We start from the raw sequence: 57,671 nt of genomic DNA on the forward strand, positions 1-57,671 counted from the left end.
CCATAGCTCGGATGAACTTGGCTTCAGCCAAAAATCTGGTTTTTGATTCCTCAGAAATTTCGGTTGCTTCTTCACATTTCCGTATGAAAAGATTCAGATCACGGATGTAGCCGTAGTCCCACATTCCCCAGTCACCATAGCCATACTCTTGGTTTTGATGTCTCCAATAGTCTCCTGCATTGCTGGCAAAAGTCTCATCGAAATTGGCATATTCCCACCAGTTTTCCAGTCCCTGATAATCTGGAAGTCTATTGTACAGATCAGCCAGCACGGAGAATACTAAGTCATCATTTGCCCATACCTGGTCTTCGCCAAGAATATCAGTAGGTTCTCTATCTAAAAACTCGTCATTGTTACATCCTGCAAATGCGAGGAAAATGACTAGGTATATATATTTCAAATTTTTCATTGTTCGTTCGGGTTTATTAGAATGACACGTTGAATCCCACATTGACCACTTTATTCTGTGGATACTGCAAGCCATTTTCATCAGCTACTTCCGGATCAATTCCGAACTGATGCACATTATCCAGCGCAAACAGGTTGAAGCTGCTCACATATACTCGTGCTCTGGACATATTCCATCTGTTCAGCAATTTCTCAGGTAAAGTGTAGCCTACTTCAAGTGTCCTCATTCTCAGATATTTCACATTAGTCAGCCACCAAGTTGAGTTCTTGTTGTAGTTACTATGTCCACCAGTGTTGAATCTCAATGGAGGGTTTTTACCTGGAATCCACTCACTGTTGATGTCCAAAATATCCTCTCTGTGGTATCTGTCATCATACATAGAGGCCAGTAGGTTTCCGCCGTTTTGGTATGGCCAGCGCATTTCCCAGTTTTGATTGTAAGAGTACATTCCTCCACCTGAGAAATCAGCAGTTAGGTCAAATCCCTTGTATTGGAAATTGAAGTTTAGACCAAAGTTCAAGCTCGGTAAAGCACCGGATTGATAGCCAATTGGCCGAACATCATAACCATCGATTTTGCCATCCATGTTTACATCTTTGTAAATCAAATCTCCAGGCAGCAAGGTCTTGTTTCCCTGTCCGTCGATATTAACCGGATAATCGTTGATTGCTTCGAAAGACTCAAATTGTCCAGTGACTTCATATCCCCAGAAAATACCATTGTAGCGACCTTCGCGGGAGTTTCTGTAATGATCCCAAGATGAACTGAAGGTTGGGTTATAGGATTCTACAAATTTGCTTCTCGAATAAGACACGTTGCCGCCAATTCTGAATACTAAGTCTCCTGCTCTTCCATTCCAATTGATAGCAGCTTCAGCACCGGAATTAGAATCCGAATTTAAGTTTTCATCTGTCAAGCCATAGCCAAGCTCCAGCGGTAAGAATATATCATTTCGTACACCTCTGAGGCCGGTTCTTTTTCTATTGAAATAATCCAAAGCCCCTGTGATTTTGCCACTGCCAAAGGAGAAGTCTATCCCTATATCTGCTATAGTTGCCACATACCAGGAGAGGTTGTCAATTGGCTGACCTGTATTTGCAGACCCCTGGATATTTTCTCCGTCTACAATTACCGTGGAAGATCCATATCTGTATCCTGTGAGGTAATCAAATGGGCCGATTCCAATGTTATCATCACCCAATTGTCCATAAGATGCTCTGATTTTAAGTTCATCCATATTCAAATTGGAGGAGAAATCATCCATAAATCCTTCTTCAGAGATTCTCCAGCCCGCAGAGACTGAAGGGAAGAAGCCCCAGCGATTGTCTGGTGAGAATTTCCAGGAAGCATCTGCTCGACCAGCTACCTCAAGAAGGTATTTACCAGCATAGTCGTAATTGACACGGCCCACATAGCCGATTCTTGCTTCTTCCTGACGCTCGTCATTATAAGTGTCTGTATCAGCAAACTCAATAATGTCCAAGTAATTATTGGTTGGTACTGAGTGCAGGAAATTATAAAGACGGGTTCTCTCGATCCGCTCGTTCAAAAAGAAAGCGGATACATTGTGCTTTTCGGCAAAGGTCTTATTGTAGTTCAAAGAAAGCTGCCATACATTTTCCATGATTTTAGTCTGACCTCGGTCACGGTACGGATTGTCATTCCCGCCTGATCTGAAATACTCATCCGTCTCAGGATTGTACCCAAATACATCATAAGTGTATTCAAAGGTGTTGAACATGTTGTCTGCCAAATAGTAGGAATACATTCCTTTGGCTTTCAGTCCTTCTATTATCTCGTATTCAGCGATAAAGTTGGTCTGGAGAACCTGCCACTTGTTTTCATAAAAACCGGTACGGTCATAGTTTAACAGTGCCCAATTCGTCTCGATGTTGTTGATGTTAGCAGGATAATCAGGATTGTCATTGGCGTATGGCCGCTCGGTAGGCCTATTTCTGAAAAGCGCAAACCTTGGCTGCCAGTAATCATCTCCACCTGGAACACCTGGGTTTTCACGATTTTCTATACGACCATTGATTTGCATGCCTATCGTGAGTTTGTCGGTAATATCAGTGGTGATGTTTGACTGGATATTTGTTCTGTTGAATTCAAACTCATCTGAGAACACGGACTTTTGATCAAACCGGGTTACCGATAAATAATAATTCGTGCGCTCTGATCCACCGGAAACAGATGCATTGAAGTTACTTTGAGGCGCATTTCCTTGGATAATAAAATCCTGCCAATCAAATGACCTGTAGCCATATTCAGTACCCTGCTTCCATTTTTCCAATTCCTCAGCAGTGATATTGGTATTACCAAACTGGTTAATATCAGCATCTGCTCTACCCAGCATCCATTCGTAAGCATCCACTCCTTCTGGGAACCTGGACCAGTTTTGGACTCCATAATACCCATTGATATTGATAGTGGGAGTTTCGCCACGTTTGCCTTGCTTGGTTTTCACAACGACTACGCCATTTGCAGCTCGGGAACCATAAACGGCCGCCGATGCATCTTTCAGAATGGTGATACTTTCTATATCGCCCGGAGCAAGGTTGTTAAACTGTCCTTCGTCTTTTTGGATTCCATCAATTACGAACAAAGGTGTACCCATATTTCGAATCTGAAGCCAAGCTCCAGCTCCCGGGCGTCCGTCTGGCTGGCGAAATGCCAAACCTGCCATTTTACCCGCTAACGCTCCAGAGACTGTTGCTGATGGCACCTTGTCTATATCCCGACTTGTTACATTCGCCACAGCTCCAGTGATAGTTTCTTTTTGCTGCTCTCCGTAACCAACGACAATTACTTCATCGAGGCTTCCAAGATCACTTGCTAATTCTAAATTCAGTTCTGTCTGGCTTCCGACTAACACTTCTTGGGTTTTGAATCCTATAAATGAGATTCGGAGTGAAGCATTATCACTTTTTAATTCGAGGACAAAATTACCGTCCAGATCTGTGACGGTTCCGTTAGTCGTTCCTTTTTCGAGGATACTGACACCAGGCAAAGGCTCGCCAGAGGACTCTTCGAGGATCGTGCCTCGGATCGTGGTGCCGGTCTGAGCTAGTAGCGGCAGTACCGCTAACATCCCTATAAGGAGCATCAGAGTAGATTTCATGAGAAGAAGTCTTTTCATATGATTTCATTTTGGGTTAAAAATTATATAAACAAATAGGTGTTCGGTTTAGGCAATATTTTCCAATGAAGCCTTGAAAAAGGCACTTTAAAACATTTAGAAATAGAGGGAAAACACTGCGTTAGCCCGTTTAAACAATCTAGTAAGCTAGATCTTCAGGCTAAGTGGGAGTTGGTGTTTTTAGCATAGAGGTTTATTGAGGGTTATGTGTAAATAAATAAGTATCGAATAGGAGCTTTATCTTAAGTGAAAAGGCTCTTTTTCCGATAGTATAAATGTAAATTCCCCCGAGGCGAGCTTATATCACTAATGCTTCAAAAAATAGAAGATTTACCGCTTCAGCTTTTCGTTAATCTTGCTAAAACTCTAAAAATCAATATATAATTCTGCCTATTTGTTAATCATCAAGTATTTATGTATAAAATTTGTTGTTAATTCTATAAAAAGTAAATCAATATTCTGAATTTAATAAGATCTGGATAAACTGATCCGAAATCGATTGCGAACTGAAAAGTCTAGTAGGGTAGTTTTGTAACTTATCAGTCATCAAATGATAAAAATTCTCCAATCATTCATCAGAGAATGTAATTATTGACTTCAAAATGAGCTAGCTAGGCGGATTTTGATAATTTCAGCATTACAACCCAAAATCCTATGACCTGGTCAAAAAGTAGAATGGCAGGTTTTCTAATCCTCATTATTCTCCTGTCTATTTTCAGTCATGCATTAGCGCAGGATAAGCGCTACTATTTTCGGAATTACGATATAAATTCAGGTCTCTCGCACAACTCTGTTTTTTCGATTTTTCAGGATCGTCAAGGATTTATGTGGTTTGGGACCAAGTATGGACTAAATCGCTTTGACGGACAGCGATGGAAAGTGTACAATTCGGATTCAAAAGGGAATCCAGAAGATAATTTGGGGAGTGATTACGTCCATGTAATCCATGAGGATAGAGATGGAATCTTTTGGCTTGGAACGGATGAGGGGATTTATCTCTTCAACAAATCACTGGACAAATTCACGGCTTTTCCATACCAAACAGCAGACGGACAATCTCCTGTAAACATTATCTCTTCTCTGGCTGAAGACAAAGCTGGTAACATCTGGATTGCAGGTAATAATCAGGGAATATTCAGGTTTGACTTTCAGAAAAAGGAGTTGGAGCTTCTTTCCCACGACCCAACTAAAAAAGGAAGTATTCCTTCAGGCAGTGTTTCATCAGTGAAAGTGGATGATCAAAATGTAGTTTGGGTAGGCCTACTTGAGAAGGGAGTTGGGCGATATATTGAAGATAGTCAAACATTCTCCATGTACATGGATGAAGATGGCAAGCTCTCTCAGGATCAGGTTTTAGGCTTGCAGGACTGGGGGGATTTTATGTTGATTGGCACCAAAAATGCCGGGGTGAAAAAGCTCGAAAAAAGCAATGGAAAGATTACAGATCTGCTCACAAAGGATGCTAATGGTAATCCAATATACGTCCGTGATATGTTCCAATTCAGTCAAAATGAACTTGGGATAGGCACTGAATCAGGGCTTTTCATTTATGATTTTGTGACCAATACCTTTCAAAATCTTCAAGAGAATTCGGATGATCCTTATTCCCTTTCCAACAATGCGATCTACTCACTTTGGAAAGATACTGAAGGAGGTATCTGGGTAGGAAGCTATTTTGGAGGTGTGGATTTCCTTCCAAATCAGGCGGTCAAATTTGAGAAATACTACCCTATCACGAATGCCAATACTATAAGTGGCATGCGGGTAAGGGAAATTGTAGGAAATGGTGACGGCAAGATTTGGATTGGAACTGAAGATGCTGGTTTGAATCTTTTTGATCCGCAAACAGGAAAATTTGAGCAATTGCCTACCGGTGATTCGGATCGAGAGCTGCCTTATAGAAACGTCCACGGCTTGGCAAAACAAGGAGACAAACTCTGGATAGGCACATTCAATACAGGAGTAAATATTCTGGATACTTCAACTGGAAAAATCAAAAAAATCACCTCGAATACACCGGGGTCCGGATTGACGAATGATGATCCTTTTGCAATACTTGCCGATAGCCGTGATAGAATTTGGATTGGAACCCCAAGTGGCCTTTTTCTTTTTGAAAAAGGTAATGAACGGTTTAGAAAAATAGAGGAGTTCAGAAATTACTTTGTGTATGATCTGCTTGAAGATGAATCTGGTACGATCTGGGCAGGGACGTACAATGATGGTTTGATTAGATTCAACCCGGACACTGAAGAAACTTCACAGTTCGTCCCCGACCCATCCACAGCTGGAAGTATTCCGCATCAGACAGTGATCGATCTATTTGAGGATTCTGGGCATACACTTTGGATCGCCACTGCCGGTGGTGGTTTCGCAAAATTCAATAAGGCAGATCAATCCTTTACATCCTACACCATAGAAAAAGGATTTCCAGCAAATACCTATTTTAAAATACTGGAAGATGATTTAGGAGCACTTTGGCTCACTTCTAATAAAGGTCTTATCCAGTTTGATCCGGAAAGTGAGGCATTAAAATTATATGATGAAAAAAGCGGGCTGATCCCGAGTCCCTTCAATTATCGTTCTGGATACAAAGCAGAAGATGGTACACTATACTTTGGCTCGCAGGGAGGATTTATCTCTTTTCAACCTGATAAAATCGAATCAAGTAATTCCCCTTCCAAACTTATTTTCACCGGTATTGAGCTGTTCAATGAGGAAATCCCAATAGATCCTGAAGATGGAATTCTCAAAAAATCCATTTTATACACGGATAAAATCTCGCTGATGTCCTACCAAAACTCCTTGACTTTTGAAGTAGCATCGCTGGGTTATACGAATTCTCAGAATTGGAATTTTCTCTATCGATTGAAAGGATTAGAAAAAGACTGGAGACAGATGTCTGAATCCCAAGCTATTTCCTATTCGTATTTACCTCCTGGCAACTACACACTTCAGGTCAGGTCTCCACAAGCCCAAGGTTCAAATACTTATCAGGAAACCGAGCTAGAAATTGAGATTCTTCCGCCATTTTACAAGACATCTATAGCCTATGCTATTTATCTGCTGGCCATAATCTTACTCGCTTATTGGATTATTTCCTTTTATAAAAACCGAGTGAATAATCGCCATCAGGTTCAAATCAATTTACTCGAAGCTGAGAAGGAAAAAGAGCTTTACGAAGCCAAAATCGAGTTTTTCACGAATATCACCCATGAAATTAGAACACCTTTAACGCTGATAAAGGGGCCTTTGGAAGATATTCTGAGCAAGAATAGAAATACTGATCCCGAAGTGAAAAATGATCTGTTGATCATAGAGAAAAACACAAACCGCCTGATCGATCTCAGCAATCAGCTACTTGATTTCCGGAAGACAGAGCAGCGGGGATTTAAGTTGAGTTTTCTCAAAACTGAAATATGTGGAATACTGCAGGAGCTTCATGACAGATTTAAGGTGACCGCAGTACAATCCGGTCTAAACTTCACCATGGAGAAGTCGACTGCCACGCTTTTCGCAGATGTGGATAAGGAAGCTGTGATCAAAATTCTGAGTAATCTCTTGATCAATGCCCTGAAAAATGCGGAAAGTATGATTCACATTCGACTGGAATATGAACCTTCTTCCCCGTCAGTTTTTCAAATTGAGATATCAAATGATGGCGATCTTATCCCTAAGGAAATGGCCGAAAAAATCTTTGAGCCTTTCTTCCAAATTGGGGACAACAATGCCTCCAAAGCAAATCAAGGAACTGGATTGGGATTGCCCTTGGCAAAATCTCTGGCAGAAATGCACCATGGCACATTGATAATGGCTGAGGATCGCGAGCTGAATCGATTCGTTTTGGAGCTACCTATTAAGCAGAAAGACGCCATACATTTTGAAGAGGAGAATGACTTAGTTTCTGTCGTAAAAGGTGATGAAGAAGAACAAGTTATTTTACCTGCAAAATCAAAGAAGAAAGGTAGTCTCCCGGCTATTTTATTGGTAGAGGATAATAAGGAGTTGCTTCAGTTTTTAGGGGAAAAGCTGAAAGGGAAATATGTGATTCATAAGGCGGCAAATGGTCTTTTGGCATTGGATGTAATGAAAAAAGAACCAATTGATCTGGTAATTTCCGACGTAATGATGCCTGAGATGGACGGCTACAAACTCTGTGAACATATCAAATCAGATCTGGATACCAGTCATATTCCTGTGGTGCTTCTTACTGCGAAAAACAACATCAATGCTAAAATTACCGGGTTGGAAATGGGAGCAGACGTTTATCTGGAAAAGCCGTTTTCACTGGAGTTTCTTTACCTGCAGATCAAAAACCTTCTGCAGCACCGAGATCAGATCAAAAAAGCTTTTGCCAGCCTTCCACTAGTCAATTCTGATACCATCGCCCATTCCAAGGCAGATGAGGAGTTTTTGAAGAAGATCAATGAAGCGATTTTGGCAAATATAGAAAATGAGCTTTTTGGAGTTTCAGAGCTCGCAGACCAACTTAACATGAGTCAATCCAGCTTGCTTCGCAAAATCAAAGGAATCTCCGAATTGACGCCAAATGGCTACATCCGTCTTGTCCGGTTAAAAAGATCTGCAGAATTGTTGGGTGACGGACTTCATAGCATCGCTGAGATCAGCGAAATGGTGGGGTTCAACAGTCCTTCCTATTTCACCAAATGCTTTCAAAAGCACTTCGGGGAGCTTCCGAAGGATTTTGTTAAGAAAGCTGATGTGTTGTAAAGTAAAACCAGATTAACCGGAGTTATGCCAGTAGCGACAATTCCTTTGCTCATCCAGTCAGAAGACCGAAGACGGGTGACCGAAGACGCCTACACGTTATAGTTAACCTTAATTATTATGCTTTAATCTCCTTACTGGATCAAAAGCGGGTGTTCAATAAAGTAATATTTACTAATCAAACATGAATCAGTTTCCAAACGGAAATCTCTGAACCAAATTGAGGCTGAGGATTTACAAAATCTCCTATAATTGGTAATCAGTCTGTTACAAAAACTCCTATATTCCAAAAAGAAGGGAATTTGCTATTTTTTGAAGTTTTGAGACTAATCAAAAAGTATGTCAATGGCTAGTTTTACAGCCTAAGATGAAGCAAAGTCCTCACTTTAATTCATCATCTTATTGATAAACCCTGATAAACCGAATTAATCATGCGATTAAGTAGAAACATCAATGTTCTATTCCTGCTGATTGTGACTTTTTTTCTCAGCCACAGTTCAGTTTCCTTAGCTTCTGAGACTACAAGCAAGCCAGAACCTCGACGCGCTGAAGTACTTTTTCTCGGACACGCGAGCGAGCATCACAATTCTCGATTGTACGCACCTTGGCTTGCAACTGCGCTTTTCGCAAGCGGAATTAACATCACCTACACCGAAAAACTGGAAGATCTCAATAAGGAAAATCTCTCTAAATATGATGGCTTGGTCATTTATGCCAACCATGACGTGCTTTCCAAAGATCAGGAAGCAGCGATGAAAGGCTTCGTGGAGGGCGGCAAAGGATTGATTCCGCTTCACTCCGCTACTGGATGTTTCAAAAACTCAGATTGGTATATAGAAACTATCGGTGGACAGTTTGCTTCACATGGCGAAGGTGAGTTCACAGGAACTATTGTAGCACCAAATAATGCGGTGATGAAAGACTTAAAACCTTTCGAAACTTGGGACGAAACTTACGTGCATCAGCGAATCAATCCTGATATGACTGTGCTAATAGAGCGAGTTGATGGGGATCATAAAGAGCCATACACTTGGACGAGAAATGTGGGTAAAGGACGAGTTTTCTACACCGCTTATGGTCACGACGAGAGGACTTGGAAGAATGCAGGCTTTTTAGCTTTAGTACAAAACGGCATTTTCTGGGCAATGGGCGATGATGTAAAAGCCAGTGTAGCTGCCTTGAATATTCCTGAGGTTTCTATCTACGATGAAAAAATTTCTGATTTTACCGCTAGATATGAAGTGCCAAAACTGCAGGATGCTTTGGCACCTGAAGAATCTAAGAAACTGATTCAGAAGCCTGTTGACTTCTCGATTGAGCTTTTTGCATCTGAGCCGGATATTCAAAACCCTATTGCTATGGCTTGGGACGAAAGAGGCAGACTTTGGATCGTAGAATCTGTGGATTATCCGAATACGTTCAAAGAAACTGACGGTCTGGCCAATGACCGTATCAAAATATGTCAGGATACCGACGGCGATGGAAAAGCAGATAAGTTTACTGTTTTCGCAGATGGATTGAATATTCCTACCAGCATGGTGTTTTCCAACGGGGGAATTGTTGTGTCCATGGCACCTGATTTTGTATTCATGAAGGATACTGACGGTGATGATGTCGTGGATGTGAGGGAAGTCATCATGACTGGTTGGGGCAAAAACGATACACACGCGGGTCCATCAAACCTGCAATACGGGTTTGATAATAAGATCTGGGGAGTGACTGGCTACTCAGGTTTCAATGGTACTATCAATGGTGAGCAGATGAGTTTCCCTCAAGGTATTTATAGATTAGATCCTGATGGAAAAGACTTTGAATACCTAGCCGGATCCAGCAACAATACCTGGGGGCTGGGATTCTCCGAGGACAACAACGTCTTCATGTCCACAGCAAACAATACTCATGCGGGCTACTATTCCATTCCTGCGAAATATTTACAACGCGTTTTCATTAAAGCTGGCGAAGGTGAAGTTGCTCCAGAATTTGAAATCCAACCGATCCAGAAAATCGATGGACACTACGATGCGCATGCGATGACTCCAAACCTGAGACAGGTGGATGTTGTCGGTGGATTTACTTCTGCTGCGGGATTTAGACTGTATACTGCTAGAGATTTTCCGAAAGAATATTGGAACAGAATCGCTTTCGTAAATGAGCCTACGATCCGATTGACGCATAATGCTATTGTAGAGCCAAAAGGAGCAGGTTTTAGCGAAAAAGATGGCTGGAATTTCTTGGCAAGTTCTGACGAATGGTTCGGTCCAGTTCAGGCAGAAGTTGGGCCTGATGGTGCCGTTTGGATAGCTGACTGGTACAATTTCATCATACAGCATAATGTCTTCGTTGAGCGTCAGGCGCCATCCAGAATGATCTTGCCTTTCGAAGATCAGCCACATGGCCAAGGCAATGCCTTCCAGAGTAAGCTTCGCGATACCAACCATGGCAGAATCTACCGAGTAGTTTATAAAGACGGCAGCAGTGACAAGCCAATGAAACTTTCTAAGGATGATTCAAAAGGACTGATCGCGGCCTTGAAAAATGATAATATGTTCTGGAGAATGACTGCTCAGCGACTTCTCGTGGAGTCTGGAAACCAGAAAGTATTCGGTGACTTGTACTCCATCGTCAATGATAAATCTGTTGATGAAATTGGGCTGAATAGCCCGGCAGTTCATGCACTATGGGCACTTCATGGATTAGGGGCTTTTGAATCAACTAATGCTGAGGCGACTAAGGTAGCTACGGCAGCACTGTCACATCCTGCTTCTGGGGTAAGAAAAGCGGCTATTGCCGTGTTGCCAAATAGCCAGGCTACGACGCAGTCGATCAAATCCGCTGGACTAACTCAGGACAAAGATCTGAATGTAAGAATGCATGCAATGTTGAAGCTGGCAGAAGTTCCTAGAAGCGCAGAAGCTGGAGAAATGCTCTATCAGGCTAGTTTGGATGAGGCAAATGCGAAAGATGACTGGTTGCAAAAGGCCATTTTCGCCGCAGCTGCTGAGCAGGGTAAATTCTTTACAGATGCTATTGGCTCTGACAAAACCGATCTTACCAACAGGCTGATGACTTCTGTAGCAAACGAGAAGTATGACTTGGGAAGAAGAAGTACCCTTCAATATTCTCCGGATGTAAAAGGCAAAGAGATTTCCATTTCTACGCAGATTTCAAAAAGAAGAGAAGAAGAACCATTTGGTGTGATCACTGCTCACGGTGATGCACAAAATGGCTATACTTTCTATCTCGAAGAAGGCAAGTTGCATTGGATAGTGAAGCAAAACGGGAAATCTTTCGAAGCTGTAACGAGCTCAGCCTTGCCAGAAAGCTATGAAACCGAAGCTATCATTTCCCAAGATGGAAAAATGGAAATCTTGGTTGATGGAAAATCTCTAGCAACAGCCAAAGCAAACGGAGCTTTCACCGGAAAACTTGCACCAAGTGTAAGATCTGGTCGTGACTTCGGTGGAGATAGAAATGTAGGTTCTTACAAAGACGAATTCAGCTTTGAAGGCAACCTGAGAAATGTAGTATTAGAGTTAAAATAAGCATACCATGATTAAAGCAATCTTATTTTCCATGACGGCTTTTCTGCTGTTAGGGAATTGGTTTTCTCCGAAAAAGGTGAAATCGTCTGAAGCGATTGCTCTTTGCGAAGCAAAACCAACTTTAGAAAACATAGACCAACCAACGAGTAACTTCCGAATTGAAAGAAATGCGGAGAAGAGGGAGACGACGATTGTGCTGGAAATCGTTCCAGAGATGATGAAGTTTGATCTGGAATCTTTCAAAGTTAAAGCCGGCGACAAAATCATTCTGGAGATTGATAATCTTGACGGAATGGAGCATAACCTGCTTATCGCAAAACCGGGAACTTTAGAGAAAGTAGGTGCTGCGGCGGATGCTATGCTAAGAGACCCAAAAGCTTCTGAGAAATTTTACGTTCCTGAAATTCCCGAAGTGCTATTCTCCACCAAAATGATCGGTCCGCAGGAATTGTACACGTTGACTTTTACTGCTCCGACTACTCCTGGCAAATATCCCTTTGCCTGCACCTTCCCAGGTCATTGGAGAATGATGAATGGTATCATGGTCGTGGAAAGTTGATTTTATATTGAGCTATACATTAACATTAACAATACTCAAACCCATTAAATTATGAACACAACTCGAAGAGTCAACTTAAAGGGACTTCTCAAATTAGGTCTGTCTTTTATCCTGACATTTGGATTGATGATGAACCTGAGCGCTGAAACCAAGGAGAATCCAAATTCACGACGTAAGCCAATAAAGGTTCTTATTGTTGGAGGAAATGCCTCCCACGATTTTGAAAAATGGTACAAGGAAGTGGATGCCGCAACCTTGGAAAGAAATGGATTGGCTGAAGTCACATATACAGAGGACACTGACAATATCAAGGATTATTTGGATACTATTGATGTACTTTTTCTTTCTAATAACAAACCGATCAATGACGTTGCCACCCGTGAAGCAATATTTGCTTTTGCAAATGCTGGTAAAGGAATCATCATTGCACATGCAGGAATGTGGTATAGCTGGAGAGACTGGCCTGAGTACAATAAAGAGCTAGTGAGCGGTGGCTCAAGAGGACACAATAGATACGGAAAATTCAATGTTGATCTGACTGAGGTAAAGCACCCAGTGACAAAAGGTGTTCCTGCTCACTTCTCTTTGGATGATGAATTATACTATCAGAAAGTGGATCCAGCAGGTCCTGGAATTGAAGTTCTAGCCAACGCCAGCACAGAAGGAAGTGAAGTTTTCCCTTCCGTGTACATTGTTAAACATGCAAAAGCGAAAATTGTCGGCATTGCATTAGGTCATGATGCAGCTTCACATGAGCTGGAAGCCTATCAGACTATGATTCGAAACGCTGTAAAATGGGCAGCTAAATAATTCTCTCAACCTGAGGCCCTGGTCTGTGTCTCACAGACCGGAATTTCTATACTAAGTACAGCTATAAACCTATTAAACCAATCTTTTTTAACCCAAAAATAGAAACTTAAAGCACATACAAATGAGTCAAAAGCAAATCACTGTAGTTATAGTCGGACTGGGTTTCGGCAAGGAGTTTATTCCAATCTATCAAGCGCATCCAAACATTAAGGCAGTTGGGATTTGTACCAGAAATCCAAAGACAATCGACGAGTTGGCTACTAAGTTTAACCTGGACAGAAATCTTTGCTTCACCAATTTCGATGATGTTCCTAAGCGTGATGATGTGGATGCTATTCATATTGTAACGCCGGTTCCTGATCATGCTAGAATGACATTAGCGTCACTAAATGCCAATAAACATACTGCTTGTACTATCCCAATGGCCATGACCAAGGAAGATTGTGCGGCTATCGTGGACGCAAAGAGAAAGTCTGGCAAAGTCTATATGATGATGGAAACCGCGCTTTATACCCGTGAATTTTTGTACGGATTGAAGTTGGCAGAAACTGGCCAGCTAGGAAGAATCCAGATGGTAAGAGGATCACATATTCAGGATATGAGCATGCCGGGTTGGGATGAGTATTGGAAAGGTTTTCCGCCTATGCTAAATGGGACACATGCGATATCTCCACTTTTGAGAATCAACAATACCAAAGCTGAAACGGTAGTTTGCCATGGTTCAGGTCGATTGAGCGAAGATCTGGCAAGTAGACATGGATCTCCTTTTGCGATGGAAACTGCGACGTTCACGTTGAAAAACTCTGATGTAATCGCAGAAGCAACTCGTTCATTATTTGATGTGGTTCGGCAGTACCGTGAATCCTATGATGTCTATGGAACCAAAATGTCCTTCGAATGGGAGCAATTGGAAGATGAAAGTCATGTGATCTTTGATGGTGGAGAAAATGCCAGAAGAATCGATGTGCCGGATACTGATGAGTTGTTGATTGAGCCAATCAAGCATTTCACCAAAAGACAGACGATAGATGATCCTAATCACGTGTCATTCCTACAGGGAGCTGGACATGGAGGTTCTCACCCACACTTGGTGCAGGAATTCGTTGCCGCTATCGTAGAAGGAAGAGATTCTGCTGTAGATGCTGCCATGGCTGCAAACTATACCTGCGCGGGAATTTGCGCACATGAATCTGCTATGAAAGGTGGAGAGAGAATCCAAATTCCAACCTTTGACTAAGATGCAATTTGGAGTAAGTACATTTTTATGGGTATCGCCTTTCGATACCCATTCTTTTGACCTTGTGCATAAAGTGAAAGAGATGGGCTTTGATATCATCGAAGTGCCTGTGGAGGATAAGGACCTGGTGGATTGGGATGCGTTGAAAAAGCTGACTGATGAATTGGGTTTGAAAGTGAGTATTAGCGGAGCTTTTGGAGCAGATCGGGATATCTCAAGTGAGGATCCTGACATTCGTGCAAAAGGTCTGCAATACATAGAGGATTCTATTAAAATAGCCGCGAAAATGGGAAGCCCCTTATTTGGCGGGCCATTGTATTCTGCTGTCGGTAAGTTACGCCCAATTTCTGCTGAGCAGAAAAAGCAGGAATTTGACTGGTGTGTGGAAAACCTGAAAAAAGCAAGTTTAACTGCAGCCGAATATGGAATTACGCTTGGCTTGGAACCACTCAATCGCTTCGAAAGTGATATGGTTAATACGGTAGATCAGGCTTTGGAAATTGTAAAGGCAGTTGACTCTCCTTGGTTAAAAATCCAGCTGGATACCTTTCATAATAATATAGAAGAGAAAAATATCGCGGCTTCTATACGGAAAGTTGGAAAAGATTTGCTTTGCCATGTGCAGGGAAATGAAAGTGACAGAGGTACTCCTGGTACTGGAAATCTGGCTTGGGATGAGATCAAGGAGGCTTTGGCAGAAATTGGATACGAAGGAGCTATTGTGATTGAAACTTTTGGTGCAGTATCTAAAGAAATGGCCAAAGCTACCTGCATCTGGAGACCATTGGCTGAAAGTCCTGATGTTTTGGCTAGCGAAGGATTGGCTTTTTATAAGAGTCAGTTTGGAAAATAAATGATGTTATTTAGTCTATTTCAATAATAATTGGTCGTACAGTTCAGGACTTCGCAACTACGACTGATTTATTTAAGGACACCTAAAGCGTGTCAGTCCGAGCACCCAGAAGACGGAAGTCTGAAGGCACGAGGACAATAATTTCACTAGTAATAAAGGAGGCTTCGACTTCGCTCAGCCTGACTATACCATCCAGGGTCTGTGAGACAGACACAGACCGAGGTATAACAGCCCTTAAAAACCCAATAATCCATCAAACCATGAACCTTACCCATATCCTTATTACCACATTTTTGATTAGTCTAAGCTTTTTTTCAGCTACTGAGGAAAACCCTATTTTACTTGCCGACCCGACGATTTTCTATCATGAGGGGACATATTACCTCTATGGTACCAGTGGGAATGATAAGAATCTGGGTTTTGAGGTTTACGTTTCCAAAAATCTAAGATCCTGGAAACGCTCGGATAAAAACGATGGCTATGCACTCAAAAAGGGAGAATCCTATGGGGATATGGGATTTTGGGCACCTCAGGTTTTCGAGTACGAAGGCAAATTTTACATGGCTTACACCGCCAATGAACACATCGCAATTGCAACTTCAGATAGCCCATTAGGCCCTTTTACCCAAGCGGAAAAGAAAGATCTGGAAGCGCCTGTGAAGCAAATTGATCCTTATATTTTCATAGATGATGATGGGAAAAAGTATATGTATCACGTGCGCTTAACTGAAGGAAACCGACTTTTTGTGGCAGAAATGGAAGATGATTTCTCGGGAATTAAAGCCGAAACGTTGACCTATTGTTTCCATGCGGAAGAGCCATGGGAAAATACTCAAAATGTGGATTGGACAGTTTCTGAAGGTCCAGCAATCATCAAACATAAGGGGTTGTATTATTTCATTTATTCTGCAAATGACTTCCGAAATCCTGATTATGCTGTGGGTTATGCAGTAAGTGAAAGTCCGATGGGGCCTTGGACGAAAAGTCCGACCAACCCTATTTTTGACAAGGCTGACGCAGGGATTAACGGTTCAGGTCATGGAGATTTTTTCTTTGATGCGAAAGGCAAACTTCAGTATGTACTGCATACCCATAACTCGGATGAGAAGGTGTCTCCAAGGAAGACTGCGTTGATTGAATTGGAATTCAAGAAAGATGGAAACGAACCGGATCTTTTGGAAGTAAAGAAAGGGAGCTTTAAATTTCTAGAATTGAACTGAAATGGTGAAAGGGTCATTTCGAAGGAAGGATGACTGAGAAATCCAACGCCGTGGTCTGTGGATCAAAGACCACCACCATTTATGGTTTGTTAATACACAAACCTTGGCAAAAGTAAACGAAAGAATTAATTAAACGAAGATTTCGGTCTGTGGAGACACAGACCGAGGCATGATAATACTGTAAACCATGACCCAAAAACCTACAATCTTGATGCTTGGCTGCTTCGACACGAAAGGGGAAATATTCGCTTTTCTTCGAGACTGTCTTTTAGCACAGAGAGCCGAAGTGATTACGGTGAATGTTGGTGTCATGGGTTCCACAGCGCTCTTTCCAATTGAGGTAGAGGCAAATAAAGTCTGTGAAACCGCGGGTGGAAATCTTGAAGCCATCCGAGGTAAAAACGATCGCGGCCATGCCATGGAAGTCATGGGCAGTGGTGCTGCAAAAATCTTGGCAGATCTTCAAAAGCAAAAGAAATTTGATGGGGTAATCGGAATGGGCGGGGGAAGTGGTACTTACGTTACCCTGAAGTCTATGCAAGGACTTCCCTTAGGAATGCCGAAAATCTGTATTTCCACCCTTGCCAGCAAGGATCTTTCAGATCTGGTAGGAGTGAAAGATGTACTCTTGATGCCCTCTGTGGTAGATGTAGCTGCGCTGAACAGTATTATCAAACCGATTATCCAGCAAGCTGCCGCTGCAATTGTAGCTATGTCAGGAGTGGTTATTCCCGAAAATTCAGCTACTTCAAAACGCATTGCTATCAGCATGTTTGGAAATACCAGTGCTTGCGTAGATCATTGCACCCAATTGCTGGAGGCCGAAGGCTATGAAGTGATGACGTTCCATGCAAATGGTTTAGGGGGAAAAGCGATGGAAAGCCTTGTGCTTGAAGCCTGTTTTGCGGGAGTGCTGGATATTACAACCACCGAATTGGCAGATGAACTTTGTGGGGGGGTCTGCAGTGCAGGGCCAAATAGACTAGAAGCTGCAGCTCAACTAGGAATTCCACAAGTTGTTGTACCGGGTTGTATGGATATGGTCAATTTTGGCACCATGGAATCAGTACCGGAGAAATATAAAAACCGTCAATTGTACAGTTGGGTGCCAACAGTTACGCTGATGAGAACAAATGAAGATGAAAATAAAGCATTAGGAGAAATACTTGCCAAAAAACTAAATCAAGGTTTAGGGCCCACAGCGGTTCTTTTTCCAGTTAAAGGTCTTTCCCAAATAGATGCTGCCGGAAATGTATTTTATAATCCAGAATCAACTCAAGCACTTTCAAAATCTATTCAGGATAACTTGAAATCCGAGATACCTTTTGTCAACTTGCCTTTTCATATCAATGATCAGGAATTTGCCAAGGCTGCAGTGGAGAAGTTGTGGGAAATGATGAAGTAGAAGATTAATTTCGGTCTGCGAGATAAAAATCGAGACCTTTTAATTAGGTGATAGACCTAGAAAAATCAGTAATAGAGTCCAGCTTCTGGAGAAGCAGGACAACCTGACAAGAAGCAGGATAACTTTAGAATGAATTTGTAAAATCCGTGCCCTCTGCGATAAACTTTGCGGCCTTTGCGGTTAAAAAACGATAATGTAGAAATTATGCCAAATCCATGGACAGGAAAGGGAAATCCCTACACCAGACAGGAAGTAAGAGATCGACTTAAAGCAACCTTAGCTCAGAAGAAAGCCATCATAGCAGCAGGCGCGGGCACTGGCATTTCAGCTAAATTCATTGAAAAAGGTGGTGCTGATCTCCTTATTATTTATAACTCCGGAAGATTCAGAATGTCGGGACACGGTTCCACCGCTGGATTGATGGCGTATGGTGATGCTAACGCTGTAGCTATGGAAATCGGTGAGTTTGAAGTACTGCCTGTGGTAGAAGAGATTCCTGTTATATGCGGAGTTCATGGTTCAGACCCGAGAAGACGCATTTGGCATCACCTGCTGAAAGTGAAAGAAATGGGTTTCTCTGGAATCAATAATTTCCCTACCCATTCCATAGTTGATGGACATTTCCGCCAGGTATTGGAAGAAACAGGTATGGGTTTCGAAAAGGAAGTTGAAATGGTAAGAATTGCTGATAAGATGGATTTATTTTCCATAGTCTATGTCGCTACTGCTGAAGAGGCTCGTCAAATGGCCGAAGCAGGTGCAGATGCGATTATTTCCCATGTTGGAACAACGGTAGGAGGTTCTATTGGAGTTACTGGCGCGAGCTGCAGCATGGATGATGCGGTAGCGAGAACGAATGAGATTGTGGCTGCGGCCAAAGCAGTTAATCCAGATTTATTTTTCCTAGCTCATGGAGGCCCAATCAATACTCCTGATGATGTCCGTGAAGTATTAGAGAAAGCCAATGTACACGGATTCGTTGGAGCTTCTTCACTGGAAAGAATGGGTGTGGAAGAATCACTGACCAACCTTACCCGGGAGTTTAAAAAGCTGATGATTAAGTAGGTAACGGCTCGGCTATGAGTAGTTGCGAGGATTAGCGTTTAACTTCGCATGTGCACACCAAGCTGAAAATCCGCGAAGATTTTCAAGACTAGGCAAGAACAAGCAATTACTTATAGCCATTGTTATGCTCCTTAAAGTTGATATTATTGACCAATTCCCATTTCTTCTTCGAGTTCTGTAACTGAATTCAAAGCAGTCTGGTTTTCTGGATTAAGTTGAACTGACTTCTGGTAACTTTCTAAGCTCTCTTCAAGTCTGCCTTTTTTTCGTAACGCTTCACCATAATTATTATAGGCATTCCAATCATTAGGAAATAGCTTTATGTTGATTTCAAAAATAGCAATAGAGGCATCAATATTTTCTTTAAGGTATATACGGCCCAATCGGTTTAGTGGAAAGGAGCCATAGCTGAATTCTTGTAGGTTATTGATCACTGAATCCTCAAAAAACGCTTTGGCTTTTTCAGGACCGACTAAATCAATTTTTAGTGCGAGTTCAGTTGACAATGATCTTTTAATTTCTTTCAAAGAATCAGAATACATTAAATAGGCACCAATGTCACTTGGGTCATAACCAGTAGCGAGTACTACCACCCCCTTTTGCATTGTTTTATTAAAACCGATATAGGAGGTATACCCACCTGTACTTCCACCATGCCAATAATTATTACCATCAGAATTTGTTGCGATTATCCAGCCTAAACCCATACCAAGAGGATTATCTCCCCTCCTCACAAGGTACTTTTCATGACGTTTATGGTGTGTCAATTCAAACGCCTGCATTAATGGGGTTTGTGTAAATCCTAATTGTGCTGAGAGGTACTTAATCATATCTGCAGTCGAACTTCTAATCCCACCTGCGCCTGCAAGTGTAGAGAAATTCCAGTTTTCGGTACTTTGCCCAAATTCATTTTTACCTACTGCAAGATTTTTTATCATTTGCTCATCGAAAGTGGTTTTCGTTTCATTCATCCCAAGTGGGCCTGTAATGACTTCACTTACTAAATCCTCATAAGTTTTCCCAACATGCAGAGACAAGGCGTGACCTAATAATCCAAAAGCTAGGTTTGAGTATTCAAAGTTAGTACCAACCTCTCGCGTTGGCGTATAATTGGAAATAAACTCATACATCTGTGGTGGTGTATAGTCCGCAAAAGGATTTTTGGGGTTAGCTGGTTTAAAATTTCCAGGCATATTCGGAAGCCCTGAAGTATGATCTGAAAGATGCCCAAGCGTTATTTTTTGCTTTCCTAAAACCGGAATTTTGATACGGTCAGGGAGTAACTCATTGATAGGATCATCTAATTTTAAATCTCCATTTAAAGCCTGGTCTGCTAATAGGGTAGCAGTAAATGTCTTGGAAATCGATCCAATCTCAAATATTGAATGTTCATTGACCTCAGCGCCAAAGGAATCTCGTGATCCGAAATTATAATAACGAATACCGTCCTGGTCGATAATTCCGATGGCGATGGCACCATTAAGTCCGTATTCGATTCGTTTCTGGATATTCTGAGTTACATCGTCTGGTAGAGGATCTGTTTGTGTTGAACAGTTAGTGAAAACAATTGTAATTATCACCAGCCAGATTGATCGATTTAGTTTCGATTTCATTTATTTACATTTTTTATGGAGCATAACGGTCCCGGCTATGAAGCGTAGGAACGGTTTGGTTGGTTAGGCCTATGCTTTATAGCCATTGTTAGCCTTTCGTTATTTATATTACTTCTTGAATAAACCATAATTGATGTTAATCATTCAGACTAAGCAAGAATATCCCAACCTGCAAAGCCCACAACAGCATAAAATAAGTTACTTAGAACATGAATTAGGATCGCCATTTTTAAAGAGCCGGTACGTACCAAGATCCAACCCCAAGTCGCACTATACAGAAAATACATGGGCCACAATATCATGGGATTATGGCCAACGGTAAAAACAATGGAAGTAATCAATATAGCTGCCCATAAGGGTATTTTCTTGGCTAATGAAGACTGTAAATAGCCTCTAAATACAACCTCTTCCATAATAGGTCCAACAAAGAGGGCCAGCAATAAAAAACCGCCCATTTCAAGTGCTCCTCCATTTGTTTGGATGAAGTTGAACATCTTGGAGCCGCCCCCAATGATTCCTTCGTAACCGAAGTCAGGTAAAATCACCGACCTATATACCCACGCTAAAAAGTGTGTCGATACCAATACAGCTATAACCAATATAAGACCTTTGCTTTTTTTAATCTTACTTGGTTGAAGTCCTATCTCAGGATAAAAAGGCTCACCTGATCTACGGATATCCCACCAGAAAAAAGTAATTATCATAATGCCACTGAGCAAAGCAGAAGTGAGTCCCAAAATCTCGATAGGAATTTCATTACTAGGCGAAAAGAACTTAAACCCATAAGAGATAACAATTCCGGCTAGGAGTTGACATGCGTACATGACCACAATGGCCAGAATTCCCCGTTTTATTGTTAGTTGCTTATGTTTAGTTTCTGTCATTCAGTTTTAAATGTAATGAAGGCTAACGGCCCTGGCTATGGCAAGGGCGGGATTTTGAAACCGCTATCTTGACAGCCTACTGTAAATTTATGTAGTTTTAATATCTTCATTTTTAAACAGCCAGCCCGCATTTGCTATAGCTGATGTTGGCAAGCGCTTCTCATTCTATCAACTATTATTCAAAGACTTCAATTATCTCAGAGGGTTCAATAGGCATGGGTGGTATTGGGTTTAAAATTGAGTCATTCTCAAAATACTCTAATAATTGCTCTCCAAGTTTATAAACTGTATCATTTTCGATGATCATAAAAACTAACATATTTTTTCTCCGTGAATGACTATGAAATTCAGCTACTATACCATATTCAGGGCTATAGAAGTAAATCTGGTTCCAAGGCCAATCATTGTGGTATATGCTAATCTTTGAAAAATTCAATTCCTGACCAGATAAATTAAATGAAGAGTTCCCTAATAATGAAATCTCAAATTCACCTAAAAAAAACTCTTGCCCATCATTTAAAAATTTTTTCTCTTTAGCCTTTAACATGGAGTCAATCTCGAGCTTAAATTCAAGAGTCGAATTATTATAAGGAGAACTACCAAAGGTATCAACTATCACTAAATGTTCTTCTGGATATTCTTCTATAATTTTCCATCCAACAATGGTTTGCTTCTCCTTTTTCTCACATGAAAATAGTAGAATAAGAAATGATGAAAAAAAGATAAACTTATATTTCATAGTGATTGCCAACGGTTCGCGGCTAAGAAACGTGGGGCTTTCGAAGCGATTACCTGTCAAACTGCAAAAAAGGTAGCTTCGATTAATAGACCTTGGGTTTACGAATATCCGCCCCATGTTTTCTTAGGTGCTGTTGTAGGTCGTTTCTATTTTATCCCAAGTTCCTTTTTTATCTCTTCAAGTTCTTCCATATGTTTTTTAGAGTCTACTCGAAATCTCAACCTATATTCTTTATTATTATGGCTAAACCAAATGTGATTATATGTACCATTTGATTTCACCAAATATCTTAACATAAGGGCATATTCTAATACTTTTCTTCCTCGATAGTCGTAACATATAATTTTCTGGACTCTAATTTCATTCATAGGAAAATTTTTTTCTCCAACAATAATTTCATTAGGAGCTATTGATATTTTAAATGGAAATGAGCCATTCACTTTAGCGTATTTATTTGTGCGAGTTGCTAATAGCCAAAGATTTCCTATTATTAAACCAAAAATTATTATGAACGCAGGATAAATCAATTCAAGGACAAAAAAGAGAACTGCTATAAGTAAAATAAGCCAACTTATTAAATTTCTACGTTCTTCTAAAGATTCGAGCCTTTCACTCGGCTTGAAGACATATGATTCAAAAGGTTTATTAACTCTTATCATTACAATTTTTGGGTAGTAATTTAAAGCCTGATTATCAAATATTTTAAATTGACCTCAATTTCGCTCTCTACCACTCTCAAATATTCATGCTTAGCATTTAAAGCTCTGCAGTACAGAAGTAATGACCTACAACGTCAAGCTATGATGAGTGGGAATTAGAAAGTACTAACCTCTCGTCTTGCACATAGCCACGCCTTGCTTTAAATTTAACATTTGTGGCGGACTTTCCGAATGCCGCCAAACTTTCCAGACCGATGAAACCCCATTCATTCATAGCATATGTTAGCGAGCGTATTCTTTCGTCCAGATTGTTACAGCTCCATTCTTGGCGTTTTGTCCATAAAGTGCGAAAGATGTATGGTTAACATACTGGATGTATCGCACATCATTTGGTCTAAGTTTTGAGATTGTTTGTCCAGCGTTCTCAGGTGAAATCAGTTTGTCGTTAAGAATTAAGACTGGGTCTTTCGGATTGGGATGTAGGTTAAAGGAGTTATCAAATTCATCGCTGAACTTTGATTGCTGTTCATGGAGCTTCTCGATCCGTTCACCTTTCTTGAGTTTTGGAGTTGCTCCAACTAGAATTACCAATAAGTTGGGCTTCATAAAAGTTGTTTCTACACTATCCGAGTTCAGATAATCAATGAACCATAGTTGGTTTTTCGTATCAAACGATTTTAGTTCATCTTCTGGATTGTCGAAAGGTACACCGTTAATGATGTAAAGTCGTTCCAAAGAATCAAGGTTTCCTTCAGGTTCGCATGAATTAATCCAGTTCTCCACATACGAAGTGCTGAGTTGAGCTGATGCTCCAAAAGATAGAACAAAAATTGGTAGTAAGATAAATTGTCTCATAGGTCAGAGTGCTCGCTAACTTGTTTATTGCTGTACCTTTTGTATCCATACTTGCCTAAATTGGTCAAGTATATGCACCTTTGGTAACTTTTATTTTTTATAGGTCGTCAAATGGACTTCGTATATTTTGAAGGCTTTTCTGACTGACATGCGTATAGATCTCAGTAGTTTTACTGGAATTATGCCCTAATAATTCTTGAATAAACCTCAGGTCAGTACCACTTTCCAAAAGATGAGTAGCGTAGCTGTGCCTCAACCAATGCAAGGTAACTGGCTTTTGGATTTTAGCTTTTTTCAATGCTGATTTCAACACCTTTCGCAAACTCCCTTCACTGTATTTTTCTCCTGAGTGTTGACCTTCAAATAAATACACGCTTGGTTTTTCGAATCTGTAATATATCCGAAGCAATTCTACTACTTTTTCGCTTATAGGTACCATGCGATCCTTCTTTCCCTTGCCTTGATTTACTCTGAGCATTCCGCGATTTGAGTCAACATCTTCTGGCTTCACGTTCAAAAGCTCCGAACGTCTCAGTCCACAAGCATAAATCAAACTAAGCATTGTGCTATGTTTTATGTTCTGATGTGCTTGAAGGATTGCTTTCACTTCTTCTTTACTAAGCACATGTGGTAGTAATCTAGGATGCTTTGGTCTTTCGATTGCTATGGGTTCTAATTTTCGCTTTAATCTAGTTGAAAAATATAGTTTCACCGCATTGATTACGAGTGATTGAAAAGATGCAGAGTAGTTGTTTTTAATGATGTAGTCTTTATGGAAGTTTTCCAAATCCGCATTGCTGATTTCTGCTGGATTCTTGTTTCCCGTAAACCTCAAAAATAGGCTTAGGCTATGTACATAATTTCGGATTGTGGATTCGGAGTAACGCCTATTACGCATCCAATCTGTAAATTTCTCGATTTCTTGAGCTATTCCAGTATCTATCGCCGGCAAAGCTATTTTTTCCTGCTTGGTTATTTTCACTTTCTTAAACTGCGAATAGTCTATCCATGCTTTTTGCTTGAAAAGGTTTAGTAAGTGAGAAGTTACTTCATCTGAATAAGGGATCGCCCATGCTTTTAATTTAGGCTGCCAAGCCGCGCCAGGGACGGTCTTGATCAGTTCTTTGAGTTCCTGATCATATGGAAATTCGAGTAGCACAATGGGCTTCCTTTTGATTTCTCCATTTCTTATAAAAATTGTTTTCATATGTCCTTCTTCAAAAAGTATCTTTAAGTTATACCATAGGAAGTTCAAATCAAACTTTTATATTCTCTTCTATAATTCTCCAGAAGGATCTGTTCTGAAGCTTTGGTCTATGTATCCACAGACCAATTTCCTGGTCTTATTAACCCTAAAAAATCTTCTGATAAACCTCCTCCAATTTACTCACCGGCATCACTGCGATTTTGTATTTATCCAGATCCAAGCCTTTCACAGCGTATTTGGAGACAATGATCTTTTTGAAACCAAGTTTTTCCGCTTCTGCAATACGCTTTTCGATGCGCTACTCCGATAATTGGGACTTTCGTTAATAGGCTTTTTATTCTACTGTGATCTTGGTTCCTTTCTGCAAAAACACATTATTGGGCACCATGATTTTTTCGTTTGTACCTGTTTTCAAAATCACGTAAAACAAGCCTATATCAGAAACCTTCCCTTTGATCTCATAATCTTTATCAAGAATGGTAATTGACTCTCCTAGTTTCACAGGATGGCTGATGAATATGATCAAGGCCGAAGATATATTGGATAGAATAGACCACTGTGCAACTAGCGCAATACCTACAACTGTCAATACGGAGGTGATAAACGTGAGTAGTTTAGACTGCTCAACTCCCCATACAGCAACCATCACGATAAGTAAGGTTATGAAAATAAATAGGTTACTAAACTTCAAAATCGGTCGTATTCTATATTTCGAATAGCTGTACTTATCTTGAATTTTTGAAAGAAATTTTACAGTTGCAAATCTTATTACAAAGAAGGAGGCAATGGCAATTAGCGTTTCTATTACTCTGATATCCATCTAGGTATGTTTTATGAGATTTCTTACTGTATTGGTAACCGTGTAAATTTCTTGTTCTCTTTATTCACTGACTTGTACCTGTACTGCTTAGCTTCTCTAGTCCTAAGCTCAATTCTAATATAGGGCTTCCTTGCCGGTAGTTAGGTCTCCACAGTCTATTTAGCACTTGAAATTCCTAAAAAATCTTCTGATAAACCTCCTCCAGTTTACTTACCGGCATTACTTCGATTTTGTATTTATTTAGACCCAAGCCTTTCACAGCGTATTTGGATACGATGATTTTTTTGAAGCCTAGTTTTTCCGCTTCTGCAATACGATTTTCGATGCGATGAACCGCCCGTATTTCTCCACCCAAACCAACTTCAGCTGCGAAGCAAATCTGCTCCGAAACCGGCGTGTCTTCATAGCTGGAAATCAAGGATGCGCAAACGGCCAAATCCAAAGCTGGATCATCCACTCGAAGCCCTCCCGCGACATTCAAAAATACGTCTTGCTGACCAAGTCGCATTCCGCCTCTCTTCTCCAACACTGCCAACAGCATATTCAATCGCTTGGAATCATGACCAGTGCTACTTCGCTGGGGAGTTCCATAAGTGGCTGGACTGACTAGTGATTGGATTTCTATGAGTAAGGGACGGTTACCTTCCATCATTGCTCCGATAGCCACGCCGTTCAAGACTTCTTCTCTTTGTGTCAATAGAATCTCGGAAGGATTCGCGACTGGGCGAAGTCCTTCCACGCGCATCTCGTAGATTCCAAGTTCATGGGTAGATCCGAAGCGGTTTTTGGATGTTCTTAGAATTCTGTAGCTCATGTGTCTATCTCCTTCAAACTGCAACACCGTATCCACCATATGCTCCAGCACCTTTGGTCCTGCGATAGATCCGTCTTTGGTGATATGGCCGATCAGGAAAACAGGCGTTCCGGTTTCCTTGGCAAATTTCATGAGTTCCGCAGTGCATTCCCGCACTTGGGAAACAGATCCGGCGGCGGATTCTACATACTGCGAAGTCAAGGTTTGGATTGAATCTATCACCAGCAAATCAGGTTTCAAAGCTTCAATTTGCTGGAAAATCTGCTGCGTATTCGTCTCCGAAAGCACATAACAATCTGGGTTTTTTGCCGACATTCGATCAGCCCGCATCTTGATCTGTGCTTCGCTTTCCTCCCCAGAAACGTAGAGTATCTTTTTGCCTTCTAGGATCAAGGCTATCTGAAGCATCAAAGTGGACTTGCCAATTCCAGGTTCTCCACCGATGAGAACCAGTGATCCTGGCACTATTCCGCCACCGAGTACTCGATCAAGTTCATCATCACCCGTCACATACCTTGCTTGCTCCTCATAATTTACCTCCTGAATTTTCTTTGGAACGCTGGCTTTTTTGGTGCCTGAAGAAGGTGTTTTCCAAGATCCTTTACCAGATTCCTCCTTTTGAACTACTTCTTCCACATAGGTATTCCATTCTCCACAGGCAGGGCATTTGCCAAGCCATTTCGGGCTTTGGGCCCCGCAGTTTTGACAGAAGAAAGTGGTTTTTATTTTAGCCATTTGGAGGTATAAATTACGAAATACTATTTTTGATTTACGGGGTTTGCTGGAACCTCGGAGATTTTTATAAGTAGTAAGGTTTTCCTTCTATAGATAACATTAGGTGGAGCCTACCTTTATGGAATCAATTGTTGAGGTTCAATTTTAGGTATTCCCCCTTTCAAAGGGGGTTAGGGGGATTTATTTCAATCTTCCAATTTCAAATAATGAACATAGAATGATGAATGCCGAAGTACTTGATACTTATGTCTAACGTCTAGATACTTACTAGTGCGCCTGCAGCCAATCCGTTCCTGTTCCAACCTCAACTTCTACCGGCACAGCCATTTTGATGGCATTGGACATCAGTCCAGGTACGTTGGCTTTTAGAATTTCTACTTCGTCTATGTGTGCATCGAAGACCAATTCATCATGAACCTGTAGGATCATTTTGGACTTGAGGTTTTCCTTTTTCATCCACTTGTGCACATCGATCATGGCTACTTTGATCAAGTCGGCTGCCGAACCCTGAATTGGTGCGTTGATTGCGTTTCGCTCGGCAAAGCCTCTCATAGTTGCATTTCGGCTATTGATATCTCGCAAGTATCTACGACGACCGAGGATGGTCTCTACATATTCGTTTGTTTTAGCTTTTTCTATCGCTCCATCCATGTATTCTTTCACTGCTGGGAATTCTTTGAAATAGGAATCAATAATCTCTTTGGCTTCACCTCGCGGAATTGAAAGTCGCTGGGAAAGTCCGAAAGCAGAAATACCGTAAATAATCCCAAAGTTGGCTGTTTTGGCTTTTCTACGCATATCCGAAGTAACTTCTTCCAGGGGCACTTGGAAGATCTTTGCAGCTGTAGTTGCGTGAATATCTCGTCCAGTTTTGAAGGCTTCAATCATGGATTCATCACCCGAGAAAGCAGCCATAATGCGCAATTCAATTTGGGAATAATCCGCTGCCAGAAGAATGTGATTTTCATCCCTTGGCACAAAAGCTTTACGAATTTCACGCCCTCTTTGAGTCCGGATAGGAATGTTTTGAAGGTTAGGATTGATAGAAGAAAGTCGACCTGTGGCTGCCACAAACTGATTGTAAGTTGTATGAACCCGACCAGTTTTGGAATTGATCATGGTTGGAAGCGCATCCACATAAGTTGATTTCAACTTCACCATCTGGCGGAAATCCAGAATGTTTTGGATGATTTCGTGTTCATGGGCAAGTTTGCTCAGAACTTCCTCTCCAGTTGCGTATTGCCCGGTTTTAGTCTTTTTGGCTTTTGGATCTAGTTTTAATTTATCAAAAAGGACTTCTCCCAATTGCTTTGGCGAAGCCAAATTAAACCGAACTCCCGCCATTTCATAGACTTTGTTCTCGATCTCCTTACTTTCTTTTTCTAAGAGAATTGACATTTCGGCCAGACTTTCCATGTCTATCCGCACTCCCTCAAATTCCATATCCGCGAGCACGTTGATCAGAGGATTTTCAACCTCATCAAAAAGTTTTTCCAGGTTGTTTTCCTTCAGCAAAGGATCAAATTCTGCCTTCAATCTCAGTGTAATATCTGCATCCTCAGAAGCATAAGCGGTGACTTCATCTTCATTCACATCACGCATATTTCCTTGATTCTTGCCTTTCTTGCCAATCAATTCTGTGATGGAAACTGGCTCATAATTCAGGTATTGCTTTGCCAACCAATCCATGGAATGCTTGCCATCCGCATCGATCAGATAATGCGCGAGCATGGTGTCATATAGGACTCCTTTGACTTCCACATCGTAATTCTTGAGTACCAAGATATCGTATTTGATGTTTTGGCCGATTTTCAAAATGCCTTCGTTACTAAATACCGGTTTCAAGAGAGCCAAAATTTTCAGTGTTTCCTCACGACTTTCTGGACAAGGGATGTAATATGCTTCACCCGTAACATAGGCGAAGGAAATCCCGACCAATTCTGCTTCCATTGGATTTACTGAAGTAGTTTCAGTATCAAAGCACAGCTCTTTTTGGATCTCCAAAAACTCAACGAGCTCTAGGATTTCAGCTTCTCCTTTGACTTTATGATAATTCTGGATATTACTATGAATGGTGTCTGGGGCTTTTTGTTCTACCACATTTACCGATTCCTCTTCAAATTCTATCGCAGGTGAGGAAGAAGCAGTGGGAGCCGGAGCTTCACCAAAAAGTCCTAACTGATCATTTTTCTGAACTGCGGCCTTTTTGTCTGTGCCTTTGAAAACCCGCGAAGCCAGCGTGCGAAACTCCAGTTCGGTAAAAATTGCACGGACTTTTTCTTCGTCAATACCCTCGTATTTTAAATCTTCCTTGACATAGGTAATTGGCACATCGCATTTGATCGTCGCCAGTTCCTTAGAGAGAATCCCCTGTGCGGCGAAGTTTTCCACATTCTCCTTTTGCTTGCCTTTTAGGTCAGCTGTATTTTTCACCAACTCTTCTATTGTCCCGTAAGTCTTCAGAAGTTTGACGGCTGTTTTTTGGCCTATACCAGGAATTCCAGGAATGTTATCCACAGCATCTCCCATCAACCCAAGAATGTCACGAACCTGATCCACTCGCTCGATATCCCATTTGGCACAGATCTCTTTTGGACCCATAATGTCTACACCGTTACCCATGAAAGCAGGTTTGTAGAGAAAAATATGATCGTCCACGAGCTGCCCATAATCCTTGTCAGGAGTCATCATGTAAACCGTAAAGTTTTCCTTCTCAGCCTGCTTAGCCAAAGTCCCGATCACATCATCAGCTTCGTAGCCATCCAGTTCCAAAATCGGAATATTGAATGCCTTGACGATTTCTTTTACCCAAGGAATGCCAACCCCAATGTCTTCGGGCTGCTCCTGCCGGTTGGCCTTGTAGGGTTCGTACTGTATATGTCGGAATGTTGGGGCGTGAGTATCAAAAGCCACCCCAATGTGGGTAGGTTTTTCCTTATCTATAATCTCAAGAAGCGTGTTGGTAAACCCCAGCATAATTCCTGTGTTGAGTCCTTTTGAATTTATTCTCGGGTTTTTGCTGAAGGCAAAATGCGCTCTGTAGATCAGCGCCATGGCATCAAGTAAAAAAAGCTTACAAGGCTGTTTTTGGGACATTTTTGGATTATTTTTGGTGAAAAGGCGATCGTATTTTAGCTGTGTAAGTTACAAATTTTCGGCTAGCAGACTTCCAAAAGTTGGTGATATCCAGAGATACTACGACAGAGTTTGGCTATAATTTTGACGATACTCAAAACCAGACCATAAACAAACAACCGTATGAAAAAATTATTCGCAATTCTCGCACTGGTATTTTCCGCGCACATGCTAGTAGCAGCGCCAACCAATGATGAAGACTCTAAAAAAGAGAAAACTGAACTAACGGAAGCTCAAAAGGAGCGACTAGCCGAAATCCAAACTAGAGTGGATGAAATCAAAGCGATGGACTTTAGTGAAATGAGTAAAGAAGAAATTAAGGATGTTCGTAGTGAGCTTAAGGATATGAAAGAGGAAGCCAAACGAGCAGGAGGTGGAGTATATATCTCTGTAGGAGCAATTATTATTATTTTACTTCTATTGATTTTGTTGACCTAAGTAAAAACTAAATCGTCATGAGTGAAAAGGGAAGATCGTTGCTGATCTTCTCTTTTTTTATTTTTCTGTATTCTGAGCGAGGTAACTCTTTACCTGACACCCTCTTAAAAACACCACAATGAGGGGAATTAACCATATAATCTCATTAAAAATCAACTGAAAAGCAGTTCGTTTATTCCACCCCAGATCCGGTAGGAATCCCAAGAAAAACCAGATTGCCAAAATTATTTTTCCAGTAATTCCCGCAATTATCAGATATACCCAACTAATGGGATAAAATGCACTAAAGAATATAAGCAGGCCCACTAAAATCCCAAATCCTCCATAATAGGTCACAGGTAGAGATGCTTCGATCAAGTTTCCATCAGCGAACCAATTGACAATAGATCCTCCCATGAGTCTGAAAATGGCAGACCAGGCAATTGTGTACATTCCGGTTAAGAGAAGAATTCCACGAAAGGACATGGGGAATACAGGAAAGGAAGGATTTTGATCCATTGGTTGATTATATTGGGTGATTGAACATGCACTTAGCATTCTTAGATTACATTATTACAAAACTATTCAATGGAATCAAAAAACACAGTTTCTTCATCGGCTTTTATCCTTGTCGCGGCGGCAGGCTGCTTACTTCTAGGTTTTACACTAGGTAGAAATACTGGTGAAATTACACCACTTTCTATCGAGGGAGCTTCAGAGCTATTTGGTTTGTCTTTTACCCAAGCAGAGAAAGACAGTATGTTGGGATCATTAGAGAACCAACGCAATAGATATGAAACTTTGCGAGAAGTAAAGTTAGACAACTCAGTAGCACCTGCTTTGGTTTTCAATCCGCTGCCCTCGGGATTTCAACCGGATCAAATACAAAAGCAACTAGACTGGGGCTTGGCAGCAGAGATAAGTTTGCCTGCTAAAGAATCCGACATTGCTTACATGCCAGTTCATGAGCTCGCAGTGTTGATCAAATCCAAGAAGATATCCAGTGAGCGACTGACAAAAATCTACCTGGACCGTATCAAAACCTATTCAGACACACTTCAATGCTTGATCACTTTAATGGAGACTTCTGCATTGGAAAAAGCTAAGGAGATGGATGCGGAGTTGGCTACTGGAAAATATCGTGGTCCCCTTCACGGGATACCTTATGGAATCAAGGATCTTTTGGCTGTAAAAGGCACCAAGACGACTTGGGGAGCTATGCCATATAAAGATCAGGAAATTGATATGACAGCTACCGTAGTGAATATGTTGAATGACGCCGGTGGCGTACTGGTGGGTAAATTCACGCTTGGGGCCTTGGCAATGGGAGATGTGTGGTATGGCGGAGTGACCAAAAACCCTTGGAATCTGGAGCAAGGAGCAAGTGGATCTTCCGCAGGCTCAGCTTCGGCAGTTAGTGCTGGCTTAGTTCCTTTCGCCATTGGCACAGAAACTTTGGGATCCATCGTATCACCTTCAACTAGAAATGGTGTAACTGGCCTTAGACCAACTTATGGTCGGGTTAGTAAGAATGGTGCAATGGCCTTAAGTTGGTCAATGGATAAAATAGGGCCAATATCCAGATCAGCTTTAGATGATGGGATTGTCCTCTCGATAATCAACGGAGAAGACGCAATGGATGCCAGCACCATAAAATCAGCATTTAATTTCTCATCAAAAACAGATGTAAAAAAGCTAAAAGTTGGCTACTTCAAAGCCTATTTTGAGGGGAATGGATCTGGCTCCCAAAACAATCAAGATGTACTGGATTTGTTGAGAAATCAGGGATTTGAGTTGCATCCAGTGGAGCTAAAAACTTCTGTAAATCCCCGAGCAATTCAAATAATGTTATCTGTGGAAGCTGCTGCAGCTTTTGATGAGTTGACTAGAAATGGCTGGGATGATCAACTGGTAGCGCAGCACAAAAATGCCTGGCCAAATTCATTTCGCTCGGCAAGGTTTATTCCAGCTGTCGAATACGTACAAGCAGCCAGACAAAGGACTATCCTAATCCAGGAAATGCACGAAATCATGAAGGATTATGATGTGATCGTAACTCCAAGCTTCGGAGGAGCGCAGCTACAGATCACTAATCTGACTGGGCACCCTGCACTTTGCCTTCCAAATGGCTTTAGTGAATCAGGAAGTCCAACTTCTATTACGCTGTTGGCCAATCTTTTCGAAGAGGAGAAACTGGTAATGCTCGGAGACTTAATTCAAAAAAACAGCGACTGGCAGGCTAAACGACCTCCAATGTTTGACAAATAATTGATGAAAAAAGAAAGGACTGAAGATAATCTTCGGTCCTTTCTCTATTTCTTCCAGAAGTCCTTTTCAATTCGGAACTATTGTTCCTTTGATCTTCATATCATTCTCATCTAAAAACCAGATCTTCTGAGACGTCTCTATTGAATAGCGGTCTATCAACTTGGTAGAAGTATCAATGTATATCGCTGCCAAGGTAGTGGTGGAATAGAATAAGTTATCATCAGCTATTTTGATTGAAACACTACTAACAGCATCATTTTCATAGGTGACTTTGATGTATTTTACTTTTTCCTTTGATTTTGGTGGCGCTTCATGAGTCAGAAGATCATCTGAAGTTGAAGTTTTATACGATTGAAGCATGGAAGCCTTATTGATATCAGCTTCTATGAAAATACTGAATTCTTCCTCCAAATCCTGAATAGAATAAACCACAGAGACCTCATTTTCTTCCTCTTGAATCTGAGATACTTTGGTTACTTCTACGCTATCAAGTTTTTGAATATTCTCTTCGACAAATCCTTTAAGATCGAAGTACGGATCTTCTTCAATTGCAGTTGAGATTTCACCCACGCAGGAGAAAAGCCCGAAAACGGCTAGAAAGATAATCCCGAAGGAAAAACTTTTGGTTTGCATCATTAAGTCAAAAGGATATTTCCAGTCATATCGGCTGGCTTTTCTATTCCCATCAGTTTAAGAATCGTAGGTGCCAAATCGCCAAGTTTTCCATCATTAATGGTAAGCAGGTCATTTTTGTCCACCATGATGCATGGTACCAAGTTAGTAGTATGCGCTGTGTTCGGAGTGCCATCTTCATTGATCATCATGTCGCTATTTCCATGATCTGCTATGACTATAATGGTGTAGTCGTTTGCCAAAGCGGTCGTGATCACGCTATCAGCACAGGCATCTACCGCTTCACAAGCTTTCACAGCTGCATCGAAATCACCCGTGTGACCTACCATATCCGCATTTGCGAAGTTGAGACAGATGAAATCAGCACTTTTCTTTTTCAACTCGCCATTGATTTTGGAAGCGATTTCAAAAGCACTCATTTCAGGTTTAAGGTCATAGGTTGCTACTTTCGGAGATGGGCAAAGTAGTCTGCTTTCACCATTGAATTCTGATTCTCTTCCACCGGAAAAGAAGAAGGTTACGTGAGGATACTTCTCAGTTTCAGCGATTCTGATCTGCTTTTTATTCGCTCTTTCAAGGACTTCGCCTAGGGTATTATTCAGATTATCTTTTTCGAAGAGAACTTCTACTCCTTTGAAGGTAGCATCGTAATTAGTAAAAGTGACGTAGTCTACATTCAACTTTTTCATATTGAAATCTTCGTAATCACGCTGAGTAAGCGCCTGAGAGATTTCTCTTCCTCGATCAGTTCGGAAATTGAAGCAAATCAAAAGATCACCCTCCTCTATTGTCGCCAAAGGCTTATTATCTGCTCCAACATGGATGATTGGGCGAATAAATTCATCTGTAACTCCATTTTCGTAGGATTTACGCATGGCAGCAATGATGTCTTTGGATTTTTCACCTTCACCTTTTACCATCGCATCGTAGGCAAGCTTTACCCGCTCCCAACGATTGTCTCTGTCCATGGCATAATATCTTCCTACTACGGAAGCAATCTTACCAGTAGAATTAGTCAAATGAGCCTGAAGATCTTCTAAATATCCAATGCCACCTTTTGGGTCTGTATCTCTTCCGTCTGTGAACGCATGAATAAACACATCATTCATCCCATTGAATTTAGCTGCATCACAAAGTCCTTTCAGGTGTGTAATATGTGCATGTACTCCGCCATCTGAAAGTAATCCCATGAAATGAGCTTTCTTGTTTGCGGCTTTGGCTTTGGCAAATGCTTCTACCAAAACTGGGTGGGTATTTAGCTCTTTATTCTCTACGGCGAGGTTGATTTTCACTAAATCCTGATATACCACTCGACCCGCACCGATGTTCATGTGGCCCACTTCGGAATTGCCCATTTGGCCTTCAGGTAGGCCAACTGCAAGACCAGAAGCTTCCAGTTTTCCATGAGGATACTTTGTGTAAAGACTATCTACAAAAGGGGTTTTTGCTTTGTCAATCGCAGAAACAGAAGGATTGGTGGCTATTCCCCAACCATCCAAAATCATTAAAAGTACTTTCTTATCCATACCGCAAATATATTATAATTAAGAGTAAAGTCGTCCCAAAATACTGATAACAGAAAACTTCCCAGACATGCACTTGGTAAACTGATAAATGCAGTACATGATTCCGTTTTTGGCTTAGTATTTGCCTAGCATGGACTATGACCTCAATAGTAAGTTTAATCGTTTCGATATTCCTGTTTATTCAGTTTCCAGAAATGGAATTTGAGAACGTGGATTCTATAGAAACGATCATATCTGCAATTGATAGTGGTTCTAGCAGCGATTTAGCCAAATACTTCGATTCCAGTATTTCCTTAAATGTTAACGGACAGCAGGGAGATTATTCTAAAAATCAGGCAGAAGTTGTATTAAAAGATTTTTTCAAGAAAAACCCATCAATGGGCTTTAGCCTTGTTTTCCGAAGTGAAAATAACCCAATACTGAGTTCCTATATTGGTGATTATCAGACAGGTCAAGGTATGTTTAAGGTTTTTATAAAAGTATCTCAACAAGCTTCTGAAATCAAAATTTACAGTTTGGAGTTTGTGAAAGGATAAGGAGTTTTTCTAATTTTTTTTACAGCCAAAAAGAATAGCATTTTAGAGGTTGAATTAATTCTTACTCAGTGGAGATTGGTGGATCAAAAAAATATTTTTCTTTCGATCATTGATAAACTATACATGATTGTCCCAGCTGGACAATTGGTCGGTAGTTCAACCGATTAAAAGGTCTTCATCACGTTCCATTGGAACGTATGATGATATATGGTTTACCAGACGTTCCTACGGAACGAATAAATAAAAACCCACATTAATTCTACCGACCAGTCGTTCCTACGGAACGAAATCTATCCTACTCTAAAAGAAATTTGAGCTATAACCCCGTTACAGGAGCTTCAAATCCCTATTTTTGGGCATGAAACCAACTTATCTCACCGAAGAAGCCATTTCCACATTTATCGCCGCTGCTTTTCTAGAGGATATAGGCCCAGGTGATTACTCTTCACTTTCTTCGATTCCCGAGGGAAAAACCGGGCAGGCAAAACTCCTTATCAAAGACGATGGTATAATAGCGGGTATCGAGTTGGCAGAGAAGATTTTTAAGACTTTTGATCCAAATCTCGAAGTCGAGTTGCTGGTCAAAGACGGTGATGAGGTGAAATACGGAGATATCGGACTAATAGTAAAAGGTCCTTCTGCTTCGATACTTTCTTCGGAGCGCTTAGTGCTTAATTGCATGCAGCGGATGAGTGGCATTGCAACTTTGACACACCGACTCACGCAGCAGATCATCCACACCAAAGCTCGACTGATGGATACCCGAAAGACTACCCCGAATTTCAGATTGATGGAAAAGTGGGCTGTACACATCGGCGGAGGAGTAAATCATCGATTTGCGCTTTATGATATGGTGATGCTGAAAGACAACCATGTGGATTTTGCGGGAGGAATACCTCAGGCAATCGAGCGATGCAATGCATACTTAAAAACCAATAATCTGGATCTTCGAATTGAAATAGAAACCCGTAATCTGGATGAAGTCAAACAAGTGCTCGCAGTAGGTGGAGTAGATCAGATCATGCTGGATAATATGGATTACGCTACTATGCGTGAAGCTGTAGCTATGATTGGGAATCAATATAAAACCGAAGCTTCAGGAGGCATTACCGAGGATACACTTGTAGATGTGGCTGAGTGCGGAGTAGATTATATTTCCATGGGGGCATTGACACATTCGGTGAAAAGTTTGGATATCAGTCTAAAGGCTTTTTAAACTAAGAATTCGGAACAATTGGCATGATTTAGGCCTTATAAGTAGTAAATCACCCAATTATGAAAAATATATTCTTTGCGTTCACCCTTCTTATTTTAGCTTCATGTAGTCCCAAATCTTATCCTGATAAAAATTGGGAAGGCAAACAATGGACTCTTGTGGAGATCATGCAAGTACCAGTTCAAACTTCAGGTTCAGAGCAAGATGCTCATTTGATTTTTGATTCCCGACAAAGTATGATTTCTGGAACGGGGGGTTGCAATCGTATTTTTGGTTCTTACGAAATAGGGAAGAAAAACATGTTAGAATTTGATGAAATAGGTTCAACCAGAATGGCTTGTCAAGATTCTCCTTTCGAAAACAAATTTTTGGAAGTCCTCAAATCTGTGCGCTATTATCAGGTAAGTGCTGGAGAACTTTTGCTTAAAAATGGGAAAAAAGATGTCATTCTCAAGCTTCAGTAAAATTACAACCAGTTTTTCTTGCGGAAGAAAAACAGCATCCCAATTACAGCTAGCGTCATCCCTCCCATCACTACGAAATAGCTGTATTTCCAGTGTAGCTCAGGCATATTGTCAAAGTTCATCCCATAGACCCCTGCCACAAAACTCAACGGAATAAAGATCGTGGAAATGATCGTGAGTACCTTCATGATGTTATTCATGCGGTTTGAAAGACTATTCATATACAGGTCCAGCACACCTGATGACATATCTCGGAATACTTCCATTGTCTCTATGACCTGAATCGTGTTTTCATACAAATCCCGGATAAAAGGCCTTGTCTCAGCACTGATTTTATCATCTGCATATTTGTCGAAAGAGCCGATTACTTCACGCAAAGGATAGACGGTTCTACGAAGATCCATCATTTCCTTTCTTTGAACATACAACGCATTCAGCGTTTCATTGCCAGGTGACAACATCGCTTGGGATTCCAAATTCTCAATTCGCTCCCCTATGTTTTCCATTACGATGAAGTAATTATCAATGACTGCATCAAGTAATGCATACAGCAAATAATCTGCTTTTCGTTGCCGAATGGCACGCTTTTGGTCTGCAAGGCGATTTCTCACAAACTGGAAAACGTCCCCTTTTTTCTCCTGAAAAGTGAGTAAAATCCCGTCTTTTAAGACAAAACTGATTTGTTCATCATCAATTGGAGATTCGGGTGTAGGGCATTGGATCATCTTCATCGCTGCAAAAAGATAGTCCTCAAAAGCTTCCATTTTGGGGCGCTGATCTGTATTCACGATGTCCTCCATCGTCAGCTTGTGAATTCCAAAAAGCAAACCGATTCTCTCCAGTAATTCTACATCATGCAAGCCGATGATATCAACCCAAAGAACCTTTTTTTTCAGTTTTAAATGCTCTTCGAGTTGATCTAAGGCAATTGTTTCTTCATATAAATCAACCTCATCGTAGCTGATTAAATTAATTAAGACATTGTCCAGCTTTTTTTCTCCGGTATAAACCAAGGAACCGGGAGGCAGGCCAAGCTTAAAGTTCTTTTTCTTTCTTTTTTTAGGTTTAAAAAGCTTCTGTACGGACTTAAGGTTTGGAGCTATAGGACTCATATGGATATCGGATCTGGTTATTTAGACTTAAGAAATTCGACATTTCTTTTCAGTCCAGCAAGTTTAGTGCGCTTTACTGCTGATTTTTTAAAAACCTTCCTAAAAGTTTCTTCGGTTATCTCTTGCCAATCCCGATTGTTAAATTCTGCCAGCTCTGGATGAGGTAGGAATTTTGGCTCTTGATGGGGTTTGGAAAATCTATTCCAAGGACATACATCCTGGCAGATATCGCAGCCAAAAGCCCAGTTTTCCATTTTTCCTTTAAACTCAGTAGGGATGGCATCTTTCAATTCGATGGTCAGGTAAGAGATACAGCGGGAACCGTCAATGACTCCATTATCTACTATGGCGTCGGTGGGACATGCATCGATGCAGGCAGTGCAGGTACCACAGTAATCTTTTGCCAAGGGTGTATCCGGTGTCACTTCCAGATCGATGATGAGTTCGGCAAGGAAAAAGAAACTTCCCATTTCCCGATTTAGCAACAAGCTGTTTTTCCCGAGCCATCCCAATCCTGCTTTTTGGGCCCATTGACGCTCCATGACTGGAGCAGAATCTACAAATCCCCGACCGTCTATTTCACCGATTTCGTTGCGGAGGCTTTCCAGAAATTCATTGAGTTTGTCCCGAATTACAAAATGATAGTCCTCGCCGTAAGCGTATTTGGCAAGCTTGATGGAGTCTGAGGTTTCAGGAAGTTTTTGTTCTGGGTAGTAATTATAGACCAAAGAAACCACCGTTTTGGCACCTTCCACCAGTTTTGTAGGATCGAGCCTCTTGTCAAAGTGATTGGCCAGATAGCCCATTTCCCCGTTGTAATTCCGATTCAGCCAGTCTTCCAATCTCGGAGCTTCCTCTTCCAAAAATCCCGCTTTCGCTATCCCACAAAAGTCAAAGCCCAGCCGCTTGGCGGTGGATTTGATGATGAAAGAGTGTTTTGAGGCGGGAGTCATGAGGCAAAGATACAAGACTAAAGTTTCCCCTTTAAATTCATAAATGGAACATCTTTCCCCAAAATACACGTATATTTAAGTCAAACACGTGTCACTTATGAAAACCAAACTCACACTCACTGTAAAAAAGGAAATTGTAGAGAAAGCCAAGATGCAAGCAGCTAAGAGAGGAATTTCGCTTTCTAGGATGTTTGAAGAGATTTTTGAAAAAGAAACACCTAAAGTTGAAAAAACTCAGGAGCAGCTAGCAGCTGCACGATTTTTAGAGAGATTAAAAAAGGAGTCTCCAATAAAAGCCCTCGAAAAGTCAGATAAAGAATTAATGCGAGAACACCGCGATAAAAAGTATGTATAGGATATTTTTAGATTCTAATGTTGTGCTGGACTTAGTTGCAAATCGGGAGCCGTTTGTGGAAGACTCTTTGCCATTTCTTACCTTAGTGGCAGATGGTGAAGCTCAGCTGTTCATTTCTGAAGTGTCTTTAGGCCTACTTATTTATATGTCTTTTGACCGCTATAAACTAGTTGATGCTAAAGAAAAACTGCTTCAGTTTAATGGCTTTTGCAAGGTAATCTCTGGGGGAGAGCAAGCATTTTTGCGTGCTATGAATTCAGATTTCAAAGACAAAGAAGATGCTCTTCAATACTTTACTGCCATTGAAAATAAAATGGATTTCCTAATTACTCGTGACCTTAAGGACTTCAAAACAGCGAATCAAATTCCTGTTCTCACTCCCAAACAATTTTTCTCAAGCTAAACCCCTTCTCCGCATTTCAGGCTCATCCTGATACCATTGTTCTTCAAAAGTTTCTTTTACGACCACATCTGCAATCAGCACTGACCACACCATCCACAAGACCAAAACAGGGCCTGCCAAGAAAAGCAGCCATATCAGAAACATACCTAAATTGAATTGTATAGCGCTGACAAATATGATTAACACACCAGTGACTATACCGACGGCTCCAAGGTAGTTTTTCATAATTTTAGAGTTTTTATTCCATTTACTAAACTACCATACCCTTCTGTTTGTTACCTGAACTGTCGGAGTCAATAAAATTCCACTAAATTGAATTTCAAGGCTTTCCGGCTTAGTTAATTTTGACAAGAGTCTCGTTGGTTACTTTAAAACCAAAGTCTTGTGTCTTGAATCTTGATACTTGAGTCTAATTATGAAAGGATTTCGATTTACTCAGTTCGTACCCACTCAGGATCCTGAGAAGAATACGTTTGAGAATCTGTTGAATATATTTTTGCAACTCGTCACCATGACTGGCGGGGATGTGGCTGAGGCGATGAGCTGGCTCACCAATCTTGACAATCGCTACAACATGACCAATCCCAACTATGGAATTGGAGACTTTTTCGAAGATCTGAAAAGTAAAGGCTACCTGACTGAGGAAAACCAAAAGGGTGAGTTAAAAATCACTGGTAAAGCCGAACAGACTATACGGAAATCAGCTTTGGAAGAGATTTTCGGGAAACTCAAGCGAGGAAAATCAGGTCAACACAAAACCACCCATTCAGGTCAAGGAGACGAACGTGGCACGGATCGCCGAGCTTATGAATTTGGAGATAATTTGGATCAAATCGCTTTGACGGACTCCCTTAGAAATGCACAGGCAAACCATGGTTTCTCAGGAGAATACTTATTGACAGAAGGCGATTTGGAGGTTGCGGAAAATGAATTTCGCTCACAGACATCTACGGTGCTGATGATAGATATTTCCCACTCTATGATTTTGTATGGGGAAGATAGAATCACTCCCGCGAAGAAAGTAGCCATGGCTTTGGCAGAACTGATCAAAACTCGATATCCAAAAGACACACTCGACATCATCGTCTTCGGAAATGATGCCTGGCAGATAGAAATCAAAGATTTACCTTACCTGCAAGTTGGCCCTTATCATACGAATACTGTTGCTGGATTAGAGTTGGCAATGGATTTATTGCGAAGAAGAAAGAACCCAAATAAGCAGATTTTCATGATCACGGATGGAAAACCAACCTGCCTGAAAGTGGGAATCAAATATTACAAAAATGCTTTTGGGATTGACAGCAAGATCCTTAGCGAAACGCTAAAACTCGCTGCGCAATGCCGAAAACTGAAAATACCAGTAACGACTTTTATGATTGCCTCAGATCCGTATCTGAAGGAATTTGTAAAGGAATTTACCAAAGTGAATAACGGGAATGCCTACTACAGCAGTCTGAAAGGGCTCGGCGACCTGATTTTTGAAGATTATAGACGAAATAGAACGAAACGCTTTTAAGCAATATGGACTACCAAACACTGACACCAAAGGAACTCACCCAGATAAAAACCCTCGGCCAACTCAAAGCTGCAGGCTACCAATCCAAATCCATCAAAGAAGAACTTCGAGATAACTTGATCCTAAAAATCAAGCGAAAGGAAAACGTATTTGAAGGAATTTGGGGATTTGAGGATACCGTAATTCCCGATATTGAGCGGGCGATTCTTTCCAGACATAATATCAATTTACTTGGGCTAAGAGGACAGGCGAAAACGAGAATTGCCAGAATGATGACGCAGCTGTTGGATGAGTACATTCCCGTCGTTTTTGGAGCTGAGTTGAATGACGATCCATTGCAGCCGTTGACTACTTTTGCCAAGGATTTGATAGAGGAAAAAGGTGATAATACGCCAATTGGATGGTGGCATAGATCAGACCGATATACTGAAAAATTAGCAACTCCTGATGTTTCTGTAGCCGATTTGATTGGTGATGTGGATCCTATCAAGGCCGCCACTATGAAGCTGAGCTATAACGATGAGCGTGTGATTCACTATGGTCTGGTACCAAGGTCCCATCGCTCCATTTTTGTGATCAACGAGTTGCCCGATTTGCAAGCCAGAATTCAGGTTGCCTTGTTCAATATCCTGCAGGAAGGTGATATTCAGATCCGTGGGTTCAAGCTGAGATTGCCGCTGGATATTCAGTTTGTGTTCACAGCAAACCCTGAAGATTACACTAACCGAGGAAGTATAGTTACTCCGCTGAAGGATAGGATTGAGAGTCAAATTATTACGCATTACCCAAAATCAATTGAGATCGGGAGGAGAATTACTGCTCAGGAAGCCAATTTGAAAGGCAAGCCTGTCGAGAATATCTTTGTTCCAGAGTTGATGAAAGACTTGATCGAGCAGATTGCAATCGAGGCAAGAGGTTCTGAGTTTGTAGATGAGAAAAGTGGTGTGTCTGCAAGGCTAACCATCTCTGCTTACGAGAATTTGATTTCTGCTGCCGAACGCAGAATGTATATGAACGGTGAGAGCAACACCATTATTAGAATTGCCGATTTGATCGGTGTGATTCCTGCAATCACCGGAAAAGTAGAGTTGGTCTATGAAGGTGAGCAGGAAGGCGCAGGACTCGTTGCTTACAATTTGATTGGCAAAGCCATTCGTAAACAGTTTGTGAATTATTTCCCATCTCCAGAGCAGAAGAAAAAATCCAAAGACGGCAATCCGTATGTGTTGCCATTGGCTTGGTTTGGCGAAGGAAATGAATTGGATATTTTAGCCTCACAGGCAGATAAAGATTACAAGACCTCCTTGCAATCTGTCCCTGGTTTGGAGGAAGTGGTCACTCAATTAGTGAAAGAAGTACCGGAAAAAGAGAAGGAATTCTTTATGGAATTTGCCCTTCATGGATTGGCGGAGTTCTCTCAGCTCAGCAAAAAAGTGTTGGACACAGGTTTACAGTTTAAGGACTTATTCAGCTCTATGTTCGATATGGGACCTGGGGATGAGGATGACTTGGAGGAGGATGATTTATAAGTGATTTCCCGCAGACCAGCGCCGATAAAAGTCGCAGATAATCGCTGATTAGAAAGATTCAGCGATTATCTGCGAAATGATTAGCGTAAATCTGCGGGAAAATTCTACTTTAAGTGGAGTAAAATGAGTGCAATCAGCGCTGGTAATCCCTGTACCCAAAAGATTTTTTTGCTGGCGGTCAGTGCACCAAAAATTCCAGCTACCAACACACAGCTCAGAAAAAATAAAGCGACATAGAAAGACCATTTTTGATCCTCAATCAGCAGGGACCACACCAATCCTGCCACTAGAAAACCGTTATACAACCCCTGATTGGCTGCAAGACCCTTGGTTTTAGGAAATAGTTCTGCAGGCATGGACTTGAATGTTTTTCGTCCTATAGTTTCCCAAGCAAACATTTCGAAGTATAAAAAGTAGAGATGAAGGGCAGCAATGCCGCCAATGAGGATCTTAGTGAGGATTTCCATAACTCTTTAGATTTTAGCCAATCTACTCATTTATAAAATCGCTTAAAACATTATGATTCTGAAAACTGATCACTGAGACTGAAAACTGATCACTTATCTTTGCCCCATGCCAGAAACAAATCTTCCTAAGGACTTCGAGTCTCAGATGCTCGAATTACTCGGTCAAGCCGAATTTGAGCAATTTAAAGAAGCTATTAACAAACCTTCACGCACCTCTGTCAGATTAAATTCTGCCAGGACTTTTTCTCTTAACTGGGCAAATTCCTCCATCCCTTGGTCTGAAACTGGTTTTTTTCTCGAAGAGAGGCCATCTTTTACCTTAGATCCGGCGATTCACGCTGGGGCCTATTATGTTCAGGAAGCATCTTCGATGTTCATCGAACACATTCTAAATTCCTTGGAAATTCCCAAAGGAATTTACCTTGATCTGGCCGCAGCACCTGGAGGAAAATCCACGCTGCTCTCCGGCTATTTGGGGAATGGAGGAATGCTGGTTGCCAATGAAGTTATCCAGCCCCGTGCTCAGATTTTGAAGGAAAACATTATAAAATGGGGTTTGGGAAATACCATAGTTACCAATAATGATTCTGAGCATTATGAACCATTGGAAGGATTCTTTGATCTGGTGCTGGTGGATGCTCCCTGCTCTGGCGAGGGGATGTTTCGCAAGGATCCGCAGGCGCGCGAAGAATGGTCTGTGGATAACGTTCAGCTTTGTTCGGCACGTCAGAAGCGGATTATGGATCAGGCAGGAGCGTTGGTGAAGGCTGATGGGTATTTGATCTACAGCACTTGCACTTTTAATGAGCAGGAAAACGAGGATATGATTCGGTTTTTGACTGAGGAGTTTTCCTATGAGCCCGTTCGAATTCCGTTGGATGCCACTTGGAAAATAAAAGAAACTCAGGTAGAAGTTGATGGTAAAACCTATTACGGTTACCGCTTTTTTCCACACTTAGTGGAAGGAGAAGGTTTTTTTATTACCATTTTGAAGCGCTCAAGTGAGGCTTACATTCAGGAGCCAAAACGTGTTAAAGACTTCAAGCACCCATATTTAAAGGAGGTTTTTAATCGGGAATCAAGCGAGTTGGATGAAGAGTTGGGATTTGATGGGACAGGGAAATATTACAAACTGAATGATTCTTTTTTTAGAATTTCGAAGGATTGGAATCTACACTTTCAGAAGATCTCTCAGCATCTGAGTTTGAAGTATTTCGGTGTGGAGATTGGTAAAAAGCAGAAAAGTGACTGGATTCCTACGCACGAATGGGCTTTATCCACACTACCTAAAAAGGACTTCCCTTCTCATGAGCTTTCGGAAACTGAAGCCATTGAATTTTTGCGTAAAAATGAGCTTGAAATGCCTGATTTACCAGTTGGCTGGGTGTTAATAACTTTCAAAAACCTTCCGCTAGGTTGGATCAAAAATCTCGGAAACCGTGTGAATAACTATTATCCGAAGGAGTGGAGGATAAGGATGTAAAGATTGAAGTGAAAGGTCTAAAGTCTAAAGGATTAAGGTTTTAAACTTCCTCAAGAACGGACTCTCCTGCTGAGCAGTCTCCGGAAGTCCATTGCCAAGTTTCATGGAGGCGAATTTTACCATTTTCTAAGACTTCAGGCTTGGATTGACAGGTTCCTGTCATCAGTTCACCTGCCGTATTCAGCTGTTGATAGCGCATGTTTATATTCCCAGCTTCGTCTACCAAAGCGATCAGGTGACCTTTTATTATTTTCCCCCCAGAATAAATACAGGTGAGCACATTTTCATCCTGTTTGTAGTGGAAAAGTGTTTCTGCTGAGGTCTCTCCATTTTCAGAATTGCTTATTGGGCGAAAGGTTTTGTTGTTATAGTTCATCGAAATCGTACAGTGACTGGTTTGGATTGAGCAGGGTTTGGGACAGGCTCTTCACTAAAATTAAGTCCTTTCGTGGAAATGTATAGCTTTTCAATAAATCCTTCCAAGTATCTTGTGAATTCAATTCCCAAATTTCGACTTTGCCATGAGATTTATACTACTAAGCTTTTCCCTACTCTTTTGCCTAAGTGCCCATGCACAAATGTTTCCTCATGGAGAGGAATTTACTCGTCAGGATACGCTGCGGGGTACAATTACTCCAGAGCGAGCTTGGTGGGATTTACAGCACTATCATTTGGAAGTAAAAGTGGACCCTGATACCAAGTCACTTTCTGGGAAAAATACAGTCAAATACAAAGTCTTAGAAGATGCAAATCGAATGCAAATCGACTTGCAAGCACCTATGCAACTTGCAAAAGCCGAACAGGACGGAACCGAATTAGAAATAGAGCATGAGGGAAATGCACATTTCATCACCTTGAAAGCCGCCCAGCCAATTGGTGAAGAAAAGGAATTGACACTTACGTTCTCAGGAACTCCGGTAGAGGCAATTCGCCCTCCTTGGGATGGTGGTTTGACCTGGCAAACGGACGGTAATGGCTTGCCTTTTATTGCAAATTCCAATCAGGGTATAGGAGCTAGTATCTGGTGGCCCAACAAGGATCATGGCTACGATGAGCCGGATCAGGGAGTCTTGATGAGTGTGACAGTTCCGGAAAATCTAATGGACGTGTCAAATGGCCGACTGATAGGAACTGATCATGACAAAGAAGCCAAGACCAAAACCTATCACTGGGAGGTGAAAAACCCAATCAATAATTACGGAATCAATATCAACGTAGGTGATTACGTCCATTTTGGAGAGAAATATAAGGGGGAAAAAGGCGACCTGGACATGGATTATTATGTGCTTCGTGAGAACTTGAAGAAAGCCAAAAAGCAGTTTGAAGATGCTCCAAAAATGATGGAGGCTTTTGAGCATTGGTTTGGACCGTATCCATTTTATGAAGACAGTTATAAACTAGTCGAGGCTCCTTATTTAGGCATGGAGCATCAGAGTTCGGTGACTTACGGCAATGCTTATGCAAATGGCTATTTGGGACGTGATCTCAGTGGAACAGGCTGGGGTCTGAAGTTCGACTTTATTATCATCCACGAGTCCGGTCACGAGTGGTTTGCCAATAATATCACCTACAGAGATGTGGCGGATATGTGGATTCATGAGAGTTTCACGGCCTATTCAGAGAATCTTTTCCTGGATTATTTTTATGGAAAAGAGGCGAGCAAAGAATATGTCCTAGGAACCAGAATGGCGATCAGCAATGACAGTCCGATTATTGGTACTTACAATGTAAACTCAGAAGGCTCTAGCGACATGTATTACAAGGGTGCCAATATGTTGCATACCATTCGTCAGATCGTCAATGATGATGAAAAATGGCGAAGTATCTTGCGCGGACTGAATGAGGAGTTTTATCATAAAACGGTAGCAACCCGCCAAGTTGAAAGTTACATTTCACAAAAAGCAGGGATCAATCTATCCCCTATATTCAATCAATACCTGAGAGATATACGAATTCCTATTTTCAGCTATAATCTAAAAGACGGCGAACTCTTTTACCGCTGGGAAAATGTGGTAGTTGGCTTTGAGATGCCGGTGAAAATCTACGTGGATGGAAAAGAATTGGATTTGAAACCAACGCAACGCTGGCAGCAAATAGCTATTCCGCAAAAGGATGCTAAAATCAGCGTAGATGAAAATTACTACGTGGGTACGCTTAATATTTCGGGAGATTAATTCAAAAATGGGATCAGAACTTCCTTAGCCTTTTCTTCGGTAAATAGTACTAATCCACTCATATTTCCTTCTGGATATTTGAATACGATCATTTGATTTCCCAAACACTTTACTTCAAAGCGAAGTGGAGGATCGATGTCGTCTATAAATTCCAAAACTCCCTCTGGGCTTAACTTCCAATCTAGTTCATGTTCCTCCCCATTTTCAGTTTTGGTTGAAGTACCATTTTCATAAAAAGTATAAAAGCAGTCAATCTTGCGGGTTTCGGTAAGACAATGCCAAGGATTAGCGATGAGAAGCTCACGAGTGATAGGCTTCCCAAAAAATATAATGTCAACAGATAATAGATTGATAAAGTCGAACATAGCAATTCAATTTACTAATTCGTTTCAGAAATCACACTATCTCAAGATGCGCTTTTTTGCACACGCTATTTTCTAGTTTATTATTTTATAAATCTTCCCATTTGTCTTGCTCATGATATAAATATTGTTTGCCGCATCTTTCCCGAACTTTAGGTCAACTCTATCATTTTGGACTAATTCTAGGAGGGTCATTTCTTTTCCCTCGAAAATCACTTTCCAGCTTTGGACTTTCATGTTACCCAAATCCTTGAGATCCGAATAAAGTAGCCTGCCAGAGAGGATATCTCCGAAGATAAACTTGCCTTTAAGTTTTCCATAAGGCATTTCATATCCTGCGAAAATTGCTGCAATCTCATCGTGGTCAATTTGAATTTCGGGATAGGTGATTCCTAGATTCTCATCATTTGGTTGCAAATCGAATACATCTCTGAAGTTGCCATAAGGATTGATGATAAACCTCCCTTCCCGGATCGGCCAGCCGTAAAATTGACCAGGCTCTATCTTATTTAGTTCTTCTACAGAGTGTTGTCCTATATCAGTAGCAAACATATTTCCTCTAGGATCCCAGAATACACGGTTGGGATTTCTAAATCCATAAGCATACACCTCTCCTGCTTTTCCATCTACATCAGCAAATGGGTTGCTTGATGGAATTCCATACTTGCCATTAGGACTGTCCGTTCCCATGGGGTCAATTCTCAGAATGCTACTATAAACAAGCGCACCCCTGCTATCCGAGAAATAGGCAGCCCGTTGTTCTGTCAGGCCTCCATCGCCAAAACCAATGTAAAGCAATCCATAATCTTCCTCTCCTCTTTTAGCATGAGGATTAAAGGTGACTTCCTGCATTCCGTGCGCTTGAGAAGGAATGTCTATTCTAAGCATTTCTCTACTGCTTCCCGCAAAGCGAGTTGCACTAGGGTCCACTGCTTTCCATTCTGTCAATACCCACTGCATAAAATGTCTAATACTATCTGGGTAGCTGTAATCGGCAGGTTTGGAATTTCCGGCATCGGTATGCGCCGTATAGAAAAGTCCATTTGTTGCAAAATCTGGATGGAAAGTAAAACTAGCCATGCCAGTAGCCCATCCAGGATTACTCACTAGGTCAGGTAACAATTCAGTAGCAGGAAGGTAGAGATTTGGTTTTCCTTCTATTAACTCGTACAAACCTACTCGTTGATCGTTGATGAATAAACGTCCAGAGTTAGGCTCAGTTTCCATTTTAGTCATTTTAGCCAAAGGAGCTTTTGAATCTGAGGCAGGAAGCTGCGCAAAATATTCTATCTCCAGTCGAATACCTGAATCAGGAATGCTATCAGGAATAGGATCTTTCAGTCCAACCATCGGAACGGTGTCAGGAAGGGCTGCAAATGTGTGGAGGTAACTTAAAACTGCGTCAAGCTCCTTCTCAGTGAAATTTTCAAAAGGAGGCATAATTGCCTTATATTGCTCTAGCAGGGTCACCGCACGCGGATCACCGGAACTGATCACTTCTGAAGGATTTTTGATGAAATTTCTGACCCATTCAGTTTCAACAGTATGTGTTAATCCACTTAGATTAGGCCCTATGCCATGCTTGTCAAAACTATGGCAGGTAGTACAATTAGCTTCAAAGAGTGACTTTCCAGCCATTATCTGTTCAGAATCTGTGCTGATGGAGCTACCCAACTCGCTTTTCTGAGAGCAAGAGAAAAATGCCAGACTGACAAGAAGAAGTAGGAATATCGATTTTTTCATTAGTACTAAGATGTAGGTTTTCGCTAATTACGCCAAACATAGTACTATTATAGATCTATCTATCCTGCATTGTCCTTGGGATATTATCGATTTTTTCTACATGAAATTTGCCTAGGCATTTAGCTTAATCCGAAACGTAGTTCCCATATCAAGTGCGCTTTCCACTTCTATAGTACCCCCAAGAGACTTCACATGATTGTAAACTAAATAGAGACCTATTCCATGACTATCTTCTTGATTAGTAAATGTTTGCTGAAATCCGAATAGTTTATTCCCCACTTTTTCCATATCAAACCCGAGTCCATTGTCAGAAAAATCAATCTGAATTTTATCTTCCATCAGTTTGCTAGAAATGGTAATAATTGGAGGAATTCCAGGCTTCCTATATTTGATTGAATTGGTAATCAGATTCAGAAAAATGCTTTCTAAATAATTAGGGTTTGATTGGATCTTCTTCACTTCGGTAAAGTCATTCGAAATAGTAGCCCCAGAATTTTTTATGAGGGAACTGATTGATTTAGAGACTTTTTTCACAATTTTTTTAAGGTCAATCTCTTCAAATGGAATATAAAGAGATTGCTTGTCTTTAAGCTCTTTAGAATAAAAATTGAGTTTCTCTCTTAAGTCCTCACAGCATAATTTAAAAACCTCCATGAGCTCCAGCGTATCCTTGTCTGTGATTTTTGAATAATCTAATAGTTCATATATAGAAAGTAGGTTATTCACGGGTGACCTGAGATCATGTGAAGTCATGTGACCAATATGTCGAAGGTCTTTATTGAGCTCTGTTAAATTGGTCAAGAGCGTGTTTCTTTCAGCTTCAAGCTCTTTTTTTTGTGTGATATTCTTCGCTATTGCAAAAACCAATTTAGCGTGCTCTACTGGTTGGGAGGTCCAGGAAAGCCATACAATCTCTCCTGATTTTGTAACATATCTGTTTTCAAAATCAATTAAGGGTTCTGAATTGAGCAATGACTTTCTTACCATCGCTGTCTTTTCTTTATCCTCCTCGAACACGAAGTGATTTACCGGTTTTGCATATAATTCTTCATAACTATAACCTAAGACTTCTATAACTGCCGGATTTACTTTTTTGAAATATCCATCAAAACCTGCAATACACACTAGGTCAGGCGTTATTTCAAAAAAAACGTCGTATTGAGAATACTCAGAATTCATTCAGGTATGATTAGCTAAGGAATAAGTTTAAAAATAAAAGCGAGGATAGGCAAAAAAATAATAGGAAAGAAAAAGGATCAATTAAAAAAAATTGGGTATCAATAAATTAATACCCAATTGAAATTTCTTATTCTTCCAGCGAAAAAGTTTGATCCTCTAAGTAATGAGGATAGATTTTTCGGTGCTGTTTTTTTACCTCTGTTACCAATGCCTGACGGAAACCCTCCACATTCTGGCCACTTACTGCAGCCATAAATACTGGTGGAATACCGGTTTTCTTCTGGTACGCTTCTGCAAGCGCATCAAAATCAAGAAAGTTAGCTTCTTCGAGTTCAAGCTCAGTCATTTTCATGCTATCTTCCTCGCTAGGCATAGTTTCTACTAAATCGATCTTATTAAATACAAGTAAAATCGGCTTATCCCCGGCATTGATTTCACTTAATGTCTGAGTGACTACTGCGATGTGATCTTCAAAATGTGGATGCGAAATATCCACTACATGCACCAGCAGATCCGCCTCTCGAATCTCATCCAGCGTAGATTTGAAAGCTGCGATCAAGTGTGTAGGTAGCTTTCTGATGAATCCAACTGTATCAGATAGTAAGAAAGGTACATTTTCAAGTACTACTTTTCGGACAGTAGAGTCTACCGTTGCGAAAAGCTTGTTTTCAGCAAGAATATTTGTCTTGGTGATCAAGTTCATAAGTGTGCTCTTCCCTACGTTGGTATAGCCTACCACTGCCACTCGAACAATTCCCTTTCTCCCTTTTCGCTGGGTTTCTCCTTGCTTTTCTATTTCACGAAGCTTTTCCTTGAGGAGAGTTATTCTTCCTCGGATATCTCGCTTATCTGTTTCTATTTCTTTCTCACCGGCTCCACCACGCGTGGTAGTTCCTCCTCGCTGTCGCTCTAAGTGAGTCCACATGTTCGTCAATCGAGGAAGTAAATATTGGAAACGAGCCAGTTCTACCTGTGTTTTTGCTTGGGCAGTTTGCGCTCGATTCAAGAAAATATCCAAGATTAGTAACGACCTATCATAAATCGTCACTTTCAATTCATTCTCTAGGTTTCTCATTTGAGAGGGTGAAAGGTCATCATCGAATATGACCATATCGACTTCAAAATGCTTGATATATGCTGCGATCTCCTCAAGTTTACCAGTGCCTACAAATGTTTTGATATCTGGCTTTTCCATTTTCTGGGTGAAGCGATAAACAGTCTTTGCGCCTAGTGTTTCTGTCAAAAAAGCCAATTCATCTAAGTATTCCTCAGTTTGTTGCTCTGTTTGATATTGTCTAACGACACTTACTAAAATGGCAGTTTCCTCCTTCGGAGCTGTTTCGTAAAGTTTTTGGATTTTGCGGGAGTGTTTACTCATATTGTAAATTCTATGTCAAAACAATGCGGAAAACTTGAATTTAGTTTCCTAATTATCATAAAAACGACCAGTTGAGGTGGTGTTTTTTCGATTTGTAGCATCGGATACAACAAAGTTCGACATATTTCCTTAGAATTGATTAGGATAGTGTTTTGTCTCTTGGTTATTTTACCATTGAATGCCAGTATCAACAGTCACCCAATGGCCCAAATAATAAAAGCACCTTTAGCAGGTGTGTTAGAGATATTTCCTAGAGTTTTTGAAGATCAAAGAGGCTATTTCTTTGAATCTTATCGAGCAGATTGGCTACAATCTGAAGGGGTGCATCATGATTGGGTGCAAGATAATCAGAGCTTTTCCCAAAAAGGAACAGTCCGTGGGTTGCATTTCCAGAAAGGGGAATTTGCTCAGGCAAAATTAGTACGAGTAATCCAAGGCAAGGTCCTAGACGTGATCGTGGATTTGAGAAGAGACTCATCAACATTTGGTGAGAAATACTCAGCTATTCTTGATGCAGAAAGGAATAACCTCATGTATGTTCCGGCAGGTTTTGCGCATGGATTTTCAGTTTTGGAAGATGCTATATTCGCCTACAAGTGCTCTAATTATTATCATAAAGCAAGCGAGGGAGGAATTCTCTGGAATGACCCTGCTTTAGCCATTGACTGGCAAGTGAACGTCCCGATTACTTCGGATAAAGATGCTGTTTGGCCAACGTTAGAAGAATTTAAAATTAGTGAAGGAGAACTGTAATGGGGTTTTTAGATCTGTTTAAAAGAAAGCCGGAGGTGATTGAAGACCTTGACCTTAGTTGGTTGCAGGTGGATATGCACTCACATTTGATACCAGGAATCGACGACGGATCTAAAACTATGGAGGAATCTCTCCATTTGATAAAGCGCCTTGCAGATTATGGATTGCGTAAAATCATCACTACTCCACACATTATGTCCGAGTATTATCGCAATACCCCGGAGATCATCACTATGGGACTTGAGGATTTGCGTAAAGCGATTAAAAAAGAGGGAATTTCCATCGAAATAGAAGCTGCAGCTGAATATTACATGGATGAGATTTTCTTGGAGAAAATCAAAAATGGTGAGGACGTTCTGACATTTGGAAATAACTATATTTTGGTAGAAACAGGCTTTATAAATAGGCCTCAAATGCTACTGGAAATTATTTTTCAACTCGAAATGGCCGGTTATAAACCTATTCTAGCCCATCCTGAGCGATATCAATACCTGATTGCAGATAAAGGACTGCTTCAAGATCTTACCGATAGACAAATCCTTTTTCAAGTAAACATATTGTCTCTAACTGGGTTTTATTCCAAGCCGGTAAAGGATTTTGGTGAAATGCTGGTTGAGACTGGACTGGTTAAGTTTCTTGGGACTGACTGTCACAATCAGCGCTATTTGGATATGATAGAGACCCTTCCAAAGTCAAAATTGTATCAAAAATTAAAGCAATTAGACTTGCTCAATTCCTCTCTTTGATTTGCATAAAAGTCAATGAAAATTCTCATCACAGGTATTACAGGGTTGTTTGGCAGCTATTTGGCAAAGGAATTTGCATCGCTGGGAGAAATACACGGTGTCCGTAGAGCAAGCTCTTCCACCAGGCTTCTTGATGGAGTACAATTCCCCATTACTTGGCATGAAGGAAAGCTTTCTGATATTGAATCTCTAGAAGAAGCGATGGCTGGGATGGACTTGGTTATTCACGCTGCTGGAAAAGTTTCTTTCGACGCAGGCGAAAAAGATAGCCTTTATCGAATTAATATGACTGGCACCACCAATGTAGTCAATGCCATGCTGAATACAGGAGTGAAAAAACTGGTGCATGTCAGTTCTGTCGCTGCTATAGGCAGAAGTCCTGAATTGACGCAACTTGATGAGAATTTTAAGTGGGTGGAGACTCCCCTCAATACCGATTATGGCGTTTCTAAGTATTTGGCAGAATTAGAAGCTTGGCGAGGAGAGCAGGAAGGGATTGACCTGATAGTTGTAAATCCTTCCATACTACTCGGAAAAATCAGCGATGATAGATCCTCCACAGATATTTACCATTATGTGATTGATGAAAACTCTTATTATCCTAAAGGAGATTTGAATTACATCGATGTGCGAGACGCTGCCCATCAAGTGAGAGTATTAGTAGACAAAGAAGTTTGGGGACAGCGATTTATTCTAAATAAAGAAAGCATTTCATATAAAGAATTCTTCGAAAAAATGGCTTTGGCTTTTGGCAAAAAAGCACCTAGTACAGCAGTAAGCCCAACGATGTTAAAAGTAGCTGTGATTTTTAACACGATTTTTAGAAAGCTGGGTTTGAGCAAAAGCCCTCTGAACAAGAAGACAGCAATGATTTCACAGCAAAAAGTTTTTTTTGACAATAGCAAAGTGAACAAGGTTATAGGGACGCCCTATCATAGCCTAGAGGACACCTTTGAGTGGTCAAAGTAAACTTATTTTTAATCCTGATCGTTGGTACGCAAAGCCTGAAGCAGAGTTGGTACTATTTCTGTTCAGAACTAAAATGAAATTTAACAAATCGAGATTTTGAGAGACCAAATTTATTGGTAACTTAAATAAACCATAACGCATCCTAATGACCGGAGATCACGATCACGATTGGGAAAATGACAAGAAGCTGGTAGAGCGATTTGAAAATTCCCTACAATCCAATCTGGACCTTTATTTTGAAGAGGAAGAATTGGAGGATATCATCCGATTTTACTTTGATCAGCAGAAATTCCTAAAAGCTTTGCGCGCAGCCGAATTTTCCTTGGAAAGATTCCCTTTCTCTGTGGAAATTAAGCTCCTGAAGGCTCAGTGTTTGATTTTCAATGATGAGTTGGAAGAGGGACAAGAGATTCTGGAAAACATCAATAACATTTCGCCAAACAATGAAGAGATCATCCTTGCCTTGGCTAATGCATATATTCTTAGCGGAACTCCGAAAGAAGGCATAGAACTGTTGGAGAATTACCTCCCTTTAGCAGAAGACAAAGCAGAGGTATATTATTCATTAGGAAACCTTTATCGTGTTCAAAATAATAATGAAAAGGCGAGCTTTTATTTCAAAGAGGCTGTAAAAAACCGTATCAATCACGAAGACGCCCTTTTTCAGTTGGCAATGATCACTGAAGAAGAAGGCTCTTTTGATGAAATCCTGGAGTTTTATCAAGAGTTCATCGATCAGGACCCCTATAGCGCTGGTGCTTGGTATAATTTAGGAGTGGTCTATAACAGATTGGGCAGGTTTGAGGAGGCGATCAAAGCATACGATTATGCCATAATAATTGACGATTCCTTTGCTTCCGCTTATTTCAACCTTGGAAATGCGCTAATGAATACGCAGCAGTATGAGCTTGCCTTGGAAGCATACCAGAACACGATTAATTGTGAAGGTGCAAATGCTGAGAATTGCTGCTACATGGGTGCCGCTTATGAGAAGCTTGACAAAATCGATGAGGCTTTTAAATATTTTAAGAAGTCGGCCAAGTTTGATGAGGAATATGATGACGCTTGGTTTGGACTCGGAATGTGTATGCTTAAGAAGGAAAAATTCTTTGAAGCCATACATTATTTCAAAAAAGCTTTAAATCTCACAAAAGAAAATTCAAATTATTGGGTTGGACTTGGAGATGCTGAATTTAACTTGGGAAATATGCAAGCCAGTGCCGAAGCTTATGAAGAAGCGATCAATTTGGAACCAGGCATTCTGGAAACCTATGTGAATCTGGCACTTATATACTTTGAGCAGAACCGCTTTGAAGAAGCTATAGACGTTACTCGGGAAGGAATAGAAGAAATGCCTGAGGAGGCTGAGCTATATTATCGCTTAGTTGTATACCTAATCAAAATGGGCAATTACAAAGAGGCGTTTTCATTTTTGGAAAATGGGTTAACTTTGGACTTCGAAAAGCATATGATCATGTATGATCTGATGCCAGAGCTTAAACAGCAGAAGGCCTTATACAAGATTATTGCCCAATATCGAGAGGAAAACCTCGAGTCTTAACATTAAAACCTCGCTAATGAATTATGAGCTGAATAATATCCCTGTTCGGACTGAAAAGCCACGAACCAAAGGATTTACCATGGCCATGGACAAAGGCTTAAGCCTACGTGCCACAGAAGATTTTGTTGAAAGCTGTTCTGATTTTGTAGATATAGTAAAACTTGGCTGGGCTACGTCATATGTCACTAAAAACCTCAACGAAAAACTTGCCATTTATAAAGAAGCTGGGATTCCAGTTTACTTGGGAGGTACACTTTTCGAAGCTTTTATAGTAAGAGGTCAATTTGACGATTATAGAAAAGTATTGGATAAATATGATCTTTCTTTCGCTGAGGTGTCGGATGGTTCTATTTCTCTAAATCATGACAAGAAATGTGAGTACATCACTACGCTAGCCAAACAAGTAACCGTACTTTCAGAAGTAGGGTCTAAGGATGCTGCGAAAATTATCCCTCCATACAAATGGATTGAGCAGATGCAGACAGAATTGGATGCAGGTGCTTGGAAAGTAATCGGAGAGGCTAGAGAAGGTGGAAATGTAGGTCTGTTCAGGGATTCTGGTGAAGTAAGACAAGGTCTTGTGGAAGAAATTCTTACTCAGATCCCAGAAGAAAGAATCATCTGGGAAGCTCCGATCAAATCGCAGCAAGTATGGTTTATCAAACTGATCGGTGCTAATGTAAACCTTGGAAATATCAGTCCATCGGAAGTTATTCCTTTGGAAACTATTAGGCTCGGCTTAAGAGGTGATACCTTCGATCACTTTTTGGGAGAAATCAAATTGTAATACAACTCAACTCATTACAGGCTGATTGGAATTTTCCGATCAGCCTTTATTTTTGACCATGGATTCAATCAGAAAATACCTACTCACCTACCTGAAGGGAATGGGAATGGGGGCAGCAGACATAGTGCCCGGCGTGTCTGGTGGTTCTATCGCCCTGATCACCGGAATTTACGAAGAGCTACTCAATAGCATAAATTCTTTCAATGGCGATAGTCTGAAGTTGTTGCTGAAGTTTGAGTTCAATAAATTTTTTCAAGCGGTAAACGGTGCTTTTTTACTAAGCCTACTGCTTGGGATCATGACGAGTATTTTCTCACTTTCTAAGCTAATCACCTATTTGATGGCTGAGCATCCCATTCCGCTCTGGTCGTTTTTCTGCGGGTTGATTTTAGTGAGTGCATTTCTGATTTTAAAAGACATTAAAAAGTGGACCATAGGAGTAATCATCGCCTTAATCATCGGGACGGTTTCAGCCTATTTCATCACGGATCTGCCACCTACGAGTAGCCCAGACGCACTTTGGTTTACTTTTGTAGCCGGTGCGATTGCGATTTGTGCAATGATTCTTCCTGGTATTAGTGGAAGTTTTCTTTTGTTGATTCTTGGCAAATACGAGCCTATTCTTAATGCGGTATCAGAGCGTAATTTTACTACACTTGGCGTTTTTGCGCTTGGCTGTATAGTAGGACTATTATCATTTAGCAGAGTGATTTCTT

The 57,671-nt window shown here is 40.9% G+C and carries 49 protein-coding genes and 1 pseudogene (2 of these 50 running past the window's edge); 26 read left to right on the forward strand and 24 right to left on the reverse strand.

What is annotated here, in order from left to right; all coding sequences use genetic code 11:
- Nucleotides 1–409, reverse strand: partial view of a RagB/SusD family nutrient uptake outer membrane protein gene (locus ACPUEN_RS13955; RefSeq protein WP_425636512.1) — the 5' end (the start) only. It extends 1,460 nt beyond the left edge of the window; the window shows 409 of its 1,869 coding nt (coding positions 1–409); it begins with the start codon at nt 407–409; its stop codon lies beyond the left edge, outside the window.
- A 16-nt stretch (nt 410–425) separates the two neighbouring features.
- On the reverse strand, nt 426–3,548 hold the full coding sequence (locus ACPUEN_RS13960; RefSeq protein ID WP_425636513.1) for a SusC/RagA family TonB-linked outer membrane protein: 3,123 nt from the start codon (nt 3,546–3,548) through the stop codon (nt 426–428).
- 654 nt (nt 3,549–4,202) lie between these two features.
- On the opposite strand from ACPUEN_RS13960, the gene ACPUEN_RS13965 reads away from it, so the two are divergent.
- From ACPUEN_RS13965 to ACPUEN_RS14005, 9 genes are all read left to right on the forward strand, one after another.
- The gene (locus ACPUEN_RS13965; RefSeq protein ID WP_425636514.1) at nt 4,203–8,276 is read left to right on the forward strand and encodes a hybrid sensor histidine kinase/response regulator transcription factor; all 4,074 of its coding nucleotides are present in this window, start codon (nt 4,203–4,205) and stop codon (nt 8,274–8,276) included.
- 464 nt (nt 8,277–8,740) lie between these two features.
- Nucleotides 8,741–11,815, forward strand: a complete 3,075-nt coding sequence (locus ACPUEN_RS13970) for a PVC-type heme-binding CxxCH protein (RefSeq protein ID WP_425640200.1) — start codon at nt 8,741–8,743, stop codon at nt 11,813–11,815.
- A 7-nt stretch (nt 11,816–11,822) separates the two neighbouring features.
- Nucleotides 11,823–12,374 carry a plastocyanin/azurin family copper-binding protein gene (locus ACPUEN_RS13975; RefSeq protein WP_425636515.1) on the forward strand — a complete coding sequence of 184 codons (552 nt, stop codon included), beginning with the start codon at nt 11,823–11,825 and terminating at the stop codon, nt 12,372–12,374.
- Between the two features lie 51 nt (nt 12,375–12,425).
- Nucleotides 12,426–13,184, forward strand: coding sequence for a ThuA domain-containing protein (locus tag ACPUEN_RS13980; protein WP_425636516.1), 759 nt, complete (start codon nt 12,426–12,428; stop codon nt 13,182–13,184).
- A gap of 121 nt (nt 13,185–13,305) precedes the next feature.
- Nucleotides 13,306–14,421 (forward strand): Gfo/Idh/MocA family protein, encoded by a 1,116-nt coding sequence (locus tag ACPUEN_RS13985; RefSeq protein ID WP_425636517.1) that lies wholly within the window; start codon nt 13,306–13,308, stop codon nt 14,419–14,421.
- Nucleotide 14,422: 1 nt separating this feature from the next.
- A complete protein-coding gene (locus tag ACPUEN_RS13990) occupies nt 14,423–15,274 on the forward strand; it encodes a sugar phosphate isomerase/epimerase family protein (protein ID WP_425636518.1) in 852 nt (283 codons plus the stop codon).
- Nucleotides 15,275–15,534: 260 nt separating this feature from the next.
- Nucleotides 15,535–16,494, forward strand: a complete 960-nt coding sequence (locus tag ACPUEN_RS13995; protein ID WP_425636519.1) for a glycoside hydrolase family 43 protein — start codon at nt 15,535–15,537, stop codon at nt 16,492–16,494.
- A 187-nt stretch (nt 16,495–16,681) separates the two neighbouring features.
- Nucleotides 16,682–17,899, forward strand: a complete 1,218-nt coding sequence (locus ACPUEN_RS14000; RefSeq protein ID WP_425636520.1) for a Tm-1-like ATP-binding domain-containing protein — start codon at nt 16,682–16,684, stop codon at nt 17,897–17,899.
- Between the two features lie 174 nt (nt 17,900–18,073).
- Nucleotides 18,074–18,964 (forward strand): phosphoenolpyruvate hydrolase family protein, encoded by an 891-nt coding sequence (locus ACPUEN_RS14005; protein ID WP_425636521.1) that lies wholly within the window; start codon nt 18,074–18,076, stop codon nt 18,962–18,964.
- A 143-nt stretch (nt 18,965–19,107) separates the two neighbouring features.
- Here the strand turns inward: ACPUEN_RS14005 and ACPUEN_RS14010 are convergent, their stop codons facing one another.
- The 10 genes and pseudogenes from ACPUEN_RS14010 to polA all read right to left on the reverse strand — a co-directional run bounded on the left by ACPUEN_RS14010 (nt 19,108) and on the right by polA (nt 30,386).
- Nucleotides 19,108–20,577, reverse strand: coding sequence for a serine hydrolase (locus ACPUEN_RS14010; RefSeq protein ID WP_425636522.1), 1,470 nt, complete (start codon nt 20,575–20,577; stop codon nt 19,108–19,110).
- 149 nt (nt 20,578–20,726) lie between these two features.
- Complete coding sequence (locus ACPUEN_RS14015) at nt 20,727–21,461, reverse strand: CPBP family intramembrane glutamic endopeptidase (protein ID WP_425636523.1); 735 nt, start codon at nt 21,459–21,461, stop codon at nt 20,727–20,729.
- Nucleotides 21,462–21,636: 175 nt separating this feature from the next.
- Nucleotides 21,637–22,200, reverse strand: coding sequence for a hypothetical protein (locus ACPUEN_RS14020; protein WP_425636524.1), 564 nt, complete (start codon nt 22,198–22,200; stop codon nt 21,637–21,639).
- A gap of 146 nt (nt 22,201–22,346) precedes the next feature.
- Nucleotides 22,347–22,859, reverse strand: a complete 513-nt coding sequence (locus tag ACPUEN_RS14025) for a hypothetical protein (RefSeq protein WP_425636525.1) — start codon at nt 22,857–22,859, stop codon at nt 22,347–22,349.
- A gap of 282 nt (nt 22,860–23,141) precedes the next feature.
- Nucleotides 23,142–23,714 carry a hypothetical protein gene (locus ACPUEN_RS14030; RefSeq protein ID WP_425636526.1) on the reverse strand — a complete coding sequence of 191 codons (573 nt, stop codon included), beginning with the start codon at nt 23,712–23,714 and terminating at the stop codon, nt 23,142–23,144.
- 97 nt (nt 23,715–23,811) lie between these two features.
- Entirely contained in the window at nt 23,812–24,921 is a 1,110-nt protein-coding gene (xerA, locus tag ACPUEN_RS14035) for a site-specific tyrosine recombinase/integron integrase (protein WP_425636527.1), read from the reverse strand.
- A 145-nt stretch (nt 24,922–25,066) separates the two neighbouring features.
- Nucleotides 25,067–25,219 (reverse strand): annotated as a pseudogene (locus tag ACPUEN_RS14040) (DNA repair protein RadA); the annotation flags it as partial.
- Nucleotides 25,220–25,255: 36 nt separating this feature from the next.
- Nucleotides 25,256–25,741, reverse strand: a complete 486-nt coding sequence (locus ACPUEN_RS14045; protein ID WP_425636528.1) for a mechanosensitive ion channel domain-containing protein — start codon at nt 25,739–25,741, stop codon at nt 25,256–25,258.
- Nucleotides 25,742–25,916: 175 nt separating this feature from the next.
- On the reverse strand, nt 25,917–27,290 hold the full coding sequence (gene radA / locus ACPUEN_RS14050) for a DNA repair protein RadA (RefSeq protein WP_425636529.1): 1,374 nt from the start codon (nt 27,288–27,290) through the stop codon (nt 25,917–25,919).
- A 267-nt stretch (nt 27,291–27,557) separates the two neighbouring features.
- Nucleotides 27,558–30,386: a DNA polymerase I gene (polA, locus tag ACPUEN_RS14055; protein WP_425636530.1), complete on the reverse strand. Its 2,829-nt coding sequence runs from the start codon at nt 30,384–30,386 to the stop codon at nt 27,558–27,560.
- Between the two features lie 162 nt (nt 30,387–30,548).
- On the opposite strand from polA, the gene ACPUEN_RS14060 reads away from it, so the two are divergent.
- Nucleotides 30,549–30,863, forward strand: a complete 315-nt coding sequence (locus tag ACPUEN_RS14060) for a hypothetical protein (RefSeq protein ID WP_111609506.1) — start codon at nt 30,549–30,551, stop codon at nt 30,861–30,863.
- A 57-nt stretch (nt 30,864–30,920) separates the two neighbouring features.
- Here the strand turns inward: ACPUEN_RS14060 and ACPUEN_RS14065 are convergent, their stop codons facing one another.
- A complete protein-coding gene (locus tag ACPUEN_RS14065) occupies nt 30,921–31,361 on the reverse strand; it encodes a hypothetical protein (RefSeq protein ID WP_425636531.1) in 441 nt (146 codons plus the stop codon).
- A 69-nt stretch (nt 31,362–31,430) separates the two neighbouring features.
- On the opposite strand from ACPUEN_RS14065, the gene ACPUEN_RS14070 reads away from it, so the two are divergent.
- Nucleotides 31,431–33,110 carry an amidase gene (locus ACPUEN_RS14070; protein ID WP_425636532.1) on the forward strand — a complete coding sequence of 560 codons (1,680 nt, stop codon included), beginning with the start codon at nt 31,431–31,433 and terminating at the stop codon, nt 33,108–33,110.
- Between the two features lie 66 nt (nt 33,111–33,176).
- Here the strand turns inward: ACPUEN_RS14070 and ACPUEN_RS14075 are convergent, their stop codons facing one another.
- Together ACPUEN_RS14075 and gpmI are read right to left on the reverse strand one after the other, a co-directional pair.
- A complete protein-coding gene (locus tag ACPUEN_RS14075; protein WP_425636533.1) occupies nt 33,177–33,746 on the reverse strand; it encodes a hypothetical protein in 570 nt (189 codons plus the stop codon).
- Entirely contained in the window at nt 33,746–35,269 is a 1,524-nt protein-coding gene (gene gpmI / locus ACPUEN_RS14080; RefSeq protein ID WP_425636534.1) for a 2,3-bisphosphoglycerate-independent phosphoglycerate mutase, read from the reverse strand. Before gpmI ends, ACPUEN_RS14075 begins: the two co-directional genes overlap by 1 nt.
- Nucleotides 35,270–35,406: 137 nt before the next feature.
- Between gpmI and ACPUEN_RS14085 the strand changes: the two genes are divergently transcribed.
- The 3 genes from ACPUEN_RS14085 (at nt 35,407) to ACPUEN_RS14095 (ending at nt 37,485) form a co-directional block, all read left to right on the forward strand.
- On the forward strand, nt 35,407–35,805 hold the full coding sequence (locus tag ACPUEN_RS14085; RefSeq protein ID WP_425636535.1) for a DUF4783 domain-containing protein: 399 nt from the start codon (nt 35,407–35,409) through the stop codon (nt 35,803–35,805).
- Nucleotides 35,806–36,163: 358 nt separating this feature from the next.
- Nucleotides 36,164–37,021, forward strand: a complete 858-nt coding sequence (gene nadC / locus ACPUEN_RS14090; protein ID WP_425636537.1) for a carboxylating nicotinate-nucleotide diphosphorylase — start codon at nt 36,164–36,166, stop codon at nt 37,019–37,021.
- 59 nt (nt 37,022–37,080) lie between these two features.
- The gene (locus ACPUEN_RS14095; protein WP_425636538.1) at nt 37,081–37,485 is read left to right on the forward strand and encodes an META domain-containing protein; all 405 of its coding nucleotides are present in this window, start codon (nt 37,081–37,083) and stop codon (nt 37,483–37,485) included.
- A gap of 2 nt (nt 37,486–37,487) precedes the next feature.
- Here ACPUEN_RS14095 and corA read toward each other — a convergent pair whose 3' ends face one another.
- Both corA and queG read right to left on the reverse strand, forming a co-directional pair.
- A complete protein-coding gene (corA, locus tag ACPUEN_RS14100) occupies nt 37,488–38,597 on the reverse strand; it encodes a magnesium/cobalt transporter CorA (protein ID WP_425636539.1) in 1,110 nt (369 codons plus the stop codon).
- Between the two features lie 17 nt (nt 38,598–38,614).
- The gene (queG, locus tag ACPUEN_RS14105) at nt 38,615–39,550 is read right to left on the reverse strand and encodes a tRNA epoxyqueuosine(34) reductase QueG (protein ID WP_425636540.1); all 936 of its coding nucleotides are present in this window, start codon (nt 39,548–39,550) and stop codon (nt 38,615–38,617) included.
- A gap of 97 nt (nt 39,551–39,647) precedes the next feature.
- Between queG and ACPUEN_RS14110 the strand changes: the two genes are divergently transcribed.
- A complete protein-coding gene (locus ACPUEN_RS14110) occupies nt 39,648–39,905 on the forward strand; it encodes a DUF6364 family protein (protein WP_283413485.1) in 258 nt (85 codons plus the stop codon).
- Nucleotides 39,898–40,308, forward strand: coding sequence for a type II toxin-antitoxin system VapC family toxin (locus ACPUEN_RS14115; RefSeq protein ID WP_425636541.1), 411 nt, complete (start codon nt 39,898–39,900; stop codon nt 40,306–40,308). The genes ACPUEN_RS14110 and ACPUEN_RS14115 overlap by 8 nt, the downstream gene beginning before the upstream one ends.
- Here ACPUEN_RS14115 and ACPUEN_RS14120 read toward each other — a convergent pair.
- A complete protein-coding gene (locus ACPUEN_RS14120; RefSeq protein WP_425636542.1) occupies nt 40,300–40,533 on the reverse strand; it encodes a hypothetical protein in 234 nt (77 codons plus the stop codon). The genes ACPUEN_RS14115 and ACPUEN_RS14120 overlap by 9 nt on opposite strands.
- Nucleotides 40,534–40,723: 190 nt before the next feature.
- Here ACPUEN_RS14120 and ACPUEN_RS14125 point away from each other — a divergent pair, with 190 nt between their 5' ends.
- On the forward strand, nt 40,724–41,824 hold the full coding sequence (locus ACPUEN_RS14125) for a vWA domain-containing protein (protein WP_425636543.1): 1,101 nt from the start codon (nt 40,724–40,726) through the stop codon (nt 41,822–41,824).
- 5 nt (nt 41,825–41,829) lie between these two features.
- Nucleotides 41,830–43,353, forward strand: coding sequence for a magnesium chelatase (locus tag ACPUEN_RS14130; protein WP_425636544.1), 1,524 nt, complete (start codon nt 41,830–41,832; stop codon nt 43,351–43,353).
- Between the two features lie 104 nt (nt 43,354–43,457).
- On the opposite strand, the gene ACPUEN_RS14135 is transcribed toward ACPUEN_RS14130, so the two are convergent.
- Nucleotides 43,458–43,820, reverse strand: coding sequence for a DUF1304 domain-containing protein (locus ACPUEN_RS14135; RefSeq protein ID WP_425636545.1), 363 nt, complete (start codon nt 43,818–43,820; stop codon nt 43,458–43,460).
- A 106-nt stretch (nt 43,821–43,926) separates the two neighbouring features.
- Between ACPUEN_RS14135 and ACPUEN_RS14140 the strand changes: the two genes are divergently transcribed.
- Nucleotides 43,927–45,303 carry a methyltransferase RsmF C-terminal domain-like protein gene (locus ACPUEN_RS14140; RefSeq protein WP_425636546.1) on the forward strand — a complete coding sequence of 459 codons (1,377 nt, stop codon included), beginning with the start codon at nt 43,927–43,929 and terminating at the stop codon, nt 45,301–45,303.
- Nucleotides 45,304–45,343: 40 nt separating this feature from the next.
- Here the strand turns inward: ACPUEN_RS14140 and ACPUEN_RS14145 are convergent, their stop codons facing one another.
- The gene (locus ACPUEN_RS14145) at nt 45,344–45,679 is read right to left on the reverse strand and encodes a n-acetylglutamate synthase (protein ID WP_425636547.1); all 336 of its coding nucleotides are present in this window, start codon (nt 45,677–45,679) and stop codon (nt 45,344–45,346) included.
- Between the two features lie 145 nt (nt 45,680–45,824).
- Here ACPUEN_RS14145 and ACPUEN_RS14150 point away from each other — a divergent pair, with 145 nt between their 5' ends.
- Entirely contained in the window at nt 45,825–47,477 is a 1,653-nt protein-coding gene (locus tag ACPUEN_RS14150) for a M1 family metallopeptidase (protein WP_425636548.1), read from the forward strand.
- On the opposite strand, the gene ACPUEN_RS14155 is transcribed toward ACPUEN_RS14150, so the two are convergent.
- The 4 genes from ACPUEN_RS14155 to hflX all read right to left on the reverse strand — a co-directional run bounded on the left by ACPUEN_RS14155 (nt 47,474) and on the right by hflX (nt 52,139).
- On the reverse strand, nt 47,474–47,842 hold the full coding sequence (locus ACPUEN_RS14155; RefSeq protein WP_425636549.1) for a hypothetical protein: 369 nt from the start codon (nt 47,840–47,842) through the stop codon (nt 47,474–47,476). The genes ACPUEN_RS14150 and ACPUEN_RS14155 overlap by 4 nt on opposite strands.
- Nucleotides 47,843–47,914: 72 nt before the next feature.
- Nucleotides 47,915–49,582, reverse strand: coding sequence for a PQQ-dependent sugar dehydrogenase (locus tag ACPUEN_RS14160; RefSeq protein WP_425636550.1), 1,668 nt, complete (start codon nt 49,580–49,582; stop codon nt 47,915–47,917).
- Between the two features lie 111 nt (nt 49,583–49,693).
- Nucleotides 49,694–50,761: a PAS domain-containing sensor histidine kinase gene (locus ACPUEN_RS14165; RefSeq protein ID WP_425636551.1), complete on the reverse strand. Its 1,068-nt coding sequence runs from the start codon at nt 50,759–50,761 to the stop codon at nt 49,694–49,696.
- Between the two features lie 127 nt (nt 50,762–50,888).
- Entirely contained in the window at nt 50,889–52,139 is a 1,251-nt protein-coding gene (hflX, locus tag ACPUEN_RS14170) for a GTPase HflX (protein ID WP_425636552.1), read from the reverse strand.
- Between the two features lie 201 nt (nt 52,140–52,340).
- Here hflX and rfbC point away from each other — a divergent pair, with 201 nt between their 5' ends.
- From rfbC to ACPUEN_RS14200, 6 genes are all read left to right on the forward strand, one after another.
- On the forward strand, nt 52,341–52,892 hold the full coding sequence (rfbC, locus tag ACPUEN_RS14175; RefSeq protein ID WP_425636553.1) for a dTDP-4-dehydrorhamnose 3,5-epimerase: 552 nt from the start codon (nt 52,341–52,343) through the stop codon (nt 52,890–52,892).
- A complete protein-coding gene (locus ACPUEN_RS14180; protein ID WP_425636554.1) occupies nt 52,892–53,638 on the forward strand; it encodes a tyrosine-protein phosphatase in 747 nt (248 codons plus the stop codon). The genes rfbC and ACPUEN_RS14180 overlap by 1 nt, the downstream gene beginning before the upstream one ends.
- A 15-nt stretch (nt 53,639–53,653) precedes the next feature.
- A complete protein-coding gene (locus tag ACPUEN_RS14185) occupies nt 53,654–54,607 on the forward strand; it encodes an NAD-dependent epimerase/dehydratase family protein (RefSeq protein ID WP_425636555.1) in 954 nt (317 codons plus the stop codon).
- 145 nt (nt 54,608–54,752) lie between these two features.
- On the forward strand, nt 54,753–56,168 hold the full coding sequence (locus ACPUEN_RS14190) for a tetratricopeptide repeat protein (RefSeq protein WP_425636556.1): 1,416 nt from the start codon (nt 54,753–54,755) through the stop codon (nt 56,166–56,168).
- A 16-nt stretch (nt 56,169–56,184) separates the two neighbouring features.
- Complete coding sequence (locus tag ACPUEN_RS14195; RefSeq protein WP_091696563.1) at nt 56,185–56,955, forward strand: phosphosulfolactate synthase; 771 nt, start codon at nt 56,185–56,187, stop codon at nt 56,953–56,955.
- A 58-nt stretch (nt 56,956–57,013) separates the two neighbouring features.
- Nucleotides 57,014–57,671, forward strand: partial view of a DUF368 domain-containing protein gene (locus tag ACPUEN_RS14200; protein WP_425636557.1) — the 5' portion only. 278 nt of this gene lie beyond the right edge of the window; only the first 658 of its 936 coding nucleotides appear in the window; the start codon lies at nt 57,014–57,016; its stop codon lies off the right edge, out of view.

This window comes from Algoriphagus yeomjeoni (genome assembly GCF_049821175.1).
GTDB lineage: Bacteria > Bacteroidota > Bacteroidia > Cytophagales > Cyclobacteriaceae > Algoriphagus > Algoriphagus yeomjeoni_A.

Coding starts and splice junctions, on each gene's coding strand:
- ACPUEN_RS13960 (WP_425636513.1), bottom strand. CDS start 3,548: ATGAAAAGACTTCTTCTCATGAAATCTACTCTGATGCTCCTTATAGGG.
- ACPUEN_RS13965 (WP_425636514.1), top strand. CDS start 4,203: ATGACCTGGTCAAAAAGTAGAATGGCAGGTTTTCTAATCCTCATTATT.
- ACPUEN_RS13975 (WP_425636515.1), top strand. CDS start 11,823: ATGATTAAAGCAATCTTATTTTCCATGACGGCTTTTCTGCTGTTAGGG.
- ACPUEN_RS13980 (WP_425636516.1), top strand. CDS start 12,426: ATGAACACAACTCGAAGAGTCAACTTAAAGGGACTTCTCAAATTAGGT.
- ACPUEN_RS13985 (WP_425636517.1), top strand. CDS start 13,306: ATGAGTCAAAAGCAAATCACTGTAGTTATAGTCGGACTGGGTTTCGGC.
- ACPUEN_RS13990 (WP_425636518.1), top strand. CDS start 14,423: ATGCAATTTGGAGTAAGTACATTTTTATGGGTATCGCCTTTCGATACC.
- ACPUEN_RS13995 (WP_425636519.1), top strand. CDS start 15,535: ATGAACCTTACCCATATCCTTATTACCACATTTTTGATTAGTCTAAGC.
- ACPUEN_RS14000 (WP_425636520.1), top strand. CDS start 16,682: ATGACCCAAAAACCTACAATCTTGATGCTTGGCTGCTTCGACACGAAA.
- ACPUEN_RS14010 (WP_425636522.1), bottom strand. CDS start 20,577: ATGAAATCGAAACTAAATCGATCAATCTGGCTGGTGATAATTACAATT.
- ACPUEN_RS14015 (WP_425636523.1), bottom strand. CDS start 21,461: ATGACAGAAACTAAACATAAGCAACTAACAATAAAACGGGGAATTCTG.
- ACPUEN_RS14020 (WP_425636524.1), bottom strand. CDS start 22,200: ATGAAATATAAGTTTATCTTTTTTTCATCATTTCTTATTCTACTATTT.
- ACPUEN_RS14025 (WP_425636525.1), bottom strand. CDS start 22,859: ATGATAAGAGTTAATAAACCTTTTGAATCATATGTCTTCAAGCCGAGT.
- ACPUEN_RS14030 (WP_425636526.1), bottom strand. CDS start 23,714: ATGAGACAATTTATCTTACTACCAATTTTTGTTCTATCTTTTGGAGCA.
- xerA (WP_425636527.1), bottom strand. CDS start 24,921: ATGAAAACAATTTTTATAAGAAATGGAGAAATCAAAAGGAAGCCCATT.
- ACPUEN_RS14045 (WP_425636528.1), bottom strand. CDS start 25,741: ATGGATATCAGAGTAATAGAAACGCTAATTGCCATTGCCTCCTTCTTT.
- radA (WP_425636529.1), bottom strand. CDS start 27,290: ATGGCTAAAATAAAAACCACTTTCTTCTGTCAAAACTGCGGGGCCCAA.
- polA (WP_425636530.1), bottom strand. CDS start 30,386: ATGTCCCAAAAACAGCCTTGTAAGCTTTTTTTACTTGATGCCATGGCG.
- ACPUEN_RS14060 (WP_111609506.1), top strand. CDS start 30,549: ATGAAAAAATTATTCGCAATTCTCGCACTGGTATTTTCCGCGCACATG.
- ACPUEN_RS14065 (WP_425636531.1), bottom strand. CDS start 31,361: ATGGATCAAAATCCTTCCTTTCCTGTATTCCCCATGTCCTTTCGTGGA.
- ACPUEN_RS14070 (WP_425636532.1), top strand. CDS start 31,431: ATGGAATCAAAAAACACAGTTTCTTCATCGGCTTTTATCCTTGTCGCG.
- ACPUEN_RS14075 (WP_425636533.1), bottom strand. CDS start 33,746: ATGATGCAAACCAAAAGTTTTTCCTTCGGGATTATCTTTCTAGCCGTT.
- gpmI (WP_425636534.1), bottom strand. CDS start 35,269: ATGGATAAGAAAGTACTTTTAATGATTTTGGATGGTTGGGGAATAGCC.
- ACPUEN_RS14085 (WP_425636535.1), top strand. CDS start 35,407: ATGACCTCAATAGTAAGTTTAATCGTTTCGATATTCCTGTTTATTCAG.
- nadC (WP_425636537.1), top strand. CDS start 36,164: ATGAAACCAACTTATCTCACCGAAGAAGCCATTTCCACATTTATCGCC.
- ACPUEN_RS14095 (WP_425636538.1), top strand. CDS start 37,081: ATGAAAAATATATTCTTTGCGTTCACCCTTCTTATTTTAGCTTCATGT.
- corA (WP_425636539.1), bottom strand. CDS start 38,597: ATGAGTCCTATAGCTCCAAACCTTAAGTCCGTACAGAAGCTTTTTAAA.
- queG (WP_425636540.1), bottom strand. CDS start 39,550: ATGACTCCCGCCTCAAAACACTCTTTCATCATCAAATCCACCGCCAAG.
- ACPUEN_RS14110 (WP_283413485.1), top strand. CDS start 39,648: ATGAAAACCAAACTCACACTCACTGTAAAAAAGGAAATTGTAGAGAAA.
- ACPUEN_RS14115 (WP_425636541.1), top strand. CDS start 39,898: ATGTATAGGATATTTTTAGATTCTAATGTTGTGCTGGACTTAGTTGCA.
- ACPUEN_RS14120 (WP_425636542.1), bottom strand. CDS start 40,533: ATGAAAAACTACCTTGGAGCCGTCGGTATAGTCACTGGTGTGTTAATC.
- ACPUEN_RS14125 (WP_425636543.1), top strand. CDS start 40,724: ATGAAAGGATTTCGATTTACTCAGTTCGTACCCACTCAGGATCCTGAG.
- ACPUEN_RS14130 (WP_425636544.1), top strand. CDS start 41,830: ATGGACTACCAAACACTGACACCAAAGGAACTCACCCAGATAAAAACC.
- ACPUEN_RS14135 (WP_425636545.1), bottom strand. CDS start 43,820: ATGGAAATCCTCACTAAGATCCTCATTGGCGGCATTGCTGCCCTTCAT.
- ACPUEN_RS14140 (WP_425636546.1), top strand. CDS start 43,927: ATGCCAGAAACAAATCTTCCTAAGGACTTCGAGTCTCAGATGCTCGAA.
- ACPUEN_RS14145 (WP_425636547.1), bottom strand. CDS start 45,679: ATGAACTATAACAACAAAACCTTTCGCCCAATAAGCAATTCTGAAAAT.
- ACPUEN_RS14150 (WP_425636548.1), top strand. CDS start 45,825: ATGAGATTTATACTACTAAGCTTTTCCCTACTCTTTTGCCTAAGTGCC.
- ACPUEN_RS14155 (WP_425636549.1), bottom strand. CDS start 47,842: ATGTTCGACTTTATCAATCTATTATCTGTTGACATTATATTTTTTGGG.
- ACPUEN_RS14160 (WP_425636550.1), bottom strand. CDS start 49,582: ATGAAAAAATCGATATTCCTACTTCTTCTTGTCAGTCTGGCATTTTTC.
- ACPUEN_RS14165 (WP_425636551.1), bottom strand. CDS start 50,761: ATGAATTCTGAGTATTCTCAATACGACGTTTTTTTTGAAATAACGCCT.
- hflX (WP_425636552.1), bottom strand. CDS start 52,139: ATGAGTAAACACTCCCGCAAAATCCAAAAACTTTACGAAACAGCTCCG.
- rfbC (WP_425636553.1), top strand. CDS start 52,341: ATGGCCCAAATAATAAAAGCACCTTTAGCAGGTGTGTTAGAGATATTT.
- ACPUEN_RS14180 (WP_425636554.1), top strand. CDS start 52,892: ATGGGGTTTTTAGATCTGTTTAAAAGAAAGCCGGAGGTGATTGAAGAC.
- ACPUEN_RS14185 (WP_425636555.1), top strand. CDS start 53,654: ATGAAAATTCTCATCACAGGTATTACAGGGTTGTTTGGCAGCTATTTG.
- ACPUEN_RS14190 (WP_425636556.1), top strand. CDS start 54,753: ATGACCGGAGATCACGATCACGATTGGGAAAATGACAAGAAGCTGGTA.
- ACPUEN_RS14195 (WP_091696563.1), top strand. CDS start 56,185: ATGAATTATGAGCTGAATAATATCCCTGTTCGGACTGAAAAGCCACGA.